The following is a 54,649-nucleotide window of genomic DNA, read 5'->3' as shown; positions in this document are numbered from 1 at the left end:
TGCGCGAAGTCACCGGTCTTCGCCGGGCGGTCCACGGTGACCAGGGTGCCGAAGCGGCTGCGGAGCTTGTCCAGCTCGGCGTCGACGTCGGCGTCGGTGACCTCGGCCGCCTCGACGGTGAGCTCGATGCCGTCGTAGTCCGGGACGGTGATCTCGGGGCGCACGTCGACCTCGATGGCGAGCTCGAGGTCGCCGGTGAAGTCCTTGTCGCTCGGCCAGGCGACGATGTCCGCCTGCGGGCGGCCCAGGGGGCGCACCTCGGTCTCGCGGACGGCCTCGCGGTAGAAGCCGTCGAGGCCCTCGTTGACCGCGTGCTCGAGCACCGCGGCCTTGCCGACGCGCTGGTCGACGATGGCGGGCGGGACCTTGCCCTTGCGGAAGCCGGGGACGTTGATCTGCTCGGCGATGTGGCCGTAGGCGTGCGTGATGCTGGGGCCGAGCTCGTCCGGGGTGACCGAAATCGCGAGCTTCACGCGGGTCGGGCTCAGCTGTTCTACCGTGGTCTTCACGTGAGGGGATCTCCTGTGCTGGTTGGTGTCGGCGCCGGATGACGGTCGTCACGGGTCGATGTCGTCACGATGAGTACTCGTGGTCGGGGCGACAGGATTCGAACCTGCGACCTCCCGCTCCCAAAGCGGGCGCTCTAGCCAAGCTGAGCTACGCCCCGGATGCGCGGGCCTGGGCACCGTGCGTGAGACTCTCGTCGAGCCGTCCCCGCACGTGCGCTTGCGCGACACGCCGAAATGGCCTTCGCAAGTGTACTGCACCGCGGCAGCGGCGGCCGGAACCGCGCGGCGGCGGCCGACCGGGTGTCCACGGTGCTCGCGCGATGTACTACGCTGTCCTGGTGCCCGGTCGAGAGACCCGGTCGCACCGGTTCGCAGTCGTCAGGCCGCCGATCCGGGGCTGTAGCTTAGTGGTAAAGCCTCTGTCTTCCAAACAGATGATGCGAGTTCGATTCTCGTCAGCCCCTCTCCTCTCGAAGAGCCCCGGATGTCCGGGGCTCTTCGTCGTTCCGGGGCGGTCCCGGGCGTGCTCAGCCGACCGCGCCGCGGTGCTCCTCCGTCAGGGCGAGGTACGAGGCGGCGTTGCGGCGGATGCCCTCGCGCTCCTGCTCCGTCAGCTCCCGCCGCACCCGTCCGGGCACACCCGCCACCAGCGAGCCCGGCGGGACGACCGTCCCCTCGAGGACGACGGCGCCCGCGGCGATCAGCGAGCCGGTGCCGATGACGGCCCCGTTCAGGACGGTCGCGCTCATGCCGACCAGCACGTCGTCCTCGAGGGTGCAGCCGTGCAGCACGGCGTTGTGCCCGACCGAGACGCCGGCGCCGATGACGGCGTCGTAGTCGGCGTCGACGTGGACGACGACGCCGTCCTGGAGGTTGCTGCCGGCGCCGAGCTCGATCCGCGCGTGCTCGGCGCGCAGGACGGCGCCGTACCAGACGCTCGCCCGCTCCCCCAGGCGCACGGACCCGATCACGGTGGCCCCCGGGGCGACCCAGGCGCTGTCCGCGATCTCCGGGGAGCGTCCCCCGGTCAGGGCGAGGACGCGGGCGCCCTCTGCAGGACTCGACGGCATCGGGTTCTCCTCTTCTCCGGTGGTCAGCGCCCGGCGCGCAGGAAGGCGAGGACGGCCAGCACCCGCCGGTGGTCGGAGCCCGAGTCCTCGAGCCCGAGCTTCTGGAAGATCGCGGTCACGTTCTTCTCCACGGCCCCCACGCCGACGAAGAGAGCGGAGGCGATGCCCGCGTTCGTGCGCCCCTGGGCCATCTGCTCCAGCACCTCCCGCTCCCGCGGGGTCAGCGAGGCGAGCGGGTCGCGGTTGCGCTGCAGGAGCGAGGCGACGACCTGGGGGTCGAGGACGGTCCCGCCCGCCGCGACGCGCTCGACGGCGTCGCGCAGCTCCTCCACGGAGGCGACCCGGTCCTTCAAGAGGTAGCCGAGTCCGCCGTCGCCGGAGCCGAGCAGCTCCTGTGCGTAGGTGACCTCGACGTACTGGCTGAGCAGCAGGACCGACACGCCCGGGTAGCGGCGGCGGATCTCCAGCGCCGCGCGGACGCCTTCGTCGCGGAAGGTCGGCGGCATCCGGACGTCGAGCACGGCGACGTCGACCGCGGCCGGGTCCCGCGCCAGATCGGCGAGCAGGGCGTCCGCGTCCCCGAAGGCGCCGACGGAGGCGAACCCCGCGTCCTCGAAGAGGCGGACCAGGCCCTCGCGCAGGAGGACCGAGTCCTCGGCGATGGCGACGCGGATCACGGGCACGCCCTCAGGATAGGACGGCCGGGCGGTACGGGACGTGCACCCCGACCGTGGTCGGTCCACCGACCGGCGACTCCACGCTCAGGATCCCGCGCAGGCCCCGGACGCGCCCGCCGACCCCTTCGAGGCCGTGACCGGCGACAGGCGCCGCTCCGCCGACTCCGTCGTCGACCACCCAGGCGTCGAGCCAGCGCTCCCCCGGAGTGCCGGAGTCGCGGGTGTCGAGATGCACCCGCACCGAACGGGCGCGGGAGTGCTTGGAGGCGTTGGCGAGCAGCTCGGCGACGACGAAGTAGACGCTGCGCTCGACCTCGGGCGGGACGTCCGCCACGGGGTTCTCGGTGAGCACCTCGACCGGCACCGGGCTGAGCTCGGCGAGCGAGTGAACCGCCGCCTCGAAGCCCCGGTCCTGCAGGATCGGCGGCGCCACTCCGCGGGAGAGGGCGCGCAGCTCGTCCAGTGCGGCGCGCACGTGCTCGCGAGCCTCGTCGACCAGCCGCGCGGCGGACTCCGGGTCGGCGGCGAGCCGGTTGCGGGCCGAGGCCAGATCCATCTGGACCCGGATCAGGCGCTGCTGCGGGCCGTCGTGGATGTCGCGCTCGAGCCGACGCAGCGCGCGGTCCTCGGCAGCGACGGCCGCACCGCGGGAGGCGCTCAGCTCGGCGACCTCGCGCTGGAGCGCCTCCGACTCCCACGGGCCGAGCAGGAGGCGGTCGACCAGCCAGTGCAGGAGGGAGAGGCCGCGGGTGGCGAACGGCAGGGTCGAGACGAAGAGGACGGTCGTGGCGACCGTCGCCGCGGCGACCAGTCCCGCCGGCGGCTGCGGGGCGCCCAGCAGAGCGGCTCCGTTCTCGGCCAGCAGGCGGGCCGGACCGGGGGCTCCCGTGAGCGCGGCCGCCACCGTGCCCAGGCCCGCCCAGGTCCACAGCGCGAGGAGCAGTCCGGACAGCAGCGCGAGCACCGGAGCCACGACGAGCGTGTGCAGGAGAGCGAGCCAGTAGTGCCCGTCGATCACCGGACCGTAGAGGGCGAAGGTCGACGGGGTGACGGAGGAGGGCGGTCGCCGCCACTGCGGCCGGGGGACGGCGGGCCGTCCGGCCAGCAGGTCGAGGCCGACGGCGGCCCGCGAGAAGAAGCGCGCCGTGTAGAGGGCGGCGGGCAGGAACACCAGACCGATCAGGACTCCGACGAGCCCGAGCGCGACGGCCAGCGCGACACCGGCGCAGAAGGCGCCGAGCAGGGCGACCGGGATCGCGGCGACCAGTGCGAGCACCTCCCGGGGCAGTCCGCGCCACAGCCGGAGGTAGGCGCGCGCAGCCTCGCCGAGGGCCGTCGATGCTCCACTCATCCGCGCCTCCCGTCCGCTCCCGCCGCCGCCGCGACCCGGTCGAGCGTACCGGCGGCACGGCTCCGGGCGCCCGGGGGGAAGCCCCCGTGACACCCCTCCACGACCGAGGTGAGCCTGTCCTTCGCCCGACTGAGCCGAGCCTGCGCTTCCTTGCGGCGCCGAGGGATCTGCGTACTGTTGACGATCAGTCACCCCCTCTCGAAAGGACCAGACGATGTCCACCACGTCCGTCACGTCGCTCACCTCGTCGAACCCGGATGTCGCATCCGGAGTCGCCCAGTTCCTCAGCCCCGTCGTCGTCGAGATGACCGCGCTCGCCGTCAACGGCAAGCAGGCGCACTGGCACGTCCGCGGTGCCAACTTCATCGGCGTCCACGAGCTGCTCGACGCGATCGTCGGCCGCGCCATCGAGTGGGCCGACCTCGCCGCGGAGCGCGTCGTCGCCCTCGGCCTCCCGGTCGACGCCCGCATCCAGACCGTCGCCTCGGCGACGCGGTCCGAGCCCCTCACCCCCGGCTTCCAGCGCTCCGAGAACGCGATCGTCGAGATCATCCGCCAGATGGACACCGCCATCGCGACCGTCAACACGGCGATCGCGGAGCTCGCCGAGATCGACGCGAGCAGCCAGGACGTCGCGATCGAGATCGGCCGCGGCCTCGAGAAGGACCGCTGGTTCCTCTTCGCCCACGTCAGCGAGAGCTGAGCACCACGCCTCGACCGGCCCGCGGATCCTCGGATCCCGCGGGCCGTCGTCGTTCCCGGGCCCGTCCGCGCGATCCGGAGCAGCCGGAGTCGCGTCGGGCGCGGGTCAGCCGCCGTGCGTGAAGCGGCCCGCCAGGAGGGTCGCGGCGACCGGCATGGATCGGAGGGCTCCCGCATCGGCGGCGAGCGGATCGCGGTCGACCACCACGAGATCGGCGGGATCGCCGGCCGCGGGCGTGAGCCGGCGCACCCGGGTCGAGGCGACGATCGCCTCCTCGACGCTCACCCGCTGCTCCGGATGCCAGGGCTCGTCGCCCGGCAGCGCCCGCGCGACCGCGGCCGAGATCGCGACCCACGGGTCGAGCGGAGCGACCGGAGCGTCCGAGCCGAGCACCACGCGGGCCCCGGAGTCGAGCAGCGAGCGCAGCGGGAACGCCCGGCCGGTCCGTCCCGGCCAGTACCGCTCCGCCACCTCGCGGTCGTCGAGCGCGTGCGCGGGCTGCACTCCGGCCTCCACGCCGAGCGCGGCGAACCGCGGAAGGTCGGTCTCCGCGAGCAGCTGAGCGTGCTCGATCCGGCCCCCGCCGACCCGGCCGAGGGCATCCAGGGCCAGCGTCGCCGCGGCGTCGCCGATCGCGTGCACCGTGGAGCGGATGCCGCCCGCGGCCGCGCGGGCGAGCAGCTCGTCGAGCTCGGCCGGCTCCACGGTGAGCACGCCGTAGCCGTCGTGATCGGCGTAGGGGTGGGTGCAGTAGGCGGTCCTCGTGTTGAGGGAGCCGTCGATCAGGACCTTGAGCGGGCCCATCCGCAGCAGTCCGGCGCCGCCGTCGAGCTCGTCCCCCGTGCGCAGTCCCTCCGCGAGGGCGCGCTCGAGGTGGTCGCGGTAGACGCCGGTGTCGACGCGGAGGGAGCGCGTCCCGCGGGCGACGCGCCGGGGCCAGTCTCCCGCGTTCCAGCGCATCTCGAGGTCGACGACGCCGACCACTCCGCGAGCCGCCGCACGCCGGGCCGCCGCGTCCGCGAGCGCGTCGAGTTCGTCGTCGCCGAGGGCGCCGAGTGCGGTGACGAGCTCGAAGCAGGCGTCCTCGCGCAGCAGCTCGGGCTCGGGAGCGACGGCGTACCGACGGTACGCCGCGGAGTTCAGCCAGGCGCAGTGCAGGTCGCCGCTGATCAGCACGACAGGCCGCTCGGAAGACACGTCGTCCAGGAGCGCGGTCGTCGGCGGCTCCGGCCAGAGCCCGTCCCGGAAGCCGAAGCCGATCAGCGTGCCGGTGCCGGGCTCCTCCGCCAGGCGACGTCGGACCGCGTCCGCTGTTCCCCGGGCCGAGTCCTCCGATGAGACGTCCAGGCGCGGGGCCGTCATCGCCCACTGCGAGAAGTGGACGTGCTCGTCCCAGAGGCCGGGGAGCACCCAGCGCCCGTCGAGGTCGCGCACCTCGTCGCCCGGGGCGGCGGCAGCGTCCGGTCCGACCGCTTCCACGCGGCCGTCGCGCAGGAGGACGGCACCGGGTCGGGACGAGCCGAGGAGGCGGGCGCCCCGCAGCAGGAGACCGCCGGTCATCGGGCGGCCTCGCGGAGCGCGGCGGGGACCGGTCGCGGAGCGCGGGACAGGGGCAGTGCCCCTCCACCGGCGCTCACGACTGGCACACCGGGCACCAGTAGAGCTTGCGCGCGCCGATCTCCTCGAGCAGCACGTTCGTGCCGCAGACGCGGCAGGGCAGGCCCTCGCGCTTGTAGACGTAGTTGCGCTCGGCCCGGCTGCGGACGGCTCTCGAGCGCTCCGTCTTCGTGAGGCCGCGGCGGGTGATCATCATCCCGGTCCGGATGCCGTCCTCGAGCAGGTCCGCCCAGTCGCGCCACAGCTCCTGCGCGAGCTCCAGCGGCACCTGCTTGCCGGGAGTGTGCGGGTCGAGGCCGGCGCGGTAGAGCAGCTCCGCCCGGTAGATGTTGCCGATCCCGCTGACGACGGACTGGTCCATCAGCACCAGTCCGACCGGCGTCGCCGTCCTGCGGAGCCGGTTCACGAAGCGGTCGCGCGCCTCGTCGGAGTCGTCGTCGGCCGGATCCGGACCGAGGCGGGCGAGGAGGGCCTCCACCTGGGCGGGGTCCATCACCTCGCACGCGGTGGGACCGCGCAGGTCGGCGACGGTCTCCTCCGTCATGATGCGCACGCGCACCGCGCCCACGGGCGGCGGGGGGAACTCGTCGAGGTCGGAGTCGGTCTCGTGCTCCGTCTCGGAGAGGCGCACGGCGCGGCGGCGGCGCGGAGCCCCGATGCTGCTGCCGGCCTTGCCGTCCGGGAACAGCGGCGAGACGTGCCCGAGGAAGTCCCACGCGCCGTAGAGGCCGAGGTGGACGTGCAGCGTCAGGTCGCCCTCGAAGCGCAGCAGCAGGTGCTTGCCGACGGCCGTGGACTCGAGGACCTCGCGCCCGTCGAGGAGCGCGGCCCCCTCGGCGAAGCGGCCCTGGGGGCTGCTGGTCGAGACGCGGTGCCCGACGACGTCGCGCTCGAACTGCAGGGCGATCCGGTGGACGGAGTGCCCCTCGGGCACTCAGCGCTCCTTCGCGGCGGAGTCGACGACCCGGCCGGCGATGTCGCCGGTGGCCTCGTACTCGGCGAGCTGCGCGATGCGGCGCACGTGGCGCTCCTCGAAGGTGAAGGGCTCGGCGACGAACGCGTCGATGAAGCCGGTGGCCTCCTCGACGGAGTGCTGGCGCGCCCCGATCGAGATGACGTTCGCGTCGTTGTGCTGGCGGGCCAGCACGGCGGTGCTCAGGTTCCAGACGAGGGCGGCGCGCACGCCCGCGACCTTGTTCGCCGCGATCTGCTCGCCGTTGCCCGAGCCGCCGAAGACGACGCCGAGTGCCTCGACCCCCGCCTCCTGATCGCGCACGACCGCGGCGGCGGCGTTGATGCAGAAGGACGGGTAGTCGTCCAGCGGGTCGTACGACGTGGGGCCGTGGTCGATCACCTCGTGACCGGCGGCGCCGAGGTGCTCGATCAGGTGACGGCTGAAGTCCAGCCCTGCGTGGTCCGTGGCGATGTGGATGCGCACGAGAGAACTCCTCCGGAAGAGCCGTCTGGGGCCCGCGGTGCCCGGGCCGGGAGCCAGAGTACCGCGGGTCGGCTCAGTCGAACCGCGGGTCGCGGGTCCGCGAGCGCTTGAGCTCGAAGAAGCCGTCGAAGGAGGCGGCCGCGACGATGCCGTCCCAGAGCGTCAGCGCCTGCTCCCCCCTCGGGATCGGCGAGATGACGGGGCCGAAGAAGGCGACGTCGCCGATCGCGATGACCGGGGTGCCGACGTCCTGGCCGACCCGCTCGATCCCGTCGAAGTGGGAGGCGCGCATCGGCTCGTCGTACTCGTCCGAGTCGGCGTACGCGGCGAGCTCCGCGGGCAGCCCGAGCTCGGCGAGCGACTCGGCGATCACCGCGTCGGTGTCCGTGCGGCCGCCCGGATGGATCCGGGTTCCGAGCGCGTCGTAGAGCGGCTTCACGTGCTCGCGGCCCTCGCGCTCGGCGACGGCGGCGACCAGGCGCGTGTAGCGCAGCGCGCGCGGGAGGAAGGCGCGGTACGAGTCGTCCACGTCCTTGTCCTCGTTGAGGACGGCGAGGCTCATGATGTGCCACTGCACGTCGAGGTCGCGGGCGGGGGTCACCTCGTCCACGAATCGCGAGGTCATCCAGGCCCACGGGCAGGAGGGGTCGAACCAGAAGTCCACAGAGGTCATGGGGACACGGTACGCCGCTCGCCGCGGCCGCGTCCGCGCTCCCCGGCGGCTCCGCAGGATCGACCTCACGGGGACTCCACGGCGGGTCCCGGCAGCCCTAGGGTGGATCGGCGGCGCCCCCACCCCGGCGCCCGCGGCAGCGCCCGAGACGAACGGATGGAGCACCCCCGTGCCAGGAGACAACCTCACCCGGAGCGAAGCGCAGGAGCGCGCCTCGCTGATCCGGGTCCACGACTACGACATCGCCCTCGACCTGACCCGTGGCGCCGAGACCTTCCTCAGCACGACCACCGTGCGCTTCTCCGCCACCGAGGGCGCCTCGAGCTTCATCGACGCCGTCACGGGCACCGTCCACTCCGTCACCCTCAACGGCGCGGAGCTCGACCCGGCCGACGTGGCCGACGGCGTCCGCATCCGCCTCGAGTCCCTGGCCGCGGACAACGAGCTCACCGTCGTCGCCGACGCGCTCTACACCAACACCGGCGAGGGCCTGCACCGCTTCGTCGACCCGGTCGACGGCGAGGTGTACCTCTACTCGCAGTTCGAGGTGCCCGACTCCCGCCGCGTCTTCGCGGTGTTCGAGCAGCCGGACCTCAAGGCCGAGTTCCGCTTCACCGTCACCGCGCCCGCGCAGTGGCGGGTCGTGTCGAACCAGCCCACTCCCGAGCCGGTCCCGGCGGGCGAGGGGATCGCGACCTGGAGCTTCGAGCCGACCCCGCGCATCTCCTCCTACATCACGGCCGTCGTGGCCGGCCCCTACGTGGTGGAGACCGACTCGCTCGTCTCCTCCGACGGCCGCACCATCCCGCTGGGGGTCTTCGCCCGGGCCTCGCTCGCGCCCTTCCTCGACGCCGACTACGTGTTCGAGAAGACGAAGCAGGGCTTCGCCTTCTACGAGGAGAAGTTCGGCGTCCCGTACCCGTTCGCGAAGTACGACCAGCTGTTCGTCCCCGAGTTCAACGCGGGCGCGATGGAGAACGCGGGAGCGGTGACCTTCACCGAGACCTACGTGTTCCGCTCGAAGGTGACGGACGCGATCAAGGAGCGCCGGGTCGTCACGATCCTCCACGAGCTCGCCCACATGTGGTTCGGCGACCTGGTCACGATGAAGTGGTGGAACGACCTCTGGCTCAACGAGTCGTTCGCCGAGTACGCCTCCACTCTCGCCACCGCGGAGGCGACGGAGTGGACCGAGGCGTGGACCACCTTCGCCGCGATGGAGAAGAGCTGGGCCTACCGTCAGGACCAGCTCCCCTCGACCCACCCGATCGTCGCGACCATCACCGACCTCGAGGACGTCCAGGTCAACTTCGACGGCATCACCTACGCGAAGGGCGCGTCGGTCCTCAAGCAGCTCGTCGCGTGGGTCGGCGAGACGGAGTTCCTCGCGGGCGTCCACGAGTACTTCGTCAAGCACGCGTTCTCGAACACCGAGCTGCGCGATCTGCTGGTCGAGCTCGAGGCCACCAGTGGGCGCGACCTCACCGAGTGGTCGGCGCAGTGGCTCGAGACGGCGGGCGTGAACACGCTCCGCCCGGAGATCGCGGTCGACGAGAGTGGATCCATCGCGTCGTTCGCGATCCTGCAGAGCGCGGTCGAGGAGTACCCGACGATCCGCCCGCATCGCCTCGCGATCGGCCTGTACGACTTCGAGGGCGAGCGCCTCGTCCGCGTCGACCGCCTCGAGCTGGACGTCGACGGGGAGCGCACCGAGGTGCCCGAGCTGATCGGCCGCACCCGTCCGGCGCTCGTGCTGCTCAACGACGACGACCTCGCCTATGCGAAGGTCCGCCTCGACGAGGCCTCGCTCGCCGTGGCCGTCGAGCACCTCGCGAGCATCGAGAGCCCGCTGGCCCGCTCGCTGGTCTGGGGCTCGGTCTGGGACTCGACCCGGGACGCCGAGTCGGCGCCGCGCGACTTCGTCCGCCTCGTCCTGGGCAACATCGCCACCGAGACCGAGTCCACGACCCTCCGGACGGTGCTCAACCAGCTCATCTCCACCGCCACCCAGTACGTCGCTCCGGAGTACCGGGCCGAGGTCGTCGAGGAGGCGGGCGATCAGCTGTGGACGCTCGCGCAGAGCGCCGAGCCGGGCAGCGACGCGCAGTTCCAGTTCGTCAAGTTCTTCGCCGCGATCGCGTCGACCCCGGCGCACCTCGAGGCCGTACAGGCGCTGCTCGACGGCTCGACCGCGCTCGACGGCCTCGACATCGACACCGACCTCGGCTGGGAGCTGCTGATCGCTCTGGTCGCCGGCGGGCGGGCCGACGCGGGCGACATCGACGCGGCGCTCGCCTCGGACAACACGGCGACCGGCCAGCAGTCGGCCGCGCACGCCCGTGCCGCGCTGCCGACCGCGGAGGCGAAGCGCGCGGCCTGGGACTCGGTCACGGCCGACGACTCGGCGCCGAACACGATCGTCCGCTCGACGGGCCTGGGCTTCCAGCGCGCCGCCGACCCGCATCTGCTCGACGCGATGGTGCCGGTCTACTTCGACGCCCTCCGCTCCCTCTGGGAGTCGAAGAGCTACAAGATCGCCGAGTACCTGGTCGTCGGCTTCTACCCGGCCGCCACGCCCTCGCGGGAGATCGTCGACGCCACCCGCGCGTGGCTCGACGCGAACCCGGAGATCCCGGCGCTGCGCCGTCTCGTGATCGAGAACCTGGCCGGCGTGGAGCGCGCGCTCCGCGCCCAGGAGCGGGACGCCCGGGGCTGACCCGGAGCGGTCCGGTCCCCCGGCGCTCGGCGCTGCGGGACCGGACGGCGCTCGCCGCGCCTCCGGCGCCTAGCGCTGCGGGACAGAGCGGCGCTCCGGCCCGTCGTAGGCGGACAGCGGCCGGATGAGCGCGTTCGAGCCCCGCTGCTCGATCACGTGGGCGGTCCAGCCCACCACGCGCGCCGCGACGAACAGCGGCGTGAAGATCTCGGTGTCGAACCCCATCAGCCGATAGGCGGGGCCGGACGGGTAGTCGAGGTTCGGCAGGATCCCCGTCCGCTCGGCCATCGCCTCGGCCAGAGCGTCGTAGAGCTCGATGAGCTCGCCGGCCCCCTCGTGCTCGGCGAGCCGCCGGAGAGCGGCGTCCATGGTCGGCACCCGCGAGTCGCCGGACTTGTAGACCCGGTGGCCGAACCCCATGACCTTCCGGCGCTGCCCGAGAGCCTCGGCGAGCCACTCGCGGGACCGCCGGTCCGCCTCCGGTCCGGTCCCGACCTCGTCGAGCACGTGCAGCACGGCCTCGTTCGCCCCGCCGTGGAGCGGGCCCTTGAGCGCTCCCACGGCGGCGGTCACCGCGGAGTAGACGTCCGACAGTGTCGACGTCACGACGCGGGCCGTGAAGGTCGAGGCGTTGAAGGAGTGCTCGGCGTAGAGCACCAGGGAGACGCGGAACGCGTCGACGACGACCGGCTCCGGCACCTCGCCGAAGGTCGTCCACAGGAAGTTCTCGGAGTAGTCGAGGTCGTCGCGCGGCTCGATCGGCTCGAGACCGCGCAGGCGGCGCTGGGCGTAGGCGACGATCGCGGGCAGCGCCGCCCAGAGCCGCACGGAGCGCTCCAGCACGGCCTCGGGAGCGTCGGCGTCCGCATCCTCGTCGAGGGCGCCCAGGACGCTCACCGCCGTCCGCACCACGTCCATCGGATGCGCCGACAGCGGCAGCAGGTCGATCACGGTGCGCACCTCGGGGGCCAGGCCGCGGTGGGACCGCTCCACGGCGGCCAGCCCGGCCGCCTCCTCCGCAGTCGGGAGCTCGCCGTGCCAGAGCAGCCAGGCCACGTCCTCGAACGAGGTCCCCGCCGCGAGCTCCTGCACGGGGTAGCCGCGGTAGAGCAGTGAGTTCGACGCCGGGTCGACCTTCGAGACGGCCGTCGTGTCGACGACGACCCCCACGAGTCCCTTGCGGATGTCCTGATCGGTCGTGCTCATCCTTCGCTCCTTCGCGAGAGGCGGGCGGCGGCGCCGGGGGGCGCCGCCGGTTCGTGCGGGTCGGCGCGCTCAGGCGCCGTAGTGGTCGGCGAGCGAGAAGTCGAAGACGCTCTCGTCGAAGCGGCTGTAGGACGCGTAGTCGAGGAGCTCGTAGAGCTCGGCGCGCGTCTGCATGCCCGGGACCTCCGAGCGGAGCGACCCCTCGGCCTTGAGGGCGTCGAGCGCCCGCATCGCGGCCCCCATCGCGATCCGGAGCAGCGAGACCGGGTGGATCACGACGTTCACGCCGACGTCGGCGAGCTGCTGCGCGGTGAACAGCTCGCTCTTGCCGAACTCGGTCATGTTGGCGAGGATCGGCACGTCGATCGCGGCGCGCACGGCCTCGAACTCGGACAGGTCGCGCATCGCCTCGGGGAACACCGCGTCGGCTCCGGCGTCGACGAGGCGCTTGGCGCGGTCGATCGCGGCAGGCAGGCCGTCGAGGGCGCGGATGTCGGTGCGGGCCATGATCACCAGATCGGAGTCGCGGCGCGCGTCGACGGCCGCCGCGATCCTCCGCACCGACGTCGCCTCGTCGACGACGGCCTTGCCGTCCAGGTGCCCGCAGCGCTTGGGGTTCACCTGGTCCTCGATGTGCAGCCCCGCCACTCCGGCGTCCTCGAGCATCTGCACCGTGCGCGCGACGTTCAGCGGCTCGCCGAAGCCGGTGTCCGCGTCGACGAGGACCGGGAGGTCGGTCAGGCGCGCGATCTGCTGCGAGCGGCCGGCCACCTCGCTGAGCGTGGTGAGCCCGATGTCCGGGAGCCCCAGCTCGGCCGAGAGCACGGCGCCCGAGACGTAGATCCCGTCGAAGCCCTTCGCCTCGATGAGGCGCGCGGAGAGCGGAGTGAACGCGCCGGGCAGCTGCAGCAGCTCGCCCGAGGCGAGGCGCTCGCGGAAGAGGCGGCGCTTCTCGGCGGGAGTCCGGGTGGAGTGGAGCATCGGGCGTCCTTCCCAGGGCGGTGTCCGGGTCCGAGCGGACCCGCTTCGAATCTATACGCGCTCGGGGCCCGTGCACCCGACTCGGAGGGAGGCGTCCCGTAGCCTGGAGCGGTCATGCTGCTTCTTCAGACCTCCACCCCGGACCCTGTCGCCGCCACCGTCTCCTTCTTCGAGTCCGAGCCTTTCTGGAAGGTGGTCGCGATCCTCGGGATCGTGCTGGGCGCGCTGCTGGTGCGCGTCATCGCCCACTTCATGATCGGCCGCGTCGTCGACCAGATCGTGTCGGGAGTGAAGCGCCGCCAGCGGGTCGAGGACACCCAGTCGATCGCCGCGTCGCCGCTCGCGGCCGTGCGGGTCGTGCAGCGCACGCGCACGCTCGGGTCGATCCTCAACAACCTGAGCTCGATCCTGATCGTCGTGATCGCCCTGGTGATGATCGTGACGACCATCGACAAGGACCTCATCGGCTCCTTCGCCCTGCTGACCGCCGCCCTCGGCGCGGGCCTGGGCTTCGGCGCTCAGAACATCGTGAAGGACGTCCTGAACGGACTGTTCATGGTCGCGGAGGACCAGCTCGGGGTCGGCGACGTCGTCGACACGGGGCAGGCGACGGGCGTGGTCGAGTCGGTCGGCGTCCGTGTGACGCAGATCCGCGACGTCAACGGGACCCTCTGGTTCGTCCGGAACGGCGAGATCGTCCGGGTCGGGAACATGTCGCAGGGCTGGTCGCGCGTCATCGTCGACCTGGCCGTGCCCTACGAGACGGATCTCGAGCAGGTGCAGTCCACGGTCCTCGCCACCGCGAACGAGCTGGCGGCGAGCAGCCGCTGGCGGGCCCGGATCATCGACAAGCCGGAGCTCTGGGGCCTGGAGTCCATCGCCGACGACGCCCTGGTCATCCGGGTCGTCGTCAAGACCCGCACCACCGCGAAGGACGACGTCGCCCGCGAGCTGCGCCTGCGCCTGAAGAGGTCGCTCGACGCGCTCGACGTGAAGCTCCCCTCGCTGGCCACCGTCGTCCTCGAGGGCTTCGAGGGAGCGACCAGCGTCGGAGGCGCCAAGCCGCCGCGGACCACGCCCTCCCCCACGATCAGCACCGAGCACGGCAAGCCCGTGCGGCTCCCCCGGGCGCTGCGGCGCGGGAGCGGAACGCCACCTCAGGACGGCGGCGGCACCTCCGGTCCGACGGGACCGCGCTCGTGAGCGGCCTGCAGATCGGCGGAACTCCTCCGCTGCGCAGCTTCTGGGAGCACCTCGGCGGTCGGCCGACGTTCGAGCGACTCGTCCGTCGGTTCTACGAGGGCGTCCGCGAGGACGAGGTGCTCTGGCCGATGTACCCCGAGCACGACCTCGAGGGCGCGATCCAGCGCCTCACCGGCTTCCTCGAGCAGTACTGGGGCGGACCGGGCACGTACAGCGAGGAGCGCGGGCACCCGCGCCTGCGGATGCGGCACCAGCCCTTCCGGATCAACCCCGAAGCCCGCGACCACTGGCTCCAGCACATGCGGACCGCCGTCGACGATCTCGAGCTCGCTCCGGCCGATGACGCCCTGCTCTGGGACTACCTGGAGCGCGCCGCCCACGCGATGGTGAACACCTTCGAGGAGTAGCCGCTCAGCCCGGGGTGCGGACCAGCACGTGCCCGCGGCGCGAGGTGAGCCGGCGCCAGGCGCCGCTCTCGAGCAGGGCCACGGGGTCGTCGGCGCCGAGGAACCCGAGCGCGAAGAGGGCGAACGCCGCTCCCGCGGGGACGTCCTCGAGGCCGACGAGCGGTCGGCCCCAGACGCTCGAGCGCACGCGTCCGACGATCTGCTCGCCCGTCTCGGAGCCGACGGCCGCCGCGATCTCGTCGATCCCCTCGCGCGCCACACGCTCCAGGAAGCCGGGGTCCACGGGCTCGCGCCGGGCCCAGCCGCCGCGGGGCGGGGAGACACCCGCCCAGGGCCCCGCCGTCGCGTCGTCGCCGTCGGGCAGCACGACCGGCTTGCCGTCCGCTCCGCCCGGCTCCCACTGCAGCCGGGCGAGACGGTCCGACAGCGCTCGGATCGGCACGACCCGGTCGAAGCCGGTGGGCTCGTCGAGCGCGAAGACGCGCAGGCCCAGCACGGTCGCGGAGCGGTCCAGCAGACCGCGGGGCTGGAGGATCGGGGTGTAGGCGGCCAGCACGTGGTCGTCGGCGAGGAGCCGGACCGCACCGTCCTCGACCCGAGCCGAACGGCCGAGGAAGACGCGCAGATCCGACAGGCTCGGCGGATCCGCCAGGGAGAAGGACGAACTCATCGCGTCGATAAACTTACCCGAGGCCGTTCGCCCCACCGACCGACACCCCGGAGGTACCGTGCCCGATCCCCTGTCCTCGTTCCTCACCGCGCTCGACCTGACGGACACCGGCGCCCGCACCAGCGAGGACATCTCGACGGGTCCCTCGCAGTGGATGCCCGAGGGGCGGGTCTTCGGCGGCCAGGTCCTCGCACAGTCGCTCATCGCAGCCGGTCGCACCGTCGAGGGGCGCTCCGTGCACTCGATGCACGGGTACTTCCTCCGCCCCGGGGACGTCTCCCTGCCGATCACGTTCTCGGTCGACCGGATCCACGACGGCCGCTCCTTCTGCACGCGGCGGACGCAGGCCTACCAGAACGGCCGCCCCATCCTCTCGATGATCGCCTCGTTCCAGACCGAGGACGAGGGCCTCGACCACCAGGCGCCGATGCCGGAGGGGATCCCCGACCCGGAGTCGCTGCCGAGCACCGCCGAGATCCTCGCGGGCGTCGACCACCCGGTCGGCAGCTTCTGGGCCACTCAGCGCCCCTTCGACGTGCGGCACGTCGAGCAGCCGGTCTACCTCCGGGCCGACCCCGAGCGGGTCGCGCACCAGAGCGTGTGGATGCGCTCGCTCGGACCGCTGCCGGACGATCCGATGCTGCACCGCGCCGCCCTCGCCTACGCGAGCGACTACACGATCCTCGAATCCACGCTCCGCCGGCACGGCGCGGCCTGGACGACGCCCGGCCTGCGGATCGCGAGCCTCGACCACGCGATGTGGTGGCACCGCCCCGCGCGCGTGGACCAGTGGCTCCTCTACGTGCAGGAGGCGCCGAGCGCGTCCGGCGGACGCGGACTCTCGCTCGGGCGGATCTACACCCAGGAGGGCGTGCTCGTGGCGAGCGTCGCCCAGGAGGGCATGGTCCGCGTCCCCCTGGGCTGAGCTCAGCCCCGCTTCGAGAAGGTGATGGGCTCCTCGACGTAGGGGCCCCACGCCTCGCGGAGCTCCTCGGGGATGCGCTGGGGCCTGCCCGTCGCGGCGGTGACCAGTACCAGAGTGGTGGCCGCCTTCGTGAAGAGCACCCGCGGGACGACGCCGGCGGGCGAGTAGAGCTCGTAGCAGACCTCGAGGCTCGCGCCGCCGATCCGCCCGATCCACAGCTCCACCTCGATCGGCGCGCGCATGTACGGGATGGGCGCGAGGTACTCGATCTCCTGCCGGGCGATGAGGCTGATCGACTCGGCGCCCGGCCGGGCGTCGAGGACCGCCGTCGCCATCCCGCCGGGCTGCGGCGAGTCCGGTTTCCAGAACGCCTGGATGCGCGCCTCCTCGAGCAGGCGCAGCATCTCGGCGTTGTTCACGTGCGCGTAGGCGTCGAAGTCCGACCAGCGCAGCGGGATGGCGACGTGCAGGCGCATCAGTCGCGGGTGAGCTTGCGGTAGGCGGAGCGGTGCGGCTTCGCCGCGTCCGGGCCGAGGCGCTCGATCTTGTTCTCCTCGTAGGCCTCGAAGTTGCCCTCGAACCAGTACCAGTTGGCCGGATCCTCCTCGGTGCCCTCGTAGGCGAGGATGTGGGTCGCGATCCGGTCGAGGAACCACCGGTCGTGCGTGATGACCACGGCGCAGCCCGGGAATTCGAGGAGCGCGTTCTCGAGGCTGCCCAGGGTCTCGACGTCGAGGTCGTTGGTGGGCTCGTCGAGCAGGAGCAGATTGCCGCCCTGCTTGAGCGTCAGCGCGAGGTTGAGGCGGTTCCGCTCGCCGCCGGAGAGGACGCCGGCCTTCTTCTGCTGGTCCGGGCCCTTGAAGCCGAACTGCGAGACGTAGGCGCGGGAGGGGATCTCGGTCTTCCCGACGGTGATGTAGTCGTGCCCGTCGGAGACGACCTCCCACAGGTTCTTCTGCGGGTCGATGCCGCCGCGGCTCTGGTCGACGTACGAGATGTCGACCGTCTCGCCGATCCTGAGGTCGCCGGAGTCCAGCGGCTCGAAGCCGACGATCGTCTTGAAGAGCGTGGTCTTGCCGACGCCGTTCGGGCCGATGACGCCGACGATGCCGTTGCGGGGCAGGGTGAAGCTCAGGTCGTCGATCAGGACGCGCTCGCCGAACTGCTTGTGCAGCTTCTTCGCGTCGATGACCTGGGAGCCCAGGCGGGGGCCGACGGGGATGACGATCTCCTCGAAGTCGAGCACGCGCGTCTTCTCGGCCTCCGCTGCCATCTCCTCGTAGCGCGCCAGGCGCGCCTTCGACTTGGCCTGGCGGCCCTTGGCGTTGCTGCGCACCCAGTCGAGCTCGGTGGTGAGGCGCTTGGCGAGCTTGGCGTCCTTCTTGCCCTGGACCTCCAGGCGGGCGCTCTTCTTCTCGAGGTACGTCGAGTAGTTGCCCTCGTAGGGGTAGAGGTGGCCGCGGTCGACCTCGGCGATCCACGCCGCGACGTTGTCGAGGAAGTACCGGTCGTGGGTGACGGCGAGCACGGCGCCGGGGTACTTCGAGAGGAACTGCTCGAGCCAGAGCACGCTCTCGGCGTCGAGGTGGTTGGTGGGCTCGTCGAGCAGCAGCAGGTCGGGCTTCTGCAGGAGGAGCTTGGTGAGCGCCACGCGGCGCTTCTCGCCACCCGAGAGGTTGGTGACGAGGGAGTCCCCCGGCGGGGTCCGCAGGGCGTCCATCGCCTGCTCGAGCTGCGAGTCCAGGTCCCAGGCGTCGGCGGCGTCGATCGCCTCCTGCAGGGTGCCCATCTCGGCGAGGAGGCTGTCGAAGTCCGCGTCCGGGTCGGCCATCGCGAGCGAGATCTCGTTGAAGCGGTCGATCTTGCCCTTGATCTCGCCCACGCCCTCCTGGACGTTCTCGAGCACCGTCTTGGTCTCGTCGAGCTCGGGCTCCTGCATCAGGATGCCGACGGTGTAGCCCGGGCTCAGCCGCGCCTCGCCGTTGCTCGGCGTGTCCAGCCCCGCCATGATCTTCAGGATCGTCGACTTGCCGGCGCCGTTGGGCCCGACCACGCCGATCTTCGCTCCCGGAAGGAACGACATGGTCACGTCGTCCAGGATCAGCTTGTCACCGACCGCCTTCCGCGCGCGCACCATCGAGTAGATGTATTCAGCCATACCCAGTCCTCAAGTCCGTCGGTCTGCGCGGAGTCGCCTCGCCCGCCGGTCCCCTGCTCCGCGCGGAGGCGCTGACGCAGGCTCGGACCGGGGCGGGACGCCGGGCCCCGGCCGACGCGGTGCGCGGGCCGCGGGACCGTCCGCACCAGACGAGGATAACGGGAACTCGCCGGTCCGCGTCGGAGGGACCGCCGCTGACGAGATCCGCCCTCCGCTCCGGCCGGAGCCGGTGGGGAGGGCGGATCTCGTCAGCGGCCGACGGTGCGGATCAGCTGCAGGGCGTCAGGCGCTCCACCGCCTCGGACAGCGTGTCGGTGCTGCCGAGCAGGATCACCTGAGTCGCCTTGGACGCGGAGATGTCGGCGAGGACCGCCCGGGGCACGCAGGTGGGCTGGACCGCGAAGAGCGGGCTCCCGGTGAAGCCCGCCGCCGTGGCGCCGGCCAGGGCGTCGGGGAACTTCTCACCGGTCGCGAGGTAGACGGTCTCCGCCGAGGTGAAGGCCGCCTTGTTCAGCTTCTCCGAGGTGTCGTACCGGTCGGTCCCGCCGATGCGGGTGATCGACGGGCCCGTGATCGAGCGCTCGATGCCGTCGCTGACCGAGAGCGAGGATCCCGCGATGGTCAGCGTCCTGATCTTGAGGCCGCTGATGATCTGCTGGGTGAGGGGGTCCACCGTGGAGCCGGTGCCGTTGGTCAGCACCACCGGAGCGTCCTTCGCGCCGGCCGCGGCGCTGGCGCTCAGAGCATCGGGGAACTTCTCGCCCGTCGCCAGCCAGGCCCTCGAGGAGCCGGCGGGGAAGGCGTACTGCAGGATCTTCTTCGACGTGTCGTAGCGGTCGACTCCGCCGAGGCGCGTGATGTTCCTGTTGGTCGCGTACCCGGCCAGGTCGCTGTAGACCTGGCTGCCGACGCTGAGCTCGGAGCCGACGACGACGATCTTCGCGGGCTTGAGGCGCGTCAGCTCGGTGCGGACGACCTGGCTCATCGAGTCGCGGTCGACCAGGAGCAGCGGCCCGCCCGCCGTGGCCGCGGCGGGTCCGGCGCTGAGCGCGTCCGGGAAGTTCTGCCCGGTGGCGACGTAGACGACGGGGACGTTCGCCGGGAAGGTGCGCTTGGACACCTCGACCGCGGTGCCCTGACGGTCGGAGCCCGAGATGCGCGAGACGACCGGCGAGCCGGCGGGCGGAGCCGTCGGAGTAGTGGTCGGCGCGGGCGTCACCGGCGGGGTGGTCGCGGTGGCCGTGGGCGTCGGGGTGACGGGCGGGGTGGTGGGTCCGCTTCCGGTCACGCGGACCGCGGCGTCCGATGTGATGGTCGCTCCGCGGGGCTGCTGCACCCTGCCGTTGCTGACGCCGGTGACCTGGAGCAGGCTGCTCGCGCGGTCCTTGTAGGCGTCGTAGGCGCTGGAGGGGATCGTCACGGTGACCTTGGACTGGTCGTTGTCCGCGGTCACCTGGGCGGGGATCCGCTCGGTCCTGCTGGATCCGACGTACGCGGCGAGTCCCTGCAGGTCGTAGAAGCCGGGCTGGTTGGACTCGAGGACGACGGTGTCGCCGCCCTTGACCTCCGGCACCTCGGCGGCGTTGCTGTACGCGAAGTACGCGGCGCTGCGCTGGAGCGTCTGCGCGGTCCCGCTGAGGTCGACCCCGCCGACGCCGCCGCTGCCGGAGGCTCCCGCGACGGAGAGGGTGGCCGACGTGGTCAGCTCGTAACCGCTGTCGACCGGCTGGCCGATCGGCTCCCGGGGGTTCTTGATCGGCTGCTTCTGCGCGGTGATCTGCAGAGCGACGGTCCCGCCGCCGAACGAGGCGAGGGGCTGCTTCAGGTCGATGCGGAAGCTGCGGCTCCCGGATGCGAGGTTCGCCGAGCCGACCAGGTCGTAGTCCCCGATCGCCCAGTTGTAGGTCGTGAACGCCGGGTAGGAACCCGTCGGCCGAGCGGAGTCGGACAGCGTGACGTCGAGCCCGGTGACGTCGCCCGCGACGGGACTGATCTGGGCGGCCGAGAACGTCTCGGTGGTCGACCAGTTGTAGGGGCTCGTCAGAGCGACCATCCGGCTCTCCGCGGCGGCGGCCGCTCCGGCTCCTGTCGTCACTCCGAGGACGACGGCTGCCGTGCTCGCTACCGCGAGGGCGGTGCGCATCCACCTCGCTCGCGTCGTCGTCTGCGGTCGGGATGTGGTCATGGCGAGTTCCCCCTCGTCGTGGTCCTCGTGCCGAGCGCTCCCGTCGGCACGTCCGACCCTGTGCCCGCGCCGGGGCACACGTGTCGGTCAGGGCAGCCTAACCGTGCGGAGCAGCCTTCAGGGGAGGGCGGGACGGCGCCGACCGCCTCCCCCGCCGGCCGCCCCGTCATGAGAGTGGGCGTCGATGCTCGGATCCGCACCGGTCGACGTGGTCCTCCGGGCATGGCGGACGGCGCCTCGACCCCTTCGCGACCGAGGGAGGGGGACGGTGTCGAGGATCCTTTCGCCCTTTCCGTCCCCGACCGGGGCGCGGGGTCGAACCGTTGCCGATCGACGCCGGCGCGTCAGCCCTCGATCGGGACGGTCCGGCCGACCAGGCACGCGCCGGTCGCGATCGGTGCCGCGATCACCGCCCGCACCCCGCCGCTCTTCGGGCCGTACTGGCCGATGAGGCACGACTCGCCGAGCTTGACGGAGACCTGCACCGAGTCCGCGTCGAGCCCGACCGAGGTCTCGTCGGCCGTCAGCTGCATCGACTCGCGGGAGAACCCCGCTGCCACGAGCGCGTCGACGACGCTCGAGCCGCTCACCTCCGGATCGGGCTCGGCCGCAGCTCGGAGGGTCTGCTCGAAGACCGGGAGGTTCTGCTCGGTCGTCCCGCCCGGCACGAAGGCGACGGGTGCGGTGGACTCCACGGGTGCCGGCGCCTCGGCCGCGGAGGAGGAGACCACGGGGTCCGGCGCCGACGGCGACGTGCAGCCGGCGAGGCAGACGGCGAGACCGCCGAGCGCGAGCGCGATGCGGGCCGCTCGGTTCCGTGTCACGCCCGGCTCCTCCCGACCGGGACGGCTCTCGCTCCGGTCCCCCGGATCAGAACGGGGTCTCCCCGGATCCTACCGAGAGACCGGGAGCGCCTCCGCCGACGCCCACCGCCACCGGCGGCTCGGGTGCCGCATCGCCGCGGTCGTGGCCCGCCGCTCCCCAGTCCGCCGCCGGGGCGCCCTCACGTGGCGCCTCCTCGCTCCACGCCGGCTCGGCGGCGGGGGCGGGAGCGGAGGCGCGCCCGACGGTCTTCGTGAAGCTGCTGGTCCCCCAGGCGAGGTCGTGCCCGATGCCCTCGGCGGTGAGGACCACGTCGGTGCCGGTCTTGCCTCCCGCCTCCCAGGCCCTCACACCGAGCCGCCCGGTGACGAGGATCCGGTCGCCGCGCGAGAGGGAGGACAGCGCGTTGCCGGCCAGGCCGTTGAAGGCGGTGACGGTGTACCAGTTGGTCGAGACGTCGACCCAGCGCTGCTCCGAGCGGTCGTAGCGCCGCTGCGTCGAAGCGAGCCGGAAGCTGGTCATCGCGGTCCCGCTCGAGGTGTCGATGCTCCGGGGCTCGGTGCCGATGGTCCCGATGACGGTCAGGGTGTCGGTCATGGTCGTGTCCTCTCTACTCCTGCCCCGCCACGGCTGCGACGGGGACGGCGCCCGGGCGGAGGGGGCTGGTACCGCTCGGGCGCCGCAGGGCCAGTGTCGCGACGAAGGGCCCGTCTCCGAGGTGGAGGCGGGCCCTTCTGAGGAGAGGACGAGCGGATCGTCCCCTGTGGAGGAACGTCACGACGCGGTGATGTACCTCGAGTAGGACGTGCGGATCTTGTTCACCTTGGGCAGCGCGACCGCCATGCAGTAGCCCTGGCCCGGGTTCTTCGCGAAGAAGTCCTGGTGGTAGTCCTCGGCCGGGTAGTAGACGCCCAGCGGCGAGATCTCGGTGACGATCGGTCCGTCCCACCACTCGGACGCGCGGTCGCGCGCCGACTCGAACAGCTCCTTCTCCTCGTCGGAGGAGTAGAACATCGCCGAGCGGTACTGCGTGCCGACGTCGTTGCCCTGGCGGTTCAGCTGACGCGGGTCGTGCAGGGTGAAGAAGACGTCGAGGATCACCTGCTCGGGGATGACGTCCGGGTCGAACGTGACGGCGACGGCCTCGGCGTGACCGGTGCGCCCGGAGCAGACGTCCTCGTAGTCGGGCTCGGTCGTGCGGCCGCCGGTGTAGCCGGAGACGACGTCGGTCACGCCGTCGAGGACGCGGTAGACGGCGTCCAGACACCAGAAGCATCCTCCGGCGAGTACGAATGTGCGCATTGCGTGTGACTCACTTCCTGTCGCGTCGACGCGTCCGGGGTGCCGGAGGCGTCAGTCGGTCCAACACGCTCCCCGCCCCCTGCATTCCGCGGATCCTCCCCCTGCAATAGAGTCGCGGCGTGAGCTACGACGCCGCCCCCGCCCGCTACGACCGCGTGGACTACCGACGCACCGGACGGAGCGGTCTGCTGCTGCCCGCCCTGTCGCTGGGCCTCTGGCACAACTTCGGATCCGACCGCTCCCTCGACACGCAGCGCGCGATCCTCCGCCGCGCGTTCGACCTGGGCGTCACCCACTTCGACCTCGCGAACAACTACGGACCGCCGTACGGTGCTGCTGAGACGGCCTTCGGCCGCATCCTCGCGGAGGACCTCCGCCCGTACCGCGACGAGATCGTCATCTCGTCCAAGGCCGGATACGACATGTGGCCCGGCCCGTACGGGGACGGCGGCTCGCGCAAGTACCTGCTCTCCTCGCTCGACCAGAGCCTGCAGCGGATCGGCGTCGACTACGTCGACGTCTTCTACTCGCACCGGCCGGACCCGGAGACTCCGATCGAGGAGACGATGGGCGCTCTCGTCTCGGCGGTGGAGTCGGGCAAGGCGCTCTACGCCGGCATCTCCAACTACTCGCCCGAGCAGACCCGGGCCGCGCAGGCGGCTCTGGCGGGCAGCGGAGTCCCGCTCCTCCTGCACCAGCCCCGCTACTCGCTCTTCGACCGCGGACCCGAGGACGGCCTCTTCCCGGTGCTCGACGAGCTCGGCACCGGCTGCATCGTCTTCTCGCCACTGGCGCAGGGGCTCCTGACCGACCGCTACCTCGACGGCACCGTGCCGGAGGGGTCCCGTGCGGCGACGTCGCGCTTCCTCTCCTCCGACCGGATCGACGAGGCGTACCTGACGCGGGCCCGCGGCCTGAACGCGATCGCGCAGCAGCGCGGCCAGTCGCTGGCCCAGCTCGCCCTGAGCTGGGTGCTCCGGGTGCCCACCGTCACGAGCGCCATCATCGGCGCGTCGAGCGTCGCGCAGCTCGAGCAGAACGTCGCCGCGCTGGACGCCGGCCCCCTCTCGCAGGAGGAGACCGACGCGATCGAGGAGTTCGCGGTGCACGGCACGACCCTGCGCTGACGCGCGGGCGGGGATGTCGGTGGTCCGCCGTAGTCTGCGACAGCACTCGGCCGGTGGGTGCTCCGAGACTCGAGCAGGAGGAACCGATGTCCCTGTCCACGCTGCACGCCACCCGCACCCCGCCGACGCTCACCCGGGTCAACGCCCGGCTGTGGCGCGTGAGCACCGGCTCGGGCGCCGTCGTCGGTCACATCGAGCTGGTCGAGGATCCGCTCGGCGAGCGGTACCGCGCCCGGCTGCTGAGAGCGGGCATGCCCGCCGGCGCCGAGCTCGGCGAGTTCTGGAGCGTCGACGACGCGATCGAGGTCTTCCGCGTCGCCTGACGCGCCGATCCGCCCGGTCGGCGGCGTGCCGACCGGGCCACGGCGACCGCCCCGGATAGCGTTCGCCCCATGCAGTGGTGGAACGAGTTCATGTCCTGGATCCGCACGAGCGACGGGCACCAGGCGGTCTTCACGGCCGCTGTGGTCCTGCTGGCCGTGGTGGTCGGAGCGATCGTGATCGGCTCCGTCTTCCGCGCGTCGATCGCGCGACTGATCCGCCAGCAGGACCACGAGCGGAAGAACGCGGTCATCGCCACGCTCGTCGACGCCGCGGTCGACGCCTCCGCCTGGAACGTCCTCAGCAGCCCGGAGCGCGTCCTCAGCGACCGCGCGTCCGCGCAGGCCGAGACGCATCTGCGCCTCCTGCCTGTCAAGGGCTCCGGAGTCGCGGCCAACTGGGCCGCTCACGAGCTCGCCGAGCTGAAGCACACGTCGAGCACCGGCGGCTACCAGACGCAGGCCAGCGTGGGCGAGTTCCGCGACCGTCTCGTGCAGTGGCGGGACAAGCCCGGACGCGCCCGGAAGGCCTTCCTCGCCGACCTCGAGCGCTGGCGCTTCTCGGAGACCGGTCGCGACCGCTCCGCCGAGTCCGCACCGTCGTCCGATCGGGTCGCGAGCGCCGGCGAGTCCGCGCCGGAGCGCACCGCTCCCGCGGCCGCTCCGCCGACCGCCGTCGCGCCGGTCGTCGTCGGTGCGGGCTCCGCGTCCGGCGCAGCCCCGCAGACGCCCACGATCGTCCTCCCCGCGTCGGCCGGGGACGCCTCGCAGGAGGAGACCCGCCGCCTGCTCGCCGACGTCGACCGCCTGGAGGTGCCCTCGCGCGAGCGCCCTGTCGAGGAGCTGCCGCCCGTCGACCCGCAGCGCTCGGCTCCGTCCGCGGAGCAGCCGCAGTCCTCGGACGCGGAGCCCGACGCGATTCCCTCTGCGCAGGAGAACGGGGACCGTCCGGTCGTACCGGCGGAAGCCGACGACGACGCCGTGGTGCGAGCCGACGAGACCCGGTTCGAACGTCCCGCCTCGGACGACGACCGCCGCGAGGAGCACACGTCGGTCTGAGCCGCCCCGGCGGACGAGAGAAGGCCCCGATCGCGAGTGCGATCGGGGCCTTCTCCGTGGTGCGGGCGGTGCGTGTACTGACTAGCTGTGTGCATCACGTGCACGGGCGACTCGGCCGACCAGTACGGCGAGTGGCGCCGCGACGATCGTCCACGCGACGGCGATTCCACCGAGGATGGCGAGGAGCAGCATGGTCGTACCTCCGTTCGTTACGTCGTTGTAATTCCGGACACCCCAAGACTAGGTGCCTGACTGACACTCAAACGACATCGGGTGGGAAACACGCCGGTGTTGCCTCCGATTTGCCGGTGTGTTAATGGTGCAGCGACCGCGAGTCCTCGTCCGAGGGGCACCGGAGCGGAGAAAAACCCCGTGGGTGCCGGGCGTCACTCCTCGAAGGCGCGCGGGGCCGCCCGAGACGCGGCCCGAAGACGAGTGCGACGCGTCGTCGATGATCGACGGGCCATCGTGGAAGAGGACCCGGGACGGCGACCGGCGCGCTCCCGATCCGATGGTGCCCCCGGCAGGAATCGAACCTGCGACCAAGAGATTAGAAGGCTCCTGCTCTATCCGCTGAGCTACGGGGGCGGACTCCGACCACGATACCGAAGCGCGGGGGCCACGCCCGCCGGGGTCTAGGCGCCCCGGACGAGTCCCAGCACTCCCACGACCAGGGAGACGACGGCGAGGGCGAGCGAGACGCCGATGAGGACGGTGTGCACGCGGAGGAAGGTCGTGGCGCGGCCGTCCGCGTCCCGCGCCCGCGGGTCCTTGCGGACGCGGCGGAGGAAGGGCGGCCAGACGATCGCGTTCCACACGGCGTTGACGATCAGGAGGCAGCAGGCGAGCGTGATCACGAGGATCCAGTGTAGGAGGAGCGGGGCGGCCGGACCGGGTGTCGGCGGCCGCCGATAGACTGCCCCGCATGAGTAGCGCCCCCGACCGTCTTGTCTGGATCGACTGCGAGATGACGGGGCTCGACCTCTCCGTCGACGAGCTCGTCGAGATCGCCGTCGTCGTCACCGACTTCGAGCTGAACCCGCTCGACGAGGGGCTCTCCCTCGTCATCCGGCCCGACGCGACGGCGCTCGAGAACATGGGCGACTTCGTCCGGTCGATGCACGAGACCTCCGGCCTGCTGGTCGAGATCCCCTCCGGCGTCAGCGTCGCGGAGGCCGAGTACGAGGTGCTCGAGTACGTGCTCAAGCACGTCCCGGCGGAGCAGCAGGCCCCCCTCGCCGGCAACTCGATCGGCACCGACCGCGCCTTCCTCGCGAAGTTCATGCCGCGCCTCGACGGCCACCTGCACTACCGCAACGTCGACGTCAGCACGATCAAGGAGCTGGCACGCCGCTGGTTCCCGCGCATCTACTTCAACGCGCCCCAGAAGCACGGCGGCCACCGCGCCCTCGCCGACATCCTCGAGAGCATCCGCGAGCTGCAGTACTACCGCCGGGCCGTGTTCGTGGAGCAGCCGGGGCCGAGCACCGCCGAGGTGCAGGCCGTGTCGGCCGCCGTCGTGGACGAGTTCGCCTCGCGGATGTAGTACTCTCGTACAGTTGCTTCGGCGGGTCACCCCGTCGGAACACGCTCCTGGTGGGTATAGCTCAGTTGGCAGAGCGCCTGGTTGTGGTCTAGGAGGTCGCGGGTTCGAGCCCCGTTACTCACCCCAGTGGCTGTGCATGCAGCGGAAGAGGCCCGGAGTTCCGACTCCGGGCCTCTTCGCACATCCGGCGACCGGCAGCGATCGCCGACGCAGAGAGGTCCCGGATGCTCGAGCTGGACGAGAACGCCTTCGAAGCCCTGGTCGTCTCCGAGCTCGACGCGCTCCCGGACGACATGGTCGACGGGCTCGACAACGTCGTGTTCGTCGTGGAGGACCGGCCCGAGGACGGGACTCTGGATCTGCTCGGCTACTACGACGGCGTCGCCCTCACCGAGCGCGAGCGCTACGGCTTCGGCGAGATGCCCGACCGCATCGTGCTGTTCCGCGAGCCGCACCTCGCCGCGTGCGACGATCTGGACGCGCTGCGCGACGAGATCCACGTCACGCTCGTCCACGAGATCGCGCACTTCTACGGCATCGACGACGACCGGCTGCACGAGCTCGGCTGGGCCTGACCGCCGCCGAAGGAGAGCCTCCCACCGGCCCCCGCGCGTCGCCGCGCTGGGAGGGGACCCCTCAGCCGCGCACCGCTCCCGCGCCGCCCGTGTCCAGCACGAGGTCGGCGTGGTCCCGGGGCTGCTCCCGAGCGCAGTAGGAGCGGAAGTCGCGGTCCCAGGCGTCCCAGTGCGGAGCGAAGAGCTCGCCGTCGCGGTCGAGCGCACGCGTCCGCCGCACGTCGTCGTCGGCTTCGAGCCAGACCACCAGATCGGCGTGACGGCGCGCGGCGGCGCCGGCCGACCCGCAGCCCTCCAGCACCAGAAGCGTCTCGCGGACGACGCGGCACCCGGCCGTCGTCTCCGCGGCCCAGTTCCAGGGCCGCCAGTGCGCTGCGAGGCCGAGACCGTGGGGGCGGACGAGCGTCGCGGCCGTCTCCCGCGACGCCCGGTCCAGGCCCGTCCAGCCGGGGTAGAGGTCGTCCATCCGCACGAGCACGACGGACGGTGCCGCCGGCACGAGACGGAGCTGCTCGACCAGCGCGCGCGCGAACGTCGACTTGCCGGAGCCGCTCGGTCCGTCCAGCAGCACCGTCCGCCGGCGCCGGGCGATCACGGAGCGGGCGAGGTCGCGCGCCGTCCGATCCGTGAGCGGCGAGATCCGCTCAGCCATGCAGGACGAAGCTCCAGGAGCCGGTGACGACGGAGGCGGTCACGGCGACGGCCGCGATGAGCACCCCGCCCGCGAGCAGCAGGACGTCGCCGGATCCGAGGCGCGACTGCCGCGCCCAGGTGCGCGGGATGCCGGAGCCGAAGCCCTTCGCCTCCATCGCCGTCGCGAGTCTGCTCCCCCGGCGGATGGCCAGCACGAGCAGCGAGAACGTGCGGGCCGCGAGGCTGCGGAGGGCCTCGACGGGCCCGCGGCCGTCGGCGACCCCTCGGGCCCGGCGGGCCATCGACAGGGTGCGCCAGTCGTCGACGAGCAGGCCGACGAGCCGCATGCCGGCGAGAGCGCCGAGAACGAAGCGCGAGGGCAGGCGCAGGATCTGCGCGAGGCCGTCCGCGAGGTCGGTCGGGTCGGTGGTGGCGATCAGGACCACGCTCGGCAGGCCGATCGCCAGGACGCGCAGCGCGATGGCCAGCCCGAGGGCGACCGATCCCTCCGTGACCGAGACGATGAGGAACTCCGCGAAGACGGCGCCGCTGTCGCGCCCGTAGAGGATCGTCGAGAGGCCGGCGAGCGGAGCCGCGATCCAGACGGGAGCCGTCCGCCGCACGAGCTCTCCCGCGCGGAGCCCTGCGAAGGGCAGAACCAGCAGCTCGAGCGCCAGCGCGGTCGCCGCGGAGACCGGATCCACCGTGAGCAGGAGCGCGAACGCGATCACCAGGCTGGCGAGGAGCTTCGCGACCGGGTTGGCGCGGGCGATCCGGCTGCGCGCGGGAACGGAGTCGAGGAGCGTCATCCCGACACCGCCTCGCGGGCGCCGAGGGTGAGGACCGAGTCGGCGAGGGCGGCGACCAGCGCCTCGTCATGGGTGACGGCGAGCACCGCCGTGCCCGCGTCGCGCTGCTCGGCGAGGAGATCGACGAGCACCTCCCAGGTCAGGCGGTCCTGCCCGAACGTCGGCTCGTCGAGGACGAGCACGGACGGCGACCGGGTGAGAGCGGACGCGACGGCCAGGCGCCGCTTCTCGCCTCCGGAGAGGGTGAAGGGGTTGGCGTCGGCGAGGTGCGCGAGGCCGAGCCGCTCCAGGAGCTCCTCCGCCCGATGCCGCTCCGCCTCGTCTCGGGCGCCCAGCGCGAGCTCGGCGCGGACACGGGCGGTGAGGAACTGGTGCTCCGGCTCCTGGAACACCATCGCGATCCGTCCGGCGAGCTGGGCCGAGGTCCAGCGGATCGGCTCGGGGCCCGCACCGGCGCGGAGCGATTCGGAGGCGGTCACCCGCCCCGCGACCGGCGGCAGGAGACCGGCCAGCGTGAGCGCGAGGGTCGATTTCCCCGCGCCGTTGGGTCCCAGCACGGCCGTGGCCCGCGCGGTGTCGACGGCGAGGTCGAGCCCGGAGGCCACGACGCTCGCGCGGCGGCGCCCGAGAACGGGCCGGCCGATGGCGAGGCCCTGGGCGCTGAGGGCGGCGGGCGACGGCAGCGCGCTCGCGGCGCGCCGGGCGGGGACGTCTCCCGGAAGCCAGACGCCGGAGGCGCGGAGCACGTCGTGCGCCCGATCGAGGACCTCCGCCGGAGCGCCGTCGGCGACGACCGCGCCGTCCCGCCCGAGCACCACGACCCGGTCGACGAGGCCGACCCAGACGTCGACCCGGTGCTCGACGACGATCAGCGTCGCTCCCGTGCGGGCGGCCGTGCGCTCGACCGCCGCCCGCACCTCGCGCACGCCGTCCGGATCGAGGTTGGCGGTGGGCTCGTCGAGGAGCAGGAGCCGCGGACGCATGGCGAGCACACCCGCCAGGGCGAGCCGCTGCTTCTGCCCGCCCGAGAGCGCCGAGGTGGAGTGGTCCAGCGGCACGTCGAGTCCGACGTCGCCGAGCGCCTCCCGCACTCGTCCGGGTATCTCCTCGCGCGGCACGCCGAGGTTCTCGCAGGCGAAGGCGACGTCGTCGCCGACCCGCGCGAGGACCGCCTGGGTGTCCGGATCCTGCAGCACGAGCCCTGCTGCACCGCGCCGGGTGAGCGGCGCCGCTCCGTCGATCTCGAGCTCGCCGGCCGCGGAGCCGTCCTCCTCCCCGCCGAGGACGCCGGCCAGGGCGTGCAGCAGCGTGCTCTTGCCCGCGCCGGACGGGCCGAGGAGCAGCACGCGCTCCCCCGGCTCCAGCGCGAGATCGAGACCGGTGAGGGCGTCGCGGGAGCGTCCCGCGTGCCGCCAGCTCCAGCCCCGCGCCCGGACGGAGGCGCCGCTCATCGAGCGCCCGCGCCGGCTCCCTCGACCGTCCGGCCCTCGCGCCCCGAGGCGAAGCGGTCCAGCGCTCCCGAGGCTGCGAGCCCCCGCACCGCGAACCAGGACAGCAGCCCGGCCAGGAGCGCGCCCGAGACGATCGAGGAGGCGACGTAGACGGTCTTGAACAGCGCGTCGTTGACGGCGTAGTACGACAGCAGGTCGTTGATCGCGAGGGCCAGCCCCGCACCGGCGCCGGCCAGCATCGCGACGAGCGGACGGCCGCTGCGGTAGAGGAAGAGCGCCAGGACGATCTCGGCGCCGAGTCCCTGCACGAGTCCGGAGATCAGCACGGTGAAGCCCCACTGGGTGCCGATGAGAGCCGACACGGCCGCGGCGACCAGCTCGGTGTAGAGCGCCGCTCCGGGCTTGCGGATGATCAGGCCGCCGAGGACACCGGCGAAGAGCCAGCCGCCGCCGAGGAGACCGCCGAGTCCGGGCAGGAACTCGAAGGCGAGGCCGAGGACGTTCGTCGCCAGGCCCCACGCCCAGAAGACGATCCCGCTCGCGACGGCGACGACGCTCGCCACCACGATGTCGACGACCCGCCAGCGCAGATCGCGCCGGGCCGGGCCGGAGGAGGTGAGATTCTGCGCGTTCGTGTTTCGCGCGTTCGTGTTCTGCGCGTTCGTGTTCTGCACTGACGTGCCCTTTCGTGGAAGCGAATGGAGGGCACGGGTTGGTAAGAGGAGATCGAAACGTTCCTTCGCTGGCATGACCCAGATCAGGTTCGACGGTCGAAGGCTGCTGCCTTCCTCTCAGCCCGGTGCACCGGACTCCCGTGTTCGTCCGCAATCATAGACGTCATGTCGTGGTCGGTGGTCGTCGTCCTGGCCGTGCTGCTGATCGTCCTGCTGCAGGCCCTGCTCTGGCAGCGCCGTGCGCGGATCCGGCGCGAGCTGCTCAGCTACGGCACGCGGGTGCCGGCGCGCGTCGTCGGGCCGGATCCGTCGCGCGGCGACCGCGATTCGGCGCGGGATCTGGGCAGGCTCCTGGTCGTCTACCGGACCGCGGAGGGTGTGGAGAAGCGCGCGCAGAAGTATCCGCTGAAGCGCGGCGACGCATGGATGGCCGGCGAGCCCGCCGCGGTGATCTACGACCCCCGCCGGCCGGACGACGCCGAGCGGCTGATCGTCGGCTTCGGCCGGACGAAGAAGAAGTGGTACCCCGCGCGCCAACAGCGCGCCAGCTGACGCGGGGCCGCTCCGACTACTTCTTGAGGGCGCGGATGATGCGCGCGAGGGCCTTGCCGGTCACCCACACGAAGGGGATGCCGACGGCGAGGACCGAGATCACGTTCGGCTGGAACCGCAGGCCGAGGTCGTCCTTGATGTAGGCGCCGATCGGGATGACCGTGGCGCCGCCTCCGCCGCCGCCCTCCTGGCCGTCCTCGGAGCCGCTGCCTCCGCCGAAGCCGAACCAGCGGAGGGCGACGGGGACGAGCGAGACGCCGTCGACGGTGACGGGCTCGCCGTAGATCGTCGCGGTACCCGCGGTGGTGACGGTGTCGGCCAGGGAGACTGCGATGTTGGGCATGGTGCGACGGTACTCCGCGGCTCTCCGCGGCGACAAGCGGCCCGCCGCGGCGCACAGGACTCGTCCATGGACCTCCGGGGACCTGCTGTCATGATCGACGGATGTCCGCCCGCACCCGCCGCCGCCCCGTGCGCTCGGCCGTGGTGGCGGTCGCGAGCCTCGTGCTCGCCGCCTTCCTCGCCTTCCACCGCGCGCTGCCCGATCCGATCGGCTGGCTGTCGGTCCTCGAGGTCGGGATCCCGTGGACGGGGCTGGTCGTGCTGCTCCTCATCGCGGCCGCGGCGGCCCTCCGATCGCGCAGGACGGCGGCCGCGGTCACCGTGCTGGCGATGGTCTACGGCGTGCTGGTGCTGCCGGTCGCGCTGCCGGCGCCGGCCGTGCGGTCCGGCTCCTTCACCGTCGTCAGCCAGAACATCGAGACGAGCGGCGACGCGGGTGAGCTCGCCGCCTCGCTCGCCGCCCGCGGCCCCGACGTGATAGCGCTGCAGGAGCTCGACGGAGACGCCGTGGACGCGGTCGACGCCCAGCTGGCCGACGAGTACCCGTACTCGTCCGTCTCGAGCACAGTCGGCGTCTGGAGCCGCACCGAGCTGACCGCGCAGGAGCCGCTCGACCTCGGTCTCGGCTGGGAGCGCGCGCTCGCCGTCGACGTCGACACACCGGTCGGCAGCGCACGCCTGTTCGTGGTGCACCTGGCCTCGTTCCGGCCGGGCGACCACGAGGAGCGGGACACCATGCTCTCGAACCTCGCCACCGCGCTCCGCGACGACGAGTCGGAGCGGACGCTGGTCATCGGCGATTTCAACACGCCGACGGACGACCACCTCTTCGCTCCGGTACTGGCGGAGGCGGGCCTCGTCCGCACGGGCGGAGTCGGCTTCCCGGCGACGTGGCCGTCGCTGCTGCCACTCGTCGCGCTCGACCACGCGCTCGCCGACGGCGTCACCGCCGCGACCGTCGCGGTCCTGCCGCCGAACGGCTCGGACCACCGCCCGATCAGTCTGACGATCGGCTCCGCGTAGCGAGCGTGTCGCTGAGGTCGATCCCCTTGGCCGACTCGGGAGCCGACCGGGACAGGAGCGAGGCGGGACGCACGGCTCCGGAGCCGAAGCGGGCGGCCACTCCGTCGACCGCGAGCTCCGCGTCGCGCCAGTCGTCGGAGTCGCTCCACAGGGAGAACGCGACGTCGTCGCCCTCGACGAGCTGCTCGCCGCGCACGCCGATCAGCCGCACGGGCCGCCGCATCGGGTTGGCCGCGTCGAGCAGCGCGGAGGAGGCCTCGTAGAGGACGCGGGCCACGTCCGTCGCCTCGACGAGCGTGCGGGAGCGGGTGAGGGTGCTGAAGTCGCCGAAGCGGACCTTCACCGCGACGGTGCGGCACCGCACTCCGGATCGGCGCAGGCGCACGGCGACCTTGTCGCAGAGCCGCAGCAGCTCGCGGCGGACGAGCTCCGGATCTGCCACGTCGTCGGCGAAGGTGATCTCGTGTCCGGCGCTCTTCTCGATCTGGCGGGTGTCGACAGGCCGCGGGTCCACCCCGTTCGCCAGGGCGTGCAGGCGCCTCCCGGTCGCCTCGCCGAGGGCGGACACCAGCGACGGCAGCGGAGTGGTCGCGACGTCGGCGACGGTGCGCAGACCGCGGCGGACGAGCGCCTCCTCCGTGCTCGCGCCGACTCCCCACAGCGCGCTCACGGGCAGCGGATCGAGGAACTCGCGGACGCCGTCGGCAGGGACGACCAGCAGGCCGTCGGGCTTGGAGCGGCCGGAGGCGAGCTTGGCGACGAACTTGGTGCTGGCGATCCCGACCGAGCACGTCAGCCCGAGCTCGGCGTGCACCCGGCGGCGGATCTCGGTGCCGATCGCGAACGGGGAGCCGGAGATGCGGCGAGCCCCCGCGACGTCGAGGAACGCCTCGTCGATGCTCAGGCGCTCGACCAGCGGTGTGAAGGAGTCGAAGATCGCCATCACGCGGCGAGAGGCCTCGCGGTAGCGCTCCATGTGCGGTTCGAGGACCACGGCCTGCGGGCAGCGGCGGAGGGCGACCGCCATGGGCATCGCCGAGTTGACGCCGTAGCGGCGCGCCTCGTAGGTCGCCGCCGTGACGACCGAGCGCGCCCCGTGGTGGCCGACGATGACCGGCCTCCCCCGCAGATCCGGCCGGTCGAGCAGCTCGACGGAGGCGAAGAACGCGTCCATGTCGATGTGCATGATGCTCGCGCGAGGGTCGTCGAAGGGCTCCGTCGTGACCTGGCGCCCGCTTCCGTCCTGCTTGCTCATGCGGTGCCGTCCTGCTCGCTCACGCCGTGCCGTCCTGCCTGCTCACGCCGCTCCGTCCTGCTCGCACACGATTCCTGCCATGCTCGCACGCACCACCGACATCGGCCGCTCGACCACCGACCCCGGGCCGGCCGGGAATGAGCGCCGACCACTCGCGGTTGACCCGAGCACCACGACGCTCCGGAGAGACCATGACGCACGAGCAGCCCGACTCCCCCACCGCCACCGAGACCGGCGCCGGCTCCGAGATGAGCCGCTGGCTCGATCTGCAGGACCGCGCCCACCGCGCCTTCGAGCTCCGGCTGGGCGCCGTCGAGGACTGGTCGGCCCCCACGCCCGACACCGAGTGGGACACGCGCGCCCTGGTGCTGCACGTCGTCCGCGAGCAGCAGCGCGCGCACACGCTCCTCTCCGGCGGAGACGAGTCGGCGCTGCGCCTCGAGTCCGTCGCCACCGATCTGCGGAGCGAATGGCGCCGCGTGACCGACCGCCTGCGCGTCGTGGTCCGCACCGTCGACCCGGCCGCGACCGTGCAGCTGGGGCGCGACACTGTCAGCGCCGTCGAGCTGCTGCAGGAGCAGACGGCCGATGTGACCGTCCACACCTGGGACCTCGCCCGCGCCACCGGCAGCGACGAGCGGCTCGACGAGGAGCTCGTCGCAGCGGTCTGGGAGCTGTTCGCGCCCCAGGAGGAGACCCTGCGCGCGAGCGGCCTCTACGCCGCGCCCGTGCCGGTCGACGACGCCGCCTCCCTCCAGAGCCGCCTGCTCGCCATCACCGGACGGGACGACCGCCTGGCCGCCTGACGGCCCGGCCCCCGAGCGCCGTCAAGGCCTGGGGCGTCCAGGGACGTCGCGGCAGGATGGGAGTGACCACGAACACGGGGCGACCCGCCCCGACGAGGAGAGGAACATCCATGACACGCATCGCCGTCATCGGAGCCCACGGCAAGGTGGGGCAGCAGATCCTGCACCTGCTCTACGACGCCGGCCACGAGTCGGTCGGAGTGATCCGCAACCCCGATCACGCCGAGGACATCGTCCGCCTGGGCGGCGAGCCGCTCGTGCACGACCTCGAGGACACCACGCCCGAGGCCTTCGCCGAGGCGCTCGGCCACGTCGACGGCATGGTCTTCACCGCCGGTGCCGGACCCGACTCGGGCCCGGAGCGCAAGCGCACCGTCGACCTGGGGGCGTCCGTCCTCAGCCAGAAGGCCGCCGCGATCGTCGGGGTCCAGCACTTCGTCCAGGTCAGCGCCATCGGAGTGGACGAGCCGCTCCCCGAGGACACCGAGGAGGGCTGGAAGGCCTACGTCGAGGCCAAGCGCGACGCCGACGCGGCCCTGCGCGACTCCGGCCTCGACTACACGATCCTGCGGCCGGGAGGACTCACGGACGACGAGGGCACCGGCACGATCACGCTCGGCACCTCCGTCGAGAGGGGGAGCATCCCGCGAGCGGACGTCGCCGCCACGGTGATCGCCGCCCTGGCTCAGCCAACCTCCATCGCGAAGACGTGGGAGATCGTCTCCGGTCCCACCCCGATCGAGGACGCGGTGGCTCAGGGAGCCTGAGCCCCGGCACCTCCTCCTAGAGTGGGGCGGGTGAGCACCCACCCGCCCCGCCCCTGGATCCGCAGCTACGCGCCCGGCGTGCCGACGGAGCTCGAGCTCCCGACCGGCTCGCTCGTCGACATCGTCACCGAGTCTGCCGAGCGCTATCCCCACCAGGTCGCGCTCGAGTTCTTCGGCCGTTCGACCAGCTACTCCCGGCTCGCCGACGAGGTGGAGCGGGCCGCCGAGGGCCTGCGCCGCCTGGGCGTCCGCGCGGGCGACCCGGTCGCCCTCGTCCTCCCGAACTGCCCGCAGCACGTCGTCGCGTTCTACGCCGTCCTCCGGCTCGGCGCAGTGGTGGTCGAGCACAACCCGCTCTACACCCCGCGCGAGCTGCGCCACCAGTTCGAGGACCACGGCGCCCGCGTCGCGATCGCCTGGAACCGCGTCGTGCCGACGGTGCAGGACCTCCCGGCCGATCTCGGCGTCGAGACCGTCGTCGCCGTCGACCTCACCCGCGCGATGCCCGCCTCGATGCGCGCAGCCCTCCGCCTGCCGCTGAAGAAGGCCCGGGAGTCGCGCGCCGCGCTGACCGGGCCGACCCGCGGTGCGATCGAGTGGGAGTCGCTGCTGCGCCGGCGGATCGACCCGGCGCACCCGCGCCCGGTCGCGGAGGACCTCGCGGTCATCCAGTACACGAGCGGCACGACCGGCACACCCAAGGGCGCCGAGCTGACCCACGCGAACCTGACGGCGAACGCCGCCCAGTCGCGCGCCTGGGTGCCGACGGTCCGCCGCGGCGACTGCGTGGTCTACGCGGTGCTCCCCATGTTCCACGCCTACGGGCTGACGCTCTGCCTCACCTTCGCGATGAGCATGGGCGCGCGCCTGGTGCTGTTCCCGAAGTTCGACCCGGAGCTGGTGCTGAAGGTCGTCGAGAAGCACCCCGCCACCTTCCTCCCGGCCGTTCCGCCGATCGCGGAGCGCCTGGCGCGCAGCGCTCAGCAGCGGGGCGTCTCCCTCCGCGGCATCGAGATCGCCATCTCCGGCGCGATGCCGCTCGACCCGGCGCTGGTCGAGTCGTTCGAGGCGCTGACCGGAGGCACGCTCGTCGAGGGCTACGGCCTCTCGGAGACCTCTCCGGTCCTGATGGCCAACCCGGTCGGTCCGACGCGACGCGCCGGGACGGTCGGTCTTCCGCTGCCCGGCACCGACGTGCGGATCGTCGACCCCGAGGATCCCGACACGGAGATGGCGACCGGGGAGCAGGGCGAGCTGGTCGTGCGCGGCCCGCAGGTGTTCCGCGGCTACCACCGCAAGCCCGAGGAGACGGCCGCGACCTTCACCGGCGACGGCTGGTTCCGCACCGGCGACATCGCGACGATCGACGAGGACGGCTTCGTGCGCATCGTCGACCGGATCAAGGAGCTCGTCATCACGGGCGGCTTCAACGTCTCGCCGTCCGAGGTGGAGGAGGTGCTGCTCCGCCTGCCCGAGATCAGGGAGGTGGCGGTGGTCGGCCTGCCCGATCCGCGCAGCGGCGAGTCCGTGGCGGCGGCGGTCGTCCTGGAGCCGGGCGCGCAGCTCGACGTCGCGGCCGCCCGCAAGGCCGTCCGGGAGGCGCTGACCCCCTACAAGGTCCCCAAGCGGATCACCGTCGTCGACGAGCTGCCGCGCAGCATGATCGGCAAGGTCCTCCGCCGACAGGTGAAGGCCATGCTCACCGACGAGGACTAGCCCGGAACGAGCGGAGGGCCCCCGACCACTGTCCGTGATCGGGGGCCCTCCGCATCGAGGCTAGAAGCCGAAGTCGCCGCCTCCGAAGTCGCCGCCTCCGAAGTCGCCTCCGCCGCCGAAGTCGCCACCTCCGCCGAAGTCGCCTCCGCCCGAGTCGCCCCAGCCGCCGCCGTCTCCGGCGTCCGCACCGGAGGCGTCCGCCCCTCCCGGGTCCGCTCCGCCGTCGGCCGAGGCGTCTCCCCCGCCGTCGCCGCTTGCGTAGTCGCCTCCCGCGTCGGGGAGGAACGCGCCCGCGATGGCCGAGCCGATCGCGAACCCGGCGATCGTTCCGAGCATCGAGGAGGCGAGGACGCCGCCGAAGCCCATGCCGCCGCCGCCGGAGAAGCGCCGCTCCATGAACCCGGGCTGGCGCAGCTCGCTCCGGGTGGCGGACTGGGCGAGCGTGCGGGGGTCGTCGTCCTTCGGCGCGTCGCCGACGGGGGCGCCCTCGCTGAGCTCACGGAAGACCTGCTGGCGCTGCTCCGGGGTCAGCTGCTCGAACGCCTCGCGGTGCACCTGCTCGATCGCCTCGGGCGGTGCGGTGCGGAGGAGGTACCGGTAGCGCTCGATGGCCCGCTCATCGTCGCTGCGCGGAGACGTCGCCGGCGGGGAGCCGTACTCGGGCCGGCTGTCCGCGGCCTGCGGCGGCGCGTACGTCGAGCGGCGTGCGCTCTCGGGCTGCTCGTCGCGGCCCAGCAGTCGGTCCAGGAATCCCATGATCTCCTCCTCGGCGCCCGACGGACGCACACCGCCACCGTAGGCCTCCCGTCGCTCCAGGTGCTGAGCGTTCTCTCAGAGGCTGCTCGGAGCGGAGACCGAGGTCACTTCTGCTTCGGGATGACCACCCACATCACGAGGTAGGCGATGATCTGCGGCCCCGGGAGGAGGCAGGAGAGCACGAACAGGAGACGCACCACGAAGGGGCTCCAGCCGAAACGGCGGGCGAGACCGGCACAGACGCCGGCGATGATCCTGCCCCGACGGGGGCGCACGAGAGTAGCCATGCCTCCACTCTGGCGCAGGGCGCCTGAGCGGGACATCCGGGAAACCCCCTAGTCCTGGGCGGGAGTCCCGTCGAGCTCCTCGGGCCGGGACGCCCCCACCGAGCGGGCGAAGGAGGCCGCTCGCTCGGCGTCGGCCTCCGGCCAGACCACGCGGAAGCGCTCGAAGACCACGTCGCCGATGCCGCCCGGTGAGACGCGGGAGAAGTAGCGCCGGTGCCCGTCGAGCCAGGAGGCGCGCGTGCGGTCCCCCTCGCCCTCGGCCCAGGCGAACGCGTCGTCGACGGAGTCGAGCGGACCGGTCCGCACCTCGTCCGTCACGAGGACGATGCGCGCCGCTCCCGTGCCGTCGCAGACGATCCAGTGGTCGCCCGCGGCGGGCGCCCCCTCCTCGGCGAGCGACGCCGTGGCCGTCTTCACTCCCCGCCGCACGAGGCCCAGCAGCTCGTCCGCCATCGCCGTGCTGTCGCCGAACGCCTCGACCGGCGGGAGCGCCTCGTCGACGCCCGGGTGCGCGGAGCGGTACTCCGCCCAGAGGAGCGCCGCCGAGGCGCCGTCGGGCTCGGGCAGGACCGTCCGCTCCGGAGCGGCGGGCACGAGCGCGACGATGTTCGCACCGGCCAGGGCGGCGGGGTCGTCGGGGTGGTTGTCGGGCGTGGTCACCGTCTCGTAGGGCCAGTGCTGCTGGAGCCAGCGGCGCGCGTAGGCGTCGAGCTCCTCCTCGAGCCGCGACCCGCGGACGGCGGGGACGACCCACCAGGAGGCCTCGGCGGAGTCGCCGCCGCCGGGTCGGACGCTCACAGCGCCCAGCGCCTCGGTGCGGTCGGGGCCGACGAGCAGGAACGCGTGCGCTCTGCCCGCACGCGACTCCTCCTCGAGGCGGAGGAGTCCGCGCACGTCGTCGCCGAGGGACGCCGACGGAAGGGCGGCCGGATCGTCCGCGCGGAGGAGAGCCGCGAGCCACGGCCTCTGCTCGCCGATCACCGCGTGCAGGAGGTCCGCGTCGCTCGAGACGAGCGGTCGCAGGAGCGCTCCCGCCGGCAGCTCGAGCCGCGCGGGAAGGGGCGCGCCACCGGTTCCACCGCTCATGACCCCACCTCCCCGCGCACCGGCTCAGCCGGCCGCGCGCTCCAGGACGAGCTCGCGGACGCGGGCGGCGTCGGCCTGCCCCTTCATGGCCTTCATCACGGCGCCGATCACGGCGCCGGCGGCCTGCACCTTGCCGTCGCGGATCTTCGCGAGCACGTCGGGCTGCGAGGCCAGTGCCGCGTCGATCGCGTCGATGAGCGCTCCGTCGTCCGAGACGACCGCGAGTCCGCGGGCGTCGACGACCTCCTGCGGGGTGCCCTCTCCGGCGATGACGCCCTGGAGGACCTCCCGGGCGAGGCGGTCGGTCAGCGTGCCGCTCTCGATCAGACCGGCGAGCTCGGCGACCTGGGCCGGGGTGACCAGGGAGGCCGGGTCCTCGCCCGCCGCGTTCGCGAGGCGTGCGATCTCGCCGGTCCACCACTTGCGGGCGGCCTGCGGAGCGGCTCCCGCGGAGACGGTCTCGGTGATCTCGACCAGCAGGCCGCTGTTGGCGACGTCCTGGAACTCGAGGTCGGTGAAGCCCCACTCGGTCCTGAGGCGGCGACGGCGGTCGGCGGGCTTCTCGGGGAGCGCGGCGCGCAGCTCCTCGATCAGCTCGGGGCTCGGCACGACCGGCAGCAGGTCGGGCTCCGGGAAGTAGCGGTAGTCGTCGGCGTCGCTCTTGGGCCGGCCCGCGGAGGTGCGGCCGGTGTCCTCGTGCCAGTGGCGCGTCTCCTGCGTGATCGTGCCGCCCGCGGCGAGGATCGCCGCCTGGCGCTGGATCTCGTAGCGGACGGCGCGCTCGACCGAGCGGAGCGAGTTGACGTTCTTGGTCTCGGTGCGGGTGCCCAGCTTCTCCTGGCCGATCGGGCGGAGCGAGACGTTCGCGTCGCAGCGGAGGTTGCCGCGCTCCATCTTGGCGTCCGAGATGCCCAGCGCCAGCACGATGTCGCGGATCGTGGCGACGTAGGCCTTCGCGTACTCGGGCGCGCTCTTCCCCGCGCCGTGGATCGGCTTCGTGACGATCTCGACGAGCGGGACCCCCGCGCGGTTGTAGTCCACGAGCGAGTACTCGGCGCCCTGGATGCGGCCGGTGGCGCCGCCGACGTGCGTGAGCTTGCCGGCGTCCTCCTCCATGTGCGCGCGCTCGATCGGGATCTGCACGAGCGAGCCGTCGGCCAGCTCGATCTCGACCGAGCCCTCGAAGGCGATCGGCTCGTCGAACTGCGAGATCTGGTAGTTCTTCGCCAGGTCCGGGTAGAAGTAGTTCTTGCGCGCGAAGCGGCTGGACGGAGCGATCGAGCAGCCCAGGGCGAGGCCGAGGCTGATCGAGTAGCGGACGGCCTGCTCGTTCACGACCGGCAGCGAGCCCGGGAGGCCCAGATCGACCGGGGTCGTGTTCGTGTTGGGCTCGGACCCGAACTCGTTCGGCGCGTCCGAGAACATCTTGGTCTTCGTGTTGAGCTCGACGTGCACCTCGAAGCCGAGCACCGGCTCGAAGGTCTCGAAGACCTCGTCGTAGTCCATCAGCTCGGGAGCGGACGTGTGCGCGGAGGCCATCAGACGGCACCTTCCTCGGTCGCGGAGAGCACGGAGTGGGTCAGGTCGGGGGCCTGCGCGAGCAGCGGGCGGCCCCACTTCTCCTCGAGCAGCGCCTCGAGCGCGGCGCCCACGGTGTAGAGGCGCACGTCCTCCCGGGCGGGGGCGAGGAACTGGACGCCGACGGGCAGCCCGTCCTCGTCGGCGAGGCCGGCGGGGACGGAGATGCCGGGGATTCCGGCCAGGTTCGCCGGGATGGTCGCGACGTCGCCGCGGTACATCGCCAGCGGGTCGTCCAGCTTCTCGCCGAGGCGGTAGGCGGTGGTCGGCGCGGTCGGCGAGGCGATCACGTCGACGTTCGCGAAGGCCGCGTCGAAGTCCCGCTGCACCAGCGTCCGGACCTTCTGCGCGCTGCCGTAGTAGGCGTCGTAGTAGCCGGCCGAGAGGGCGTAGGTGCCGAGGATGATCCGGCGCTTGACCTCGGGGCCGAAGCCCTGCTCGCGGGTAGCGGACATGACCTGCTCGACCGTGCCGCCGCCCTCGGGCGTGACGCGGAGTCCGAACCGGACCGAGTCGAACTTGGCGAGGTTGCTGGAGGCCTCCGCGGGGAGGATCAGGTAGTAGGCGGCGACCGCGTGCTCGACGCTCGGGAGGCTCACCTCGACGACCTCCGCGCCGGCGCCCTGCAGGATCTCGAGCGCCTCGTGGAAGCGCGCGAGCACGCCGGGCTGGAAGCCCTCGCCGCCGTCGAGCTCCTTGACCACGCCGATCCGGAGGCCCGTCACGTCGGCGCGGCGCACCGCGTCGGCGAAGGAGGGCCAGGAGTCGCGCAGCGACGTCGAGTCGCGCGGGTCGTGGCCCGCGATGACGTCGTGCAGCAGGGCGGAGTCGAGGACCGTCCGGGAGACGGGGCCGATCTGGTCGAGGCTCGAGGCGAGCGCGATCGCTCCATAGCGCGAGACGCCGCCGTACGTCGGCTTCACGCCGACGGTGCCCGTCACGTGCGCGGGCTGGCGGATCGATCCCCCGGTGTCGGAGCCGAGGGCCAGGGGCGCCTCGTAGCTCGCGACGGCCGCGGCGGACCCGCCGCCGGAGCCGCCGGGGATGCGGTCGAGGTCCCACGGGTTGTGGGTGGGACCGTAGGCGCTGCGCTCGGTCGTCGAGCCCATCGCGAACTCGTCCATGTTGGTCTTGCCGATCGGGACCAGCCCGGCCTCGCGGACCTTGCGCATGACGGTCGCGTCGTAGGGCGGGCGCCAGCCCTCGAGGATGCGGGAGCCGCTCGTGGTCGGCATGTCGTTCGTGACGATGACGTCCTTGACCGCGAGAGGCACTCCGGCGAGCGGGTGCAGCGACTCGCCGTCGGCGCGCCGGCGGTCGATCGCCTCGGCGGACGAGACGGCGCCCTCGCGCGCGACGTGGAGGAAGGCGTGGACCGCCCCGTCGACCGCGTCGATGCGCTCGAGGTGGGCGCGGGTGGCCTCGACCGAGGAGACCGAGCCGTCGGCCAGCTTCTCGGAGAGGGCGGACGCGCTGAGGCGGACGAGCTCGTCGCCGTGCGCGCTCACTGCTCCTCCCCCAGGATCGCGGAGACCTGGAAGCGGCTGCCGTCGTGCTCGGGCGCGCCCGAGAGCGCCTGCTCGAGCGTGAGGGTCTCGCCGACCACGTCGGGCCGGAAGACGTTCTCGAGCGGGATCGGGTGGCTGGTCGCCGGCACCTCGGGCGTGGCGACGGCCTGGACCGCGCGCACGGAGTCGACGATCTGGCCGAGCTCCCTGGTGAGGCTCCCGATCTCGTCGGAAGTGAGGTCGATCCTGGCCAGCTGGGCCAGATGGGCGACCGTGTCGGCCGTGATCTCGGACATGCGTCTCCGTCTGGTGGTTCGGGGGGATTTCCGGCCGCCAGTCTACTCGGCGCACCCGCACCGCCTCCGCCCGCGCCGCCCGCCCGTCAGGAGCCGCCGAAGAGGCTGGCGCCGTGCTTCAGGAGCGCGTCGTACGCCCCCTCGTAGGTGGTCGGCAGGTCCTCGCCGGGCTCGCCGTACCGGGCCAGCAGCAGTCCCATCAGGCCGACGGCGGGCGGGCTCAGCGGCTTGTCGCGGTTCACGTGCGCCGGATGCGCGGGTGCCGCCTCGGGGTTCGGGGGCAGGTACTGCGGCACCGTGGTCGGCCAGTCGCCGATCTGCCGCGGCTCGTCGAGGGTCAGCACCCCGAAGAGGTCGGGGGCGGAGGCGTCGCGAGCGGTCAGCGGCTCGAGGCCGTGCAGGGCGCTGAGGGTCCGGATCACGGCGCCGTGGTGCAGCTCGTCGTGCACGATCGTGCCGGCCCTCGTGTACGCCGAGACGGCGATCGCCGGCACGCGGCAGCCGAGCCGGTCGAAGGCGAAGCCCATCTCGCCCTCGCGGCCGTCGCCCGGCGGAGTCGCCGGCGGCGGGGGGACGTGGTCGTAGAGGCCCCCGTGCTCGTCGAAGGTCGCCAGCAGGAGCGTGTTCACCGCGTTCGAGCCGGTCGTGCTCGCGCTCTCCCGGATCGCCGAGTACACCTGGTGCAGCAGCAGCTCACCGGCGCGGACGTCGGACAGAGCGCTGTCGTAGACGGGCGTGCCGTCGACCTCGTCCTCGTGCAGGACGCCGGTCGGCGGGTGCATGTCGTTGTGGTCGAAGACGAGCCGCGGCTCGAGGAACGCGTAGTCGGGCAGCTCGCCGTTCTCCACGTCGGCGTAGAAGCGGTCCATCGTCGAGAAGTGCGTCTTCCAGTACTTCTCGAGCACCGGCGCATGCAGGAACCCGGTGTACGAGACCACCTGCAGCGCGTCGAAGTAGACCCGCCAGGTCTTCCCCGCCTCCTCGAGGCGGTTGAAGACGGTCGGCGCGTCGGCCAGATCGTCGGCGAGCCACTTCTCGTAGCCGCCGCCCTGCTTGTTCGTGACGAAGCCGTGCGAGGTCGACGCGTGCAGGAAGGAGCGGTTGCAGAAGGTCTGGGAGGGGACGGCGCAGAACCAGTGGTCGAAGACGGCGAACTCGCGGGCGAGGGTGGAGAAGACGGGCAGCATCTCCGGCGAGAAACCGCCCATGATCGTCCGCGCCTCCTCCGCCGTGGGCTCCTGCCCCTTCTTCATCACCCGCAGGTGCTGGACGTAGTCCTCGAGGAAGCCGCTCATCGTCGGGGCGGAGGCGTCGGCGGGCGCGTTGAAGGGCGCGATCATGGCGCCGACGGTGCGGTCGGCGTTCTCGGGCGGATCCACCGTGCCGAAGAGCTGGGTGTTGACGTGCGGGTACTCCTCGCCGGGATCCGGGTCGGGCTGGCGCATCACGGAGTCGGTGGCGCCCTCGTAGACGTGCGTGCCGACGGTCAGGCCCCCGGCGCTGGTGTTCGTCCGCTCGTCGGGGAGGAGGCCCTCGAAGCTCTCGCCCGCGGGCAGGTCGTCCGGTCCGTAGAGGCGCCCCAGAACGTTGTCGAAGGAGCGGTTCTCGAACATGATCACGACGACGTGGTCGAAACCCGGCTCCGCACGGGCGGGCAGTCGCGGCTCCTCCTCGCGACGTCGACCGGAGGCGACGGCCGCGCCGATCGCGCCGCCGGCGAGGGCTCCGGCTCCGACTCCGGCGGCGGCGGTTCCGGCCAGGAAGCGGCGGCGGGAGCGGGAGCGGGGCGCTGCGTCGTCGTGCTCCGAGGGAGTCCGCTCGCTGGTCATCTCCGCCGCCTCTCCTGCGCCGCCTGCGCCTGCTCGGAGTGTAGCGACGCGCCCGGGGCGGCGGCCCGGAGTCGGGCGAGCAGTCCGGCCTCCGGCTCGAGGTCGACGCGGGCGCGGCGGGCCGCGTCGCGGAGGCGCCGCCCGACCGGCGCGGGCGGCGCGAACGCCGGTGCCGTGCGGGGCCAGCGCGCGAGGGGCCGGTCGGGACCGCTCAGGAGTGCGGCCAGCTCTCGGACCTGCGGATCGACGAGGGCGCGGCGCACGCCCGCCCGGGCGCGGACGAGCTGCGCGGGAGCCTCCGGACCGAGCGGCACGCCGATCCGTGCGCCCGAGGGGACCGCAGAGGCCAGCACGAGCGCCGGCACGGTGCCGGGCCGGTCCGCGCTCCCCCGCGCGGTGACGAGGAGCAGCATCCGCCGCCCCGCTCCCTCCCCGGCGCGGACGGCGTCGGCCACGACGTGCAGCAGCTGCTCCGCGAGCCGCGCATCGGCGGAGCGATCGGTGCCGGCGGCTGCGGCGTCGGCGAAGTCGGCCGGATCGACGAGGGAGCGCGGCTCGACCAGGACGAGCGGAGGCAGGGTGCCGGCGGCGGCCTCGGCGGCCAGCGCGTCGACGGCCAGGAGGCGCCCGCCGCGGGAGCCGGCGGCACCCGGATCGCCGTGGGGCCACTCCGGATCGGCGAGGAGCGTGGTCGAGACGCCCTGCCGCTCGTCGATCGCGAGAGCCCAGCCGGTGCCGGTCTCCCGGGCCGCGTGCAGGGCCGCCGGCAGCGGATCGCGGCCGTCGGCGCGCCAGTCGTCGGCCCGGGCGAAGGCCGTGGCGAGCAGCGCGTGCACCGGCAGCATCTCGGGGGCGAAGCGCGCGCCCGGAGGATCGTCCAGGCCGGGCGCGGTCATCACGGCGTCCGTGCCGCCGGCGAACACCGGGCCGTCCGGATCGTCGAGCGCGCCGAGGACCTGGTCGCGGCTGCGGCCGGCGAAGGAGAGCACGACCAGGTGGTCGATCCGTCCGAGCGCCTCGGCGCTCCGGCGCTCGGCGGCCGTGGGCCGAGCCGCGGCGTCGAGTGCGAGCGACGCGGCGTCGGCGAGGGAGCGGCGCAGGAACGCGCGCCGCTCCTCGCCGCCCGCGTCAGGCATCGGGCCCGGTCGACTCCTCCGTGGTCGGGGCGGCCGTGTCCGGGACGGCGTCGATCTCCGGGACGGCGTCGTCCTCCGGCGCGTCGGCGGACGCCTCCTCCGGCAGCGCGATCGCGGCCGGTCCCTCGGTCACCAGGAGGTGGAACTCGGCCGCGGTGATGATCCGGAGCCCCAGGGCCTCGGCCTTGCCGAGCTTGCTGCCGGCGCCGGGGCCGGCGGCGACGTAGTCGGTCTTCTTCGAGACGCTCGAGCCGGCCTTGCCGCCGGCCGCGAGGATCGCCTCCTGGGCCCCTTCGCGGGAGTACCCCTCCAGGCTGCCGGTCGCCACGACCGTGAGGCCCGCGAGCACCCCACCAGCGGCGTCCGCGGCACCGGGACCGGGGTGGCCGGGCGTGGCGAAGCGCACTCCGGCCGCGGCCCAGCGGTCGACGATCTCGACGTGCCAGTCGACCTCGAACCAGGCGATCAGGGCGTCGGCGATGATCCCGCCCACCCCGTCGACCGCGGCGAGCTCGTCGCGGCTCGCTCCGCGGATCGCGTCGAGCGAGCCGAAGTATCCCGCCAGCGCGCGCGCCGCGACCGGGCCGACGTGGCGGATGCTGAGCGAGACCAGCAGGCGCCACAGCTCCTTGGTCTTCGCCCGCTCGATGTTCTCGATCAGCCGGAGCGCGTTGGTGGAGGGCACGGACGAGGCGTCCCCCGCGAAGGCTCCCGCCTCCGGGTCGACGGCGCCGTCCTTGGCGAGCTGCCGCTTGCGCTTGAAGGGCGTGACGACCTTCGGATCGCCCTTCGCGTCGAGCTTCTGCAGACCCGTCTCGGAGTCGCGGACGACGACCTCGATCGGGAAGAGATCGGCCACCGTGAGCTCGAACAGGCCGGCCTCGGTCCGCAGCGGCGGCTCTGCGGGGACCAGGGGCTGGGTCAGGGCGGCGGCGCTGACCTCGCCGAGCGCCTCGATGTCGAGCGCACCGCGGCTGCCGATGTGCTCGACGCGCCCGCGGACCTGCGCGGGGCAGGACTCCGCGTTGGGGCAGCGCAGGTCGACGTCGCCCTCCTTGGCCGGAGCGAGCGTGGTGCCGCACTCGGGGCACTGCGTCGGCATCACGAACTCGCGCTCGGTGCCGTCGCGGAGCTCCACCACCGGGCCGAGCACCTCGGGGATGACGTCCCCGGCCTTCCGCAGCACGACCGTGTCGCCGATGAGCACGCCCTTGGCCTTCACCACGTCGGCGTTGTGCAGCGTGGCCTGACGCACCTCGGACCCCGCGACCTTCACCTTGGTCATCTGGGCGAACGGCGTCGCGCGGCCGGTGCGCCCGACGCTCACGACGATGTCGAGGAGCGTCGTGTGCACCTCCTCGGGCGGGTACTTGTAGGCGATCGCCCAGCGCGGCGCCCGGCTGGTGGCGCCGAGCTCGTCGTGCAGCTCGAGCTCGTCCACCTTCACGACCACGCCGTCGATCTCGTGCTCGACCGAGTGCCGTTCGCGGCCGTAGCGCTCGACGAAGGCGAGCACCTCCTCCATCGAGGCCGAGACGCGGTTGTGGCCGCTGACCGGCAGTCCCCAGGAGGAGAGCAGGCCGTAGACCTCGGACTGGGTCGAGACCGGCGGGTCCGGCCAGGCGCCGATGCCGTGCACGTAGAGCGCGAGGGAGCCGACGCGCGCCTCGCCCGCACGCAGGTCGAGACCCGACTTCTTGTCGAGCTGCTGGCGGAGGCCGCCGCTCGCCGCGTTGCGCGGGTTGGCGAAGGTCGGGAAGCGCCGGAGCGCGCTCGTGCGCGCCTTCTCCTCCTCGAAGGCGCCGCGGGTGGCGGCGGGGCGGGACGACCACCGGGTCCGCGCCTCCTCGACCGCCTCGTCGCGCAGAGTCTCCTGGAGGGCGTTCAGCTCGGCGAAGGCGGCCACGGGGATGAAGACCTCGCCGCGCACCTCGACGAGTGCCGGGTGGCCCTCGCCGGAGAGGCGCTCGGGGATTCCCGCGACGCGGAGCGCGTTGACGGTGACGTCCTCGCCGGTGCGGCCGTCGCCGCGGGTCGCCGCCGTGGTGAGGCGGCCGTTCTCGTAGTGGAGGGAGATCGCGAGGCCGTCGATCTTGAGCTCGGTGAGCCAGGCGACGGGGCGGTCGGCCGAGGCCACCGTCTTCTCGCACCACTCGCGCAGCTCCTCGGCCGAGAACACGTTGTCGAGGGAGAGCATCCGCTCGGCGTGGTCGATCGGAGCGAGGCCCGCTCCGACGATCCCGCCGACGGTCTGCGTCGGCGAGTCCTCGGCGGCGAGCTCGGGGTGCTCGGCCTCGAGCGCGGCGAGCTCGCGCACCAGGGCGTCGTACTCGGCGTCGGACAGCGGCGACGAGTCGGCCGCGTAGTAGTCGTCGCTCGCCGACCGGATCCGCGCTCGAAGCGCCTCGACGCGGGCGGCGGGCTCGACGGCGCTCATCGGAGCACCGCGGCGTCGGCCGCGACCGTGCGGTCGATCGTGCACTGGCCCAGCACGCGGGTGCCGAGGTAGACGACGGCCGTCTGGCCGGGGGCGACGCCGTCGAGCGGCGAGTCCGGAGTGATCACGAGCTCCACCCTGCCATCGACCTGCGACACCACGGCGGAGGCGGGGACCGGGTCGGCGTGGGCCCGGATCTGGACGTCGCAGCGGAAGGGCGCGTCCGCGTCCTCGGGAGCGGCGCCCGCCCAGGTGAACCGCTCGCCGGCGATCTCGCCGATGCGCAGCGCCTCGCGCGGACCGACCACGACCTCGTTGCTCACCGGCCGGACCTCCAGGACGAAGCGCGGCCGTCCGTCGGGCGCAGGGACGCCGAGGTGCAGGCCCCGGCGCTGGCCCACCGTGTACCCGTGGGCGCCCTCGTGGGAGCCGACCACCGCGCCGTCCCGGTCGACGATCGCTCCGGTCTCGGGGGTGACGCGCTCGGCGAGCCAGCCGCGGGTGTCGCCGTCGGGGATGAAGCAGATGTCGTAGCTGTCGGGCTTGCTCGCGACGCTGAGGCCGCGCTCCGCCGCCTCCGCGCGCACGATCGCCTTGGACGGCGTGGAGCCGAGCGGGAACATCGAGTGCCGCAGCTGCTGCTCCGTCAGCACGCCGAGGACGTAGGACTGGTCCTTCGCCTCATCGCTCGCGCGGTGCAGCTCCGGGGTCCCGTCGGCGGCGGTGCGGAGGGAGGCGTAGTGGCCGGTGCAGACGGCGTCGAAGCCGAGGTCGAGAGCCTTCTCGAGCAGGGCGGCGAACTTGATCCGCTCGTTGCAGCGCATGCAGGGGTTCGGGGTGCGGCCCGCCGAGTACTCGGCGACGAAGTCGTCGACGACGTCCAGCTTGAACCGCTCGGAGAAGTCCCACACGTAGTACGGGATGCCGAGGACGTTCGCGGCGCGCTGCGCGTCCATCGAGTCCTCGATCGTGCAGCACCCCCTGCTGCCGGTGCGCAGCGTGCCGGGCATCCTGCTCAGGGCGAGGTGCACGCCCACCACGTCGTGCCCCGCCTCCACCGCGCGGGCCGCGGCCACCGCCGAGTCCACTCCACCGCTCATCGCCGCCAGAACCTTCACCGTGCGAGTCTACGTTTCCCGCGGGCGCGGCCGGCAGGGATTCAGGCGCGCAGCACCGCGCGGTTCGAGAGTCCGGCGCGGGCGGCGCGGGCGTAGGCGCCGGGCAGCGCCGCCAGGAAGGCGTCGACGTCCTCGTCGGTCGAGGTGTGGCCGAGCGTCATCCGGAGCACCCCGCGGGCCTCGTCCTCGCTCCGGCCGAGCGCGAGGACCACGTGCGAGGGCTCCGGGATCCCCGCCGTGCAGGCGGACCCGGTCGAGACGGAGACGCCCGCGGTGTCGAGGAGGAAGAGGAGGGAGTCGCCCTGCGCACCGGGGAAGGCGAGGTGCGCGTTGGTGGCGACCCGGCGCCCGGAGTCGAGGGCGGGCCCGGTCAGGGTCGCGCCCGGCACGGCGGCGAGGACGCCCGCGACGAGCCGGTCGCGCAGGGCGGCCAGGCGCTGCGCCTCCGCCGACAGCTCGGCGTCCGCCTCGACCGCGGCGGCGGCGAAGGCCGCGGCACCGGGGACGTCCTGGGTGCCGGAGCGGACGCCCCGCTGCTGTCCGCCTCCGTGCAGCACCGGAACCGCGCGGGCGTCGCGGGCGAGGACGAGGGCGCCGGTCGCGATCGGCCCGCCGACCTTGTGACCCGAGACGCTGACTGCGGCCAGTCCCGCGCCGCGCCCGGAGCCGGAGGCTCGGCGGATCTCGGCGATCCGCAGCGGCACGTGCCCGAGGGCGGCGACCGCGTCGACGTGGAGGGGGACGCCGGCGCGCGCACAGACAGCCGCGAGCTCGCCGATCGGGTTGATCGTGCCGATCTCGTTGTTGACCCAGAGCACCGTGACCAGGGCGACCGAGCCGGGGTCCTCCTCCAGCGCCGCGGCGAGCGCCTCCGGTCGCAGGCTTCCCTCGTCGTCGAGCGGCAGCCACTCGACGACGGCGCCCTCGTGCTCGGCGAGCCAGGCGGCGGAGTCGAGGGTCGCGTGGTGCTCCCCCTCGGCGACCAGGACCCGGACGCGGGCCGGATCCTCGCTCCGGCGCTGCCAGTAGAGGCCCTTGACGCCGAGGTTCACCGCCTCGGTCCCGCCTGCGGTGAGGATCACCTCGATCGGCTCGCACCCGAGCACTCCGGCGAGCGCCGAGCGGGCGTCCTCCAGGCGGCGGCGCGCCTCCTGGCCGGAGCCGTGCACGGAGGAGGGGTTGCCGGCATGGGCGGACGCCTCGGCGAACGCGGCGAGCGCCGAGGCGCGCAGCGGGGTGGTCGCGGCGTGGTCGAGGTAGATCACAGCAGCCCTTCGTCCCGCGTCGGGGGCACGGAGGGAGCCGGTGCCCGTCACTACTGTAAGTCGCATGACCTCTCACGATCCCCTGGCCCGGCTCGGCGTGACCGTGGACGATCAGGGCGGTGAGCTGCGGGTCTGGTCCGAGAGCGCGAGCGCCGTCGATCTGCTGCTGTACGACGAGAAGGACTCGACCTGGGTGACCCGCACGGTCCCGCTGGCGCGCGACGACGACGCGGTCTGGTCCGCGCGCTCCGATCTGCTGGCCCCCGGCCGCCGCTACGCCCTGCGCGTCGACGGGCCGACCGGCCCCCGCCACCGCTTCGACCCCCGCCGGCCCCTGCTGGAGCCGTACTCCCGGGGCCTGCACCGGGTGGCGGAGAACGAGTGGCGCTCGGTCGTCGTGGACGACTCGTTCGACTGGGGCTCCTCCTCCCGGCCCGGCACCCCGATGGACCGCACCGTGATCTACGAGGCGCACGTGAAGGGGCTGACCCGGCTGAACCCGGCGCTCCCCGTGGAGCTGCGCGGCACCTACGCCGGCCTGGCGCACGAGTCGACGGTCTCGGCGCTGCTCGAGCTGGGCGTGACGGCGGTCGAGCTGCTGCCGGTGCACGCGTTCGTGTCGGAGCAGCGCCTGCTGCGGCAGGGCCTGACCAACTACTGGGGCTACAACACGCTGAACTTCTTCGCGCCGCACGCCGCCTACGCCTCCTCGACCGCGCAGCGCGGCGGACCGACCGCGGTGCTCCGCGAGTTCAAGGGAATGGTGAAGCTCCTGCACGAGGCCGGCCTCGAGGTGATCCTGGACGTGGTCTACAACCACACCGCCGAGGAGGGGCCGGGCGGGCCGATGTCGAGCCTGCGCGGCATCGACGACGCCGGCTGGTACCGCCAGACGCCCGAGGGCCACTACGTGGACGTCACCGGCTGCGGCAACACGATCGACTTCGGCCGGCCCGCGGCGCAGCGCCTCGCTCTGGACTCGATGCGCTACTGGTCCGGCGAGGTCGGGATCGATGGCTTCCGGCTCGACCTGGCCGCGACCCTCGGCCGGGACGAGATCGCGCACTTCCGGAGCGACCACCCGCTGCTGCGGGCCGCGGTCGAGGACCCGGCGCTGGCCGGCGTGAAGATGATCGCCGAGCCCTGGGACGTGGGCATGGGCGGATGGCAGACCGGGAACTTCCCGGCCGGGTGGTCGGAGTGGAACGACCGCTACCGCGACCGCGCCCGCAACTTCTGGCTCTCGGACATCGACTACGCCCGCCGCGCCGGCACGGCCCCCGTCGGCATCGGCGGCTTCGCCACCCGGCTCTCGGGCTCCTCCAACACCTTCTCGGCGGAGCGGGGACCCCTCGCGTCGGTCAACTTCGTCACCGCGCACGACGGCTTCACGCTCGCGGACCTCGTCTCGTACAACGTCAAGCACAACATCGGCAACGGCGAGTCGAACCGCGACGGAGCCGACACCAACCGCTCCTTCAACCACGGCTTCGAGGGCCCCACCACCGACGAGCGGATCATGCTGGCACGGCGCAAGGCGATGCGGAACCTCCTCGGCACCCTGCTGCTGTCGGCCGGCGTGCCGATGATCACGGCGGGCGACGAGACCGGGCGCAGCCAGCGCGGCAACAACAACGCCTACTGCCAGGACTCGGACCTGACCTGGGTGCGCTGGGAGGGCCTGGCCGACTGGCAGCTCGCGCTCCGCGCGCACACGCGGACCCTGCTGCGCCTGCGGCGCGAGCACCCGGCGCTGCGTCCCTCCCGCTACGGCAGCGGCGACGCGAGCGAGCCGGGCGCCACGACCATGTCCTGGTTCGACGCCCACGGGCGCGGGATGAGCGAGCACGACTGGGCCTCCGCCGCCAACCGGACGCTGCAGTACCTCGCGGCCTCGACCCCGGTCGAGGGCGACCCGGACCGCGTCCTGCTGGTGGTGCACGGCGTCGAGCAGGACACCACGGTCGTGCTCGCCGAGGGCGAGGGGGTCACCGGCTACACGCGCCTGTGGAACAGCGAGGAGCCGGAGCCGCTGGAGCACGGCGAGTCGTTCGAGCCCGGGCAGGTCATCCGCGTGGCCGGCACCTCGATGCAGCTCTTCGCCGCGCACGGGCCGGCGGCCGAGCTGGACGCCTGATGGCGCGGAGCGGACCGGGGACTCCGGCGACCGTCGCGCTGACGGCGGCGGGCGTCCCCTTCACTCCCCGCCAGTACCGGCACGACCCGGCCACGACGCGCTACGGGCTCGAGGCGGCCGAGGCGCTCGGCGTGGAGCCGGAGCGCGTGTTCAAGACGCTGATGGTCGACGTGGACGGCGAGCTCGTGGTGGGCGTCGTGCCCGTCACCGGCTCGCTCGGGCTGAAGGAGCTCGCGGCCGCGGTCGGGGGCAGGCGGGCGGCGATGGCCGATCCAACGCTCGCCCAGCGCCGGACCGGCTACGTGCTCGGCGGCATCTCGCCGCTCGGGCAGAGGACGCGGCACCGCACGGTGATCGACGAGACCGTCGAGCTCCACGACACGGTGCTCGTCTCGGGCGGGCGCCGGGGCTTCGACATCGAGCTCACCCCCGCCGACCTCGTCGCCGCGACGGCCGCCCTCCTCGCCGACATCGCGCGCTGACCCCTGCCCGCCCCGCTCCGCGGCCCCGCCCCTGTCCTCCGCTCGCGAGATGCCACTTGAGTACGCGACACGCCGACGAACGCGTGCCGGAGTGGCATCTCGCGGAGAGGGATGGTGCGGGGTCAGCCGGCGGCGGCGGTCAGCCCGAGCTCGGCGGAGCGGGCCAGGAGCGGGTGCCGCGGCACGACGCGGACGGTGTAGCCGAAGGAGCCGCTGCGGTCGAGGGTGACCACTCCGGCGTACGGCACGCGCCCCACCGCGTCGGCCGGCACCACGGCGCCCGACTCCTCGACCACCTCGAGCTCGTGATGGCCGACCTCGGTGAGCGAGCCGTCGGCGGACGTCGTCCCGTAGACGACCTCGACCGAGACGTCCTCCGGCGAGAGCTCGCCCAGGCGCACGCCCGCCCGCACGGCCAGCCGGTCCCCGCGCTGGGGCACCGCATCGATCCCGCCGGACTCGACAGAGGCCACCGCGACCCCGGGCCAGCCGGCGCGGACCCGACGCTTCCACGCCGCCAGCTCCTTGGCCGGCTCGAAGTGGTCGGCGGCGACGGCGCGCCCGGCCTGGGCGGCCGGCGAGTAGAGCGCCTCGACGTACTGGCGCACCATCCGCTCGGCGGAGAGCTCCGGCGAGAGGGTCGCGAGGGTGTGCCGGATCGAGCGCACCCACCGCCGGGGCACTCCGTCGTGATCGCGCTCGTAGTAGCGCGGCACCACCTCGGTCTCGAGCAGCTCGTAGAGCGCCTCGGCCTCGAGCGTGTCGCGGGCCTCCGGGTCGAGCGCGCGGTCGGAGGAGGGGATCGCCCAGCCGTTCTCGCCGTCGAAGTACTCGTTCCACCAGCCGTCGAGGATCGAGAGGTTGAGCGAGCCGTTGAGCGCCGCCTTCATCCCGGAGGTGCCGCACGCCTCGAGCGGGCGCAGCGGGTTGTTGAGCCAGACGTCGGTGCCCGGGTAGAGCAGCTGGGCCATCGCGATGTCGTAGTCCGGGAGGAAGACGATCCTGCGGCGCACGTCCGGCTCCTGCGCGAAGCGGACGAGCCGTTGGATCAGGCGCTTCCCCTCCTCGTCGGCCGGGTGGGACTTGCCCGCGATGACGATCTGGATCGGGTGCTGCGGGTGGGTGAGCAGCGCTCGCAGCCGCTCGGGGTCGTGGAGCATCAGGGTCAGCCGCTTGTAGGTCGGCACCCGCCGCGCGAAGCCGATGGTGAGCACGTCCGGGTCCAGCAGCTCGTCGAGCCAGGCCGGCGGGAGGCCGCCCGGATTCTGCTCGCGCCAGGAGCGGGCGGCCCGGCGGCGGGCGTCCTGCACCAGCTGCTCCCGCATCGCCCGGCGAGCGGCCCACAGCTCGGTGTCGCCGAGCGCCCCCGAGGCCCAGTCGGCCCGCGTCGTGTCGTCGGTGCCGAGCCGCTCCTCCGCGAGCCGCCGGAGGATCGGATCGGTCCAGGTCGCCGCGTGGACGCCGTT

The 54,649-nt window shown here is 73.0% G+C and carries 53 protein-coding genes, 4 tRNA genes and 1 riboswitch (2 of these 58 running past the window's edge); of the genes, 19 read left to right on the top strand and 38 right to left on the bottom strand.

The window, feature by feature from the left end; all coding sequences use genetic code 11:
* On the bottom strand, positions 1-509 hold the 5' portion of the coding sequence (gene tig / locus C5D08_RS04725) for a trigger factor (protein WP_104276052.1). 988 nt of this gene lie to the left of the window's left edge; only the first 509 of its 1,497 coding nucleotides appear in the window; its start codon is at positions 507-509; its stop codon lies beyond the left edge, outside the window.
* Between the two features lie 80 nt (positions 510-589).
* A tRNA-Pro gene (locus tag C5D08_RS04720) sits at positions 590-667 on the bottom strand.
* A 235-nt stretch (positions 668-902) separates the two neighbouring features.
* Between C5D08_RS04720 and C5D08_RS04715 the strand changes: the two genes are divergently transcribed.
* Positions 903-973 (top strand) — tRNA-Gly (locus tag C5D08_RS04715).
* Positions 974-1,036: 63 nt separating this feature from the next.
* Here C5D08_RS04715 and C5D08_RS04710 read toward each other — a convergent pair.
* From C5D08_RS04710 to C5D08_RS04700, 3 genes are read right to left on the bottom strand one after another with little or no spacing between them, the layout of a single operon-like run.
* Complete coding sequence (locus tag C5D08_RS04710; protein ID WP_104276051.1) at positions 1,037-1,579, bottom strand: gamma carbonic anhydrase family protein; 543 nt, start codon at positions 1,577-1,579, stop codon at positions 1,037-1,039.
* A 23-nt stretch (positions 1,580-1,602) separates the two neighbouring features.
* Positions 1,603-2,262, bottom strand: coding sequence for a response regulator transcription factor (locus tag C5D08_RS04705; protein ID WP_104276050.1), 660 nt, complete (start codon positions 2,260-2,262; stop codon positions 1,603-1,605).
* A gap of 4 nt (positions 2,263-2,266) precedes the next feature.
* Positions 2,267-3,607 (bottom strand): histidine kinase, encoded by a 1,341-nt coding sequence (locus tag C5D08_RS04700; protein ID WP_104276049.1) that lies wholly within the window; start codon positions 3,605-3,607, stop codon positions 2,267-2,269.
* 214 nt (positions 3,608-3,821) lie between these two features.
* Between C5D08_RS04700 and C5D08_RS04695 the strand changes: the two genes are divergently transcribed.
* On the top strand, positions 3,822-4,310 hold the full coding sequence (locus C5D08_RS04695) for a Dps family protein (RefSeq protein WP_104276048.1): 489 nt from the start codon (positions 3,822-3,824) through the stop codon (positions 4,308-4,310).
* A 105-nt stretch (positions 4,311-4,415) separates the two neighbouring features.
* Here C5D08_RS04695 and C5D08_RS04690 read toward each other — a convergent pair whose 3' ends face one another.
* The 4 genes from C5D08_RS04690 to C5D08_RS04675 form a co-directional block, all read right to left on the bottom strand.
* Positions 4,416-5,870: an amidohydrolase gene (locus C5D08_RS04690; RefSeq protein ID WP_104276047.1), complete on the bottom strand. Its 1,455-nt coding sequence runs from the start codon at positions 5,868-5,870 to the stop codon at positions 4,416-4,418.
* 73 nt (positions 5,871-5,943) lie between these two features.
* A complete protein-coding gene (locus tag C5D08_RS04685) occupies positions 5,944-6,861 on the bottom strand; it encodes an Fpg/Nei family DNA glycosylase (RefSeq protein WP_104276046.1) in 918 nt (305 codons plus the stop codon).
* On the bottom strand, positions 6,862-7,365 hold the full coding sequence (locus C5D08_RS04680; protein WP_104276045.1) for a ribose-5-phosphate isomerase: 504 nt from the start codon (positions 7,363-7,365) through the stop codon (positions 6,862-6,864). It lies immediately after the preceding gene.
* Positions 7,366-7,438: 73 nt separating this feature from the next.
* Positions 7,439-8,038, bottom strand: a complete 600-nt coding sequence (locus C5D08_RS04675; protein ID WP_104276044.1) for a DsbA family protein — start codon at positions 8,036-8,038, stop codon at positions 7,439-7,441.
* A 169-nt stretch (positions 8,039-8,207) separates the two neighbouring features.
* On the opposite strand from C5D08_RS04675, the gene pepN reads away from it, so the two are divergent.
* Positions 8,208-10,754: an aminopeptidase N gene (gene pepN, locus C5D08_RS04670; protein WP_104276043.1), complete on the top strand. Its 2,547-nt coding sequence runs from the start codon at positions 8,208-8,210 to the stop codon at positions 10,752-10,754.
* Positions 10,755-10,823: 69 nt separating this feature from the next.
* On the opposite strand, the gene C5D08_RS04665 is transcribed toward pepN, so the two are convergent.
* Both C5D08_RS04665 and prpB read right to left on the bottom strand, forming a co-directional pair.
* Positions 10,824-11,960 carry a bifunctional 2-methylcitrate synthase/citrate synthase gene (locus C5D08_RS04665; protein ID WP_104276042.1) on the bottom strand — a complete coding sequence of 379 codons (1,137 nt, stop codon included), beginning with the start codon at positions 11,958-11,960 and terminating at the stop codon, positions 10,824-10,826.
* 69 nt (positions 11,961-12,029) lie between these two features.
* Positions 12,030-12,941: a methylisocitrate lyase gene (prpB, locus tag C5D08_RS04660; protein WP_104276041.1), complete on the bottom strand. Its 912-nt coding sequence runs from the start codon at positions 12,939-12,941 to the stop codon at positions 12,030-12,032.
* 114 nt (positions 12,942-13,055) lie between these two features.
* Between prpB and C5D08_RS04655 the strand changes: the two genes are divergently transcribed.
* Both C5D08_RS04655 and C5D08_RS04650 read left to right on the top strand, forming a co-directional pair.
* Positions 13,056-14,144 carry a mechanosensitive ion channel family protein gene (locus C5D08_RS04655; RefSeq protein ID WP_104276040.1) on the top strand — a complete coding sequence of 363 codons (1,089 nt, stop codon included), beginning with the start codon at positions 13,056-13,058 and terminating at the stop codon, positions 14,142-14,144.
* On the top strand, positions 14,141-14,551 hold the full coding sequence (locus tag C5D08_RS04650; RefSeq protein ID WP_308471626.1) for a globin: 411 nt from the start codon (positions 14,141-14,143) through the stop codon (positions 14,549-14,551). The genes C5D08_RS04655 and C5D08_RS04650 overlap by 4 nt, the downstream gene beginning before the upstream one ends.
* 4 nt (positions 14,552-14,555) lie before the next feature.
* Here C5D08_RS04650 and C5D08_RS04645 read toward each other — a convergent pair whose 3' ends face one another.
* Positions 14,556-15,221, bottom strand: coding sequence for a hypothetical protein (locus tag C5D08_RS04645; protein ID WP_104276039.1), 666 nt, complete (start codon positions 15,219-15,221; stop codon positions 14,556-14,558).
* Positions 15,222-15,279: 58 nt separating this feature from the next.
* Between C5D08_RS04645 and C5D08_RS04640 the strand changes: the two genes are divergently transcribed.
* The gene (locus tag C5D08_RS04640; RefSeq protein ID WP_244230637.1) at positions 15,280-16,146 is read left to right on the top strand and encodes an acyl-CoA thioesterase II; all 867 of its coding nucleotides are present in this window, start codon (positions 15,280-15,282) and stop codon (positions 16,144-16,146) included.
* Positions 16,147-16,148: 2 nt separating this feature from the next.
* On the opposite strand, the gene C5D08_RS04635 is transcribed toward C5D08_RS04640, so the two are convergent.
* The 6 genes from C5D08_RS04635 to msrA form a co-directional block, all read right to left on the bottom strand.
* Positions 16,149-16,622, bottom strand: coding sequence for a thioesterase family protein (locus tag C5D08_RS04635; protein ID WP_104276038.1), 474 nt, complete (start codon positions 16,620-16,622; stop codon positions 16,149-16,151).
* Positions 16,622-18,304 carry an energy-dependent translational throttle protein EttA gene (gene ettA / locus C5D08_RS04630; RefSeq protein ID WP_104276037.1) on the bottom strand — a complete coding sequence of 561 codons (1,683 nt, stop codon included), beginning with the start codon at positions 18,302-18,304 and terminating at the stop codon, positions 16,622-16,624. Before ettA ends, C5D08_RS04635 begins: the two co-directional genes overlap by 1 nt.
* A gap of 268 nt (positions 18,305-18,572) precedes the next feature.
* The gene (locus C5D08_RS04625; protein ID WP_146082490.1) at positions 18,573-20,489 is read right to left on the bottom strand and encodes a cell wall-binding repeat-containing protein; all 1,917 of its coding nucleotides are present in this window, start codon (positions 20,487-20,489) and stop codon (positions 18,573-18,575) included.
* A 344-nt stretch (positions 20,490-20,833) separates the two neighbouring features.
* Positions 20,834-21,313, bottom strand: coding sequence for a DUF6993 domain-containing protein (locus C5D08_RS04620; protein WP_104276035.1), 480 nt, complete (start codon positions 21,311-21,313; stop codon positions 20,834-20,836).
* Positions 21,314-21,359: 46 nt separating this feature from the next.
* A complete protein-coding gene (locus tag C5D08_RS04615; protein ID WP_104276034.1) occupies positions 21,360-21,908 on the bottom strand; it encodes a single-stranded DNA-binding protein in 549 nt (182 codons plus the stop codon).
* 177 nt (positions 21,909-22,085) lie between these two features.
* Positions 22,086-22,613: a peptide-methionine (S)-S-oxide reductase MsrA gene (gene msrA, locus C5D08_RS04610; RefSeq protein WP_104276033.1), complete on the bottom strand. Its 528-nt coding sequence runs from the start codon at positions 22,611-22,613 to the stop codon at positions 22,086-22,088.
* A 119-nt stretch (positions 22,614-22,732) separates the two neighbouring features.
* Between msrA and C5D08_RS04605 the strand changes: the two genes are divergently transcribed.
* From C5D08_RS04605 to C5D08_RS04595, 3 genes are all read left to right on the top strand, one after another.
* Positions 22,733-23,740 carry an aldo/keto reductase gene (locus C5D08_RS04605; protein ID WP_104276032.1) on the top strand — a complete coding sequence of 336 codons (1,008 nt, stop codon included), beginning with the start codon at positions 22,733-22,735 and terminating at the stop codon, positions 23,738-23,740.
* Between the two features lie 86 nt (positions 23,741-23,826).
* Positions 23,827-24,063, top strand: a complete 237-nt coding sequence (locus tag C5D08_RS04600; protein WP_104223715.1) for a hypothetical protein — start codon at positions 23,827-23,829, stop codon at positions 24,061-24,063.
* Between the two features lie 69 nt (positions 24,064-24,132).
* Entirely contained in the window at positions 24,133-25,119 is a 987-nt protein-coding gene (locus C5D08_RS04595; protein WP_104276031.1) for a hypothetical protein, read from the top strand.
* A gap of 512 nt (positions 25,120-25,631) precedes the next feature.
* Here the strand turns inward: C5D08_RS04595 and C5D08_RS04590 are convergent.
* Together C5D08_RS04590 and C5D08_RS04585 are read right to left on the bottom strand one after the other, a co-directional pair.
* Positions 25,632-25,707 (bottom strand) — tRNA-Arg (locus tag C5D08_RS04590).
* 47 nt (positions 25,708-25,754) lie between these two features.
* Entirely contained in the window at positions 25,755-25,976 is a 222-nt protein-coding gene (locus C5D08_RS04585; RefSeq protein WP_104223717.1) for an SCO4848 family membrane protein, read from the bottom strand.
* Between the two features lie 68 nt (positions 25,977-26,044).
* Here C5D08_RS04585 and orn point away from each other — a divergent pair, with 68 nt between their 5' ends.
* The 3 genes from orn (at position 26,045) to C5D08_RS04570 (ending at position 27,240) form a co-directional block, all read left to right on the top strand.
* Positions 26,045-26,665 (top strand): oligoribonuclease, encoded by a 621-nt coding sequence (gene orn / locus C5D08_RS04580; protein WP_104276030.1) that lies wholly within the window; start codon positions 26,045-26,047, stop codon positions 26,663-26,665.
* A gap of 50 nt (positions 26,666-26,715) precedes the next feature.
* A tRNA-His gene (locus C5D08_RS04575) sits at positions 26,716-26,791 on the top strand.
* 98 nt (positions 26,792-26,889) lie between these two features.
* Complete coding sequence (locus tag C5D08_RS04570; RefSeq protein ID WP_104276029.1) at positions 26,890-27,240, top strand: metallopeptidase family protein; 351 nt, start codon at positions 26,890-26,892, stop codon at positions 27,238-27,240.
* 61 nt (positions 27,241-27,301) lie between these two features.
* Here C5D08_RS04570 and C5D08_RS04565 read toward each other — a convergent pair whose 3' ends face one another.
* Genes C5D08_RS04565 through C5D08_RS04550 form a run of 4 tightly spaced genes read right to left on the bottom strand, consistent with a single transcriptional unit; the run spans position 27,302 to position 30,807 of the window.
* Entirely contained in the window at positions 27,302-27,892 is a 591-nt protein-coding gene (locus C5D08_RS04565) for an AAA family ATPase (RefSeq protein ID WP_146086077.1), read from the bottom strand.
* On the bottom strand, positions 27,885-28,682 hold the full coding sequence (locus C5D08_RS04560; RefSeq protein ID WP_104276028.1) for an energy-coupling factor transporter transmembrane protein EcfT: 798 nt from the start codon (positions 28,680-28,682) through the stop codon (positions 27,885-27,887). Before C5D08_RS04560 ends, C5D08_RS04565 begins: the two co-directional genes overlap by 8 nt.
* Positions 28,679-30,133, bottom strand: a complete 1,455-nt coding sequence (locus C5D08_RS04555) for an ABC transporter ATP-binding protein (protein WP_104276027.1) — start codon at positions 30,131-30,133, stop codon at positions 28,679-28,681. Before C5D08_RS04555 ends, C5D08_RS04560 begins: the two co-directional genes overlap by 4 nt.
* Positions 30,130-30,807, bottom strand: a complete 678-nt coding sequence (locus C5D08_RS04550) for an ECF transporter S component (protein WP_374953947.1) — start codon at positions 30,805-30,807, stop codon at positions 30,130-30,132. The genes C5D08_RS04555 and C5D08_RS04550 overlap by 4 nt, the downstream gene beginning before the upstream one ends.
* Positions 30,808-30,850: 43 nt before the next feature.
* Positions 30,851-30,958: riboswitch (TPP riboswitch) on the bottom strand.
* A 14-nt stretch (positions 30,959-30,972) separates the two neighbouring features.
* On the opposite strand from C5D08_RS04550, the gene C5D08_RS04545 reads away from it, so the two are divergent.
* Positions 30,973-31,359 carry a DUF3592 domain-containing protein gene (locus C5D08_RS04545; protein ID WP_104276026.1) on the top strand — a complete coding sequence of 129 codons (387 nt, stop codon included), beginning with the start codon at positions 30,973-30,975 and terminating at the stop codon, positions 31,357-31,359.
* Positions 31,360-31,375: 16 nt separating this feature from the next.
* Here the strand turns inward: C5D08_RS04545 and C5D08_RS04540 are convergent, their stop codons facing one another.
* Positions 31,376-31,702: a hypothetical protein gene (locus C5D08_RS04540; protein WP_104276025.1), complete on the bottom strand. Its 327-nt coding sequence runs from the start codon at positions 31,700-31,702 to the stop codon at positions 31,376-31,378.
* Between the two features lie 101 nt (positions 31,703-31,803).
* Here C5D08_RS04540 and C5D08_RS04535 point away from each other — a divergent pair, with 101 nt between their 5' ends.
* Complete coding sequence (locus tag C5D08_RS04535; protein WP_104276024.1) at positions 31,804-32,724, top strand: endonuclease/exonuclease/phosphatase family protein; 921 nt, start codon at positions 31,804-31,806, stop codon at positions 32,722-32,724.
* On the opposite strand, the gene dinB is transcribed toward C5D08_RS04535, so the two are convergent.
* Positions 32,699-33,979: a DNA polymerase IV gene (dinB, locus tag C5D08_RS04530; RefSeq protein ID WP_104276023.1), complete on the bottom strand. Its 1,281-nt coding sequence runs from the start codon at positions 33,977-33,979 to the stop codon at positions 32,699-32,701. The genes C5D08_RS04535 and dinB overlap by 26 nt on opposite strands.
* A gap of 191 nt (positions 33,980-34,170) precedes the next feature.
* Between dinB and C5D08_RS04525 the strand changes: the two genes are divergently transcribed.
* The 3 genes from C5D08_RS04525 to C5D08_RS04515 all read left to right on the top strand — a co-directional run bounded on the left by C5D08_RS04525 (position 34,171) and on the right by C5D08_RS04515 (position 37,268).
* Positions 34,171-34,785, top strand: coding sequence for a TIGR03086 family metal-binding protein (locus tag C5D08_RS04525; protein ID WP_219815150.1), 615 nt, complete (start codon positions 34,171-34,173; stop codon positions 34,783-34,785).
* 110 nt (positions 34,786-34,895) lie between these two features.
* Positions 34,896-35,552: an SDR family oxidoreductase gene (locus tag C5D08_RS04520; protein WP_104276022.1), complete on the top strand. Its 657-nt coding sequence runs from the start codon at positions 34,896-34,898 to the stop codon at positions 35,550-35,552.
* A gap of 30 nt (positions 35,553-35,582) precedes the next feature.
* Complete coding sequence (locus C5D08_RS04515) at positions 35,583-37,268, top strand: long-chain-fatty-acid--CoA ligase (RefSeq protein WP_104276021.1); 1,686 nt, start codon at positions 35,583-35,585, stop codon at positions 37,266-37,268.
* A 60-nt stretch (positions 37,269-37,328) separates the two neighbouring features.
* Here the strand turns inward: C5D08_RS04515 and C5D08_RS04510 are convergent, their stop codons facing one another.
* The 11 genes from C5D08_RS04510 to C5D08_RS04460 form a co-directional block, all read right to left on the bottom strand.
* A complete protein-coding gene (locus C5D08_RS04510; RefSeq protein ID WP_104276079.1) occupies positions 37,329-38,024 on the bottom strand; it encodes a hypothetical protein in 696 nt (231 codons plus the stop codon).
* 104 nt (positions 38,025-38,128) lie between these two features.
* Positions 38,129-38,311 carry a PspC domain-containing protein gene (locus C5D08_RS04505; RefSeq protein ID WP_104223873.1) on the bottom strand — a complete coding sequence of 61 codons (183 nt, stop codon included), beginning with the start codon at positions 38,309-38,311 and terminating at the stop codon, positions 38,129-38,131.
* Positions 38,312-38,359: 48 nt separating this feature from the next.
* Positions 38,360-39,397, bottom strand: a complete 1,038-nt coding sequence (locus C5D08_RS04500) for an ASCH domain-containing protein (RefSeq protein WP_104276020.1) — start codon at positions 39,395-39,397, stop codon at positions 38,360-38,362.
* A 24-nt stretch (positions 39,398-39,421) separates the two neighbouring features.
* Positions 39,422-40,936 (bottom strand): Asp-tRNA(Asn)/Glu-tRNA(Gln) amidotransferase subunit GatB, encoded by a 1,515-nt coding sequence (gene gatB / locus C5D08_RS04495; protein WP_104276019.1) that lies wholly within the window; start codon positions 40,934-40,936, stop codon positions 39,422-39,424.
* Complete coding sequence (gene gatA, locus C5D08_RS04490) at positions 40,936-42,483, bottom strand: Asp-tRNA(Asn)/Glu-tRNA(Gln) amidotransferase subunit GatA (protein ID WP_104276018.1); 1,548 nt, start codon at positions 42,481-42,483, stop codon at positions 40,936-40,938. Before gatA ends, gatB begins: the two co-directional genes overlap by 1 nt.
* Positions 42,480-42,779, bottom strand: coding sequence for an Asp-tRNA(Asn)/Glu-tRNA(Gln) amidotransferase subunit GatC (gene gatC / locus C5D08_RS04485; protein ID WP_104226848.1), 300 nt, complete (start codon positions 42,777-42,779; stop codon positions 42,480-42,482). Before gatC ends, gatA begins: the two co-directional genes overlap by 4 nt.
* 86 nt (positions 42,780-42,865) lie before the next feature.
* Entirely contained in the window at positions 42,866-44,608 is a 1,743-nt protein-coding gene (locus C5D08_RS04480) for an alkaline phosphatase family protein (protein ID WP_104276017.1), read from the bottom strand.
* Complete coding sequence (locus C5D08_RS04475; protein WP_104276016.1) at positions 44,605-45,744, bottom strand: hypothetical protein; 1,140 nt, start codon at positions 45,742-45,744, stop codon at positions 44,605-44,607. Before C5D08_RS04475 ends, C5D08_RS04480 begins: the two co-directional genes overlap by 4 nt.
* Positions 45,737-48,181 carry an NAD-dependent DNA ligase LigA gene (gene ligA / locus C5D08_RS04470; protein WP_104276015.1) on the bottom strand — a complete coding sequence of 815 codons (2,445 nt, stop codon included), beginning with the start codon at positions 48,179-48,181 and terminating at the stop codon, positions 45,737-45,739. Before ligA ends, C5D08_RS04475 begins: the two co-directional genes overlap by 8 nt.
* Entirely contained in the window at positions 48,178-49,299 is a 1,122-nt protein-coding gene (mnmA, locus tag C5D08_RS04465; protein WP_181110256.1) for a tRNA 2-thiouridine(34) synthase MnmA, read from the bottom strand. The genes ligA and mnmA overlap by 4 nt, the downstream gene beginning before the upstream one ends.
* A gap of 41 nt (positions 49,300-49,340) precedes the next feature.
* Positions 49,341-50,564, bottom strand: coding sequence for a cysteine desulfurase family protein (locus tag C5D08_RS04460; RefSeq protein WP_374954144.1), 1,224 nt, complete (start codon positions 50,562-50,564; stop codon positions 49,341-49,343).
* Between the two features lie 64 nt (positions 50,565-50,628).
* Between C5D08_RS04460 and glgX the strand changes: the two genes are divergently transcribed.
* Together glgX and ybaK are read left to right on the top strand one after the other, a co-directional pair.
* Positions 50,629-52,701 carry a glycogen debranching protein GlgX gene (gene glgX / locus C5D08_RS04455; RefSeq protein WP_104276012.1) on the top strand — a complete coding sequence of 691 codons (2,073 nt, stop codon included), beginning with the start codon at positions 50,629-50,631 and terminating at the stop codon, positions 52,699-52,701.
* On the top strand, positions 52,701-53,183 hold the full coding sequence (ybaK, locus tag C5D08_RS04450) for a Cys-tRNA(Pro) deacylase (RefSeq protein ID WP_104276011.1): 483 nt from the start codon (positions 52,701-52,703) through the stop codon (positions 53,181-53,183). Before glgX ends, ybaK begins: the two co-directional genes overlap by 1 nt.
* A gap of 122 nt (positions 53,184-53,305) precedes the next feature.
* Here the strand turns inward: ybaK and glgP are convergent, their stop codons facing one another.
* A protein-coding gene (gene glgP, locus C5D08_RS04445; RefSeq protein ID WP_104276010.1) for an alpha-glucan family phosphorylase crosses the window boundary here: on the bottom strand, positions 53,306-54,649 show its 3' portion. It continues 1,230 nt past the right edge of the window; the window shows 1,344 of its 2,574 coding nt (coding positions 1,231-2,574); its start codon lies beyond the right edge, outside the window — the gene reads right to left on this strand; it ends in the stop codon at positions 53,306-53,308.

The organism is Rathayibacter sp. AY1B6 (genome assembly GCF_002932755.1).
Lineage (GTDB): Bacteria > Actinomycetota > Actinomycetes > Actinomycetales > Microbacteriaceae > Rathayibacter.
This window is presented reverse-complemented; position numbering and strand designations above follow the sequence as displayed.

What these genes read in the sequence shown, in the direction of transcription:
- C5D08_RS04710 (WP_104276051.1), bottom strand. Translation starts at nt 1,579, where the DNA reads ATGCCGTCGAGTCCTGCAGAGGGCGCCCGCGTCCTCGCCCTGACCGGG.
- C5D08_RS04700 (WP_104276049.1), bottom strand. Translation starts at nt 3,607, where the DNA reads ATGAGTGGAGCATCGACGGCCCTCGGCGAGGCTGCGCGCGCCTACCTC.
- C5D08_RS04695 (WP_104276048.1), top strand. Translation starts at nt 3,822, where the DNA reads ATGTCCACCACGTCCGTCACGTCGCTCACCTCGTCGAACCCGGATGTC.
- C5D08_RS04690 (WP_104276047.1), bottom strand. Translation starts at nt 5,870, where the DNA reads ATGACCGGCGGTCTCCTGCTGCGGGGCGCCCGCCTCCTCGGCTCGTCC.
- C5D08_RS04675 (WP_104276044.1), bottom strand. Translation starts at nt 8,038, where the DNA reads ATGACCTCTGTGGACTTCTGGTTCGACCCCTCCTGCCCGTGGGCCTGG.
- C5D08_RS04665 (WP_104276042.1), bottom strand. Translation starts at nt 11,960, where the DNA reads ATGAGCACGACCGATCAGGACATCCGCAAGGGACTCGTGGGGGTCGTC.
- prpB (WP_104276041.1), bottom strand. Translation starts at nt 12,941, where the DNA reads ATGCTCCACTCCACCCGGACTCCCGCCGAGAAGCGCCGCCTCTTCCGC.
- C5D08_RS04655 (WP_104276040.1), top strand. Translation starts at nt 13,056, where the DNA reads ATGCTGCTTCTTCAGACCTCCACCCCGGACCCTGTCGCCGCCACCGTC.
- C5D08_RS04645 (WP_104276039.1), bottom strand. Translation starts at nt 15,221, where the DNA reads ATGAGTTCGTCCTTCTCCCTGGCGGATCCGCCGAGCCTGTCGGATCTG.
- C5D08_RS04635 (WP_104276038.1), bottom strand. Translation starts at nt 16,622, where the DNA reads ATGCGCCTGCACGTCGCCATCCCGCTGCGCTGGTCGGACTTCGACGCC.
- ettA (WP_104276037.1), bottom strand. Translation starts at nt 18,304, where the DNA reads ATGGCTGAATACATCTACTCGATGGTGCGCGCGCGGAAGGCGGTCGGT.
- C5D08_RS04625 (WP_146082490.1), bottom strand. Translation starts at nt 20,489, where the DNA reads ATGACCACATCCCGACCGCAGACGACGACGCGAGCGAGGTGGATGCGC.
- C5D08_RS04615 (WP_104276034.1), bottom strand. Translation starts at nt 21,908, where the DNA reads ATGACCGACACCCTGACCGTCATCGGGACCATCGGCACCGAGCCCCGG.
- msrA (WP_104276033.1), bottom strand. Translation starts at nt 22,613, where the DNA reads ATGCGCACATTCGTACTCGCCGGAGGATGCTTCTGGTGTCTGGACGCC.
- C5D08_RS04600 (WP_104223715.1), top strand. Translation starts at nt 23,827, where the DNA reads ATGTCCCTGTCCACGCTGCACGCCACCCGCACCCCGCCGACGCTCACC.
- C5D08_RS04595 (WP_104276031.1), top strand. Translation starts at nt 24,133, where the DNA reads ATGCAGTGGTGGAACGAGTTCATGTCCTGGATCCGCACGAGCGACGGG.
- orn (WP_104276030.1), top strand. Translation starts at nt 26,045, where the DNA reads ATGAGTAGCGCCCCCGACCGTCTTGTCTGGATCGACTGCGAGATGACG.
- C5D08_RS04570 (WP_104276029.1), top strand. Translation starts at nt 26,890, where the DNA reads ATGCTCGAGCTGGACGAGAACGCCTTCGAAGCCCTGGTCGTCTCCGAG.
- C5D08_RS04565 (WP_146086077.1), bottom strand. Translation starts at nt 27,892, where the DNA reads ATGGCTGAGCGGATCTCGCCGCTCACGGATCGGACGGCGCGCGACCTC.
- C5D08_RS04560 (WP_104276028.1), bottom strand. Translation starts at nt 28,682, where the DNA reads ATGACGCTCCTCGACTCCGTTCCCGCGCGCAGCCGGATCGCCCGCGCC.
- C5D08_RS04555 (WP_104276027.1), bottom strand. Translation starts at nt 30,133, where the DNA reads ATGAGCGGCGCCTCCGTCCGGGCGCGGGGCTGGAGCTGGCGGCACGCG.
- C5D08_RS04545 (WP_104276026.1), top strand. Translation starts at nt 30,973, where the DNA reads ATGTCGTGGTCGGTGGTCGTCGTCCTGGCCGTGCTGCTGATCGTCCTG.
- C5D08_RS04540 (WP_104276025.1), bottom strand. Translation starts at nt 31,702, where the DNA reads ATGCCCAACATCGCAGTCTCCCTGGCCGACACCGTCACCACCGCGGGT.
- C5D08_RS04535 (WP_104276024.1), top strand. Translation starts at nt 31,804, where the DNA reads ATGTCCGCCCGCACCCGCCGCCGCCCCGTGCGCTCGGCCGTGGTGGCG.
- dinB (WP_104276023.1), bottom strand. Translation starts at nt 33,979, where the DNA reads ATGAGCAAGCAGGACGGAAGCGGGCGCCAGGTCACGACGGAGCCCTTC.
- C5D08_RS04525 (WP_219815150.1), top strand. Translation starts at nt 34,171, where the DNA reads ATGACGCACGAGCAGCCCGACTCCCCCACCGCCACCGAGACCGGCGCC.
- C5D08_RS04520 (WP_104276022.1), top strand. Translation starts at nt 34,896, where the DNA reads ATGACACGCATCGCCGTCATCGGAGCCCACGGCAAGGTGGGGCAGCAG.
- C5D08_RS04510 (WP_104276079.1), bottom strand. Translation starts at nt 38,024, where the DNA reads ATGGGATTCCTGGACCGACTGCTGGGCCGCGACGAGCAGCCCGAGAGC.
- C5D08_RS04505 (WP_104223873.1), bottom strand. Translation starts at nt 38,311, where the DNA reads ATGGCTACTCTCGTGCGCCCCCGTCGGGGCAGGATCATCGCCGGCGTC.
- C5D08_RS04500 (WP_104276020.1), bottom strand. Translation starts at nt 39,397, where the DNA reads ATGAGCGGTGGAACCGGTGGCGCGCCCCTTCCCGCGCGGCTCGAGCTG.
- gatB (WP_104276019.1), bottom strand. Translation starts at nt 40,936, where the DNA reads ATGGCCTCCGCGCACACGTCCGCTCCCGAGCTGATGGACTACGACGAG.
- gatC (WP_104226848.1), bottom strand. Translation starts at nt 42,779, where the DNA reads ATGTCCGAGATCACGGCCGACACGGTCGCCCATCTGGCCCAGCTGGCC.
- C5D08_RS04480 (WP_104276017.1), bottom strand. Translation starts at nt 44,608, where the DNA reads ATGACCAGCGAGCGGACTCCCTCGGAGCACGACGACGCAGCGCCCCGC.
- C5D08_RS04475 (WP_104276016.1), bottom strand. Translation starts at nt 45,744, where the DNA reads ATGCCTGACGCGGGCGGCGAGGAGCGGCGCGCGTTCCTGCGCCGCTCC.
- ligA (WP_104276015.1), bottom strand. Translation starts at nt 48,181, where the DNA reads ATGAGCGCCGTCGAGCCCGCCGCCCGCGTCGAGGCGCTTCGAGCGCGG.
- glgX (WP_104276012.1), top strand. Translation starts at nt 50,629, where the DNA reads ATGACCTCTCACGATCCCCTGGCCCGGCTCGGCGTGACCGTGGACGAT.
- ybaK (WP_104276011.1), top strand. Translation starts at nt 52,701, where the DNA reads ATGGCGCGGAGCGGACCGGGGACTCCGGCGACCGTCGCGCTGACGGCG.